58 protein-coding genes, 1 pseudogene, 1 riboswitch and 1 other annotated feature (1 of these 61 running past the window's edge) are annotated in these 57,671 nt (G+C 36.9%); of the genes and pseudogenes, 40 read left to right on the top strand and 19 right to left on the bottom strand.

Annotated features, from left to right (window positions below; all coding sequences use genetic code 11):
• Window positions 1-354: 354 nt before the first annotated feature.
• Genes FG383_RS11035 through FG383_RS11045 form a run of 3 tightly spaced genes read right to left on the bottom strand, consistent with a single transcriptional unit; the run spans window position 355 to window position 3,035 of the window.
• Window positions 355-1,242 (bottom strand): glycine betaine ABC transporter substrate-binding protein, encoded by an 888-nt coding sequence (locus FG383_RS11035; protein ID WP_142607447.1) that lies wholly within the window; start codon window positions 1,240-1,242, stop codon window positions 355-357.
• A gap of 10 nt (window positions 1,243-1,252) precedes the next feature.
• On the bottom strand, window positions 1,253-1,906 hold the full coding sequence (locus FG383_RS11040; RefSeq protein WP_142607448.1) for an ABC transporter permease: 654 nt from the start codon (window positions 1,904-1,906) through the stop codon (window positions 1,253-1,255).
• Window positions 1,899-3,035, bottom strand: coding sequence for a betaine/proline/choline family ABC transporter ATP-binding protein (locus tag FG383_RS11045; protein WP_142607449.1), 1,137 nt, complete (start codon window positions 3,033-3,035; stop codon window positions 1,899-1,901). The genes FG383_RS11040 and FG383_RS11045 overlap by 8 nt, the downstream gene beginning before the upstream one ends.
• A 719-nt stretch (window positions 3,036-3,754) precedes the next feature.
• Between FG383_RS11045 and FG383_RS11050 the strand changes: the two genes are divergently transcribed.
• On the top strand, window positions 3,755-5,440 hold the full coding sequence (locus tag FG383_RS11050) for a methyl-accepting chemotaxis protein (RefSeq protein ID WP_142607450.1): 1,686 nt from the start codon (window positions 3,755-3,757) through the stop codon (window positions 5,438-5,440).
• A 73-nt stretch (window positions 5,441-5,513) separates the two neighbouring features.
• On the opposite strand, the gene FG383_RS11055 is transcribed toward FG383_RS11050, so the two are convergent.
• From FG383_RS11055 to FG383_RS11065, 3 genes are all read right to left on the bottom strand, one after another.
• Entirely contained in the window at window positions 5,514-6,140 is a 627-nt protein-coding gene (locus tag FG383_RS11055; RefSeq protein ID WP_142607451.1) for a collagen-like triple helix repeat-containing protein, read from the bottom strand.
• 80 nt (window positions 6,141-6,220) lie between these two features.
• Window positions 6,221-7,885 carry an arginine--tRNA ligase gene (argS, locus tag FG383_RS11060; RefSeq protein WP_142607452.1) on the bottom strand — a complete coding sequence of 555 codons (1,665 nt, stop codon included), beginning with the start codon at window positions 7,883-7,885 and terminating at the stop codon, window positions 6,221-6,223.
• Window positions 7,886-7,987: 102 nt separating this feature from the next.
• Window positions 7,988-8,174 (bottom strand) — a binding site (T-box leader).
• A gap of 69 nt (window positions 8,175-8,243) precedes the next feature.
• On the bottom strand, window positions 8,244-8,684 hold the full coding sequence (locus FG383_RS11065) for a hypothetical protein (RefSeq protein ID WP_142607453.1): 441 nt from the start codon (window positions 8,682-8,684) through the stop codon (window positions 8,244-8,246).
• 393 nt (window positions 8,685-9,077) lie between these two features.
• On the opposite strand from FG383_RS11065, the gene FG383_RS20910 reads away from it, so the two are divergent.
• The gene (locus FG383_RS20910) at window positions 9,078-9,221 is read left to right on the top strand and encodes a hypothetical protein (protein ID WP_185907912.1); all 144 of its coding nucleotides are present in this window, start codon (window positions 9,078-9,080) and stop codon (window positions 9,219-9,221) included.
• A gap of 155 nt (window positions 9,222-9,376) precedes the next feature.
• Here the strand turns inward: FG383_RS20910 and FG383_RS11070 are convergent, their stop codons facing one another.
• The gene (locus FG383_RS11070) at window positions 9,377-9,874 is read right to left on the bottom strand and encodes a TspO/MBR family protein (RefSeq protein WP_142607454.1); all 498 of its coding nucleotides are present in this window, start codon (window positions 9,872-9,874) and stop codon (window positions 9,377-9,379) included.
• 386 nt (window positions 9,875-10,260) lie between these two features.
• On the opposite strand from FG383_RS11070, the gene FG383_RS11075 reads away from it, so the two are divergent.
• Both FG383_RS11075 and FG383_RS11080 read left to right on the top strand, forming a co-directional pair.
• Entirely contained in the window at window positions 10,261-11,340 is a 1,080-nt protein-coding gene (locus FG383_RS11075) for a DmpA family aminopeptidase (protein WP_142607455.1), read from the top strand.
• A 50-nt stretch (window positions 11,341-11,390) separates the two neighbouring features.
• Window positions 11,391-13,457: a DUF4179 domain-containing protein gene (locus tag FG383_RS11080; RefSeq protein WP_142607456.1), complete on the top strand. Its 2,067-nt coding sequence runs from the start codon at window positions 11,391-11,393 to the stop codon at window positions 13,455-13,457.
• A gap of 242 nt (window positions 13,458-13,699) precedes the next feature.
• Here the strand turns inward: FG383_RS11080 and FG383_RS11085 are convergent, their stop codons facing one another.
• Both FG383_RS11085 and FG383_RS21135 read right to left on the bottom strand, forming a co-directional pair.
• Window positions 13,700-15,841 carry a type IA DNA topoisomerase gene (locus FG383_RS11085; protein WP_142607457.1) on the bottom strand — a complete coding sequence of 714 codons (2,142 nt, stop codon included), beginning with the start codon at window positions 15,839-15,841 and terminating at the stop codon, window positions 13,700-13,702.
• Window positions 15,842-16,139: 298 nt separating this feature from the next.
• A complete protein-coding gene (locus FG383_RS21135; RefSeq protein ID WP_246096972.1) occupies window positions 16,140-16,250 on the bottom strand; it encodes a putative holin-like toxin in 111 nt (36 codons plus the stop codon).
• A 938-nt stretch (window positions 16,251-17,188) separates the two neighbouring features.
• Between FG383_RS21135 and FG383_RS11090 the strand changes: the two genes are divergently transcribed.
• Complete coding sequence (locus tag FG383_RS11090) at window positions 17,189-17,821, top strand: LysE family translocator (RefSeq protein WP_142607513.1); 633 nt, start codon at window positions 17,189-17,191, stop codon at window positions 17,819-17,821.
• Between the two features lie 31 nt (window positions 17,822-17,852).
• Here FG383_RS11090 and FG383_RS11095 read toward each other — a convergent pair whose 3' ends face one another.
• Window positions 17,853-18,524 (bottom strand): DUF2306 domain-containing protein, encoded by a 672-nt coding sequence (locus FG383_RS11095; RefSeq protein ID WP_142607458.1) that lies wholly within the window; start codon window positions 18,522-18,524, stop codon window positions 17,853-17,855.
• A gap of 399 nt (window positions 18,525-18,923) precedes the next feature.
• A riboswitch (TPP riboswitch) is annotated at window positions 18,924-19,028 on the top strand.
• A 98-nt stretch (window positions 19,029-19,126) separates the two neighbouring features.
• On the opposite strand from FG383_RS11095, the gene FG383_RS11100 reads away from it, so the two are divergent.
• The 9 genes and pseudogenes from FG383_RS11100 (at window position 19,127) to FG383_RS11140 (ending at window position 26,042) form a co-directional block, all read left to right on the top strand.
• Window positions 19,127-20,404: an acetylornithine deacetylase gene (locus FG383_RS11100; RefSeq protein ID WP_142607459.1), complete on the top strand. Its 1,278-nt coding sequence runs from the start codon at window positions 19,127-19,129 to the stop codon at window positions 20,402-20,404.
• 29 nt (window positions 20,405-20,433) lie between these two features.
• A complete protein-coding gene (tenA, locus tag FG383_RS11105) occupies window positions 20,434-21,117 on the top strand; it encodes a thiaminase II (RefSeq protein WP_142607460.1) in 684 nt (227 codons plus the stop codon).
• A 202-nt stretch (window positions 21,118-21,319) separates the two neighbouring features.
• Window positions 21,320-21,841, top strand: coding sequence for an energy coupling factor transporter S component ThiW (gene thiW, locus FG383_RS11110; protein WP_142607461.1), 522 nt, complete (start codon window positions 21,320-21,322; stop codon window positions 21,839-21,841).
• On the top strand, window positions 21,810-22,616 hold the full coding sequence (thiD, locus tag FG383_RS11115; protein ID WP_142607462.1) for a bifunctional hydroxymethylpyrimidine kinase/phosphomethylpyrimidine kinase: 807 nt from the start codon (window positions 21,810-21,812) through the stop codon (window positions 22,614-22,616). Before thiW ends, thiD begins: the two co-directional genes overlap by 32 nt.
• Before the next feature lie 15 nt (window positions 22,617-22,631).
• Window positions 22,632-23,441 carry a hydroxyethylthiazole kinase gene (gene thiM / locus FG383_RS11120; RefSeq protein WP_142607463.1) on the top strand — a complete coding sequence of 270 codons (810 nt, stop codon included), beginning with the start codon at window positions 22,632-22,634 and terminating at the stop codon, window positions 23,439-23,441.
• On the top strand, window positions 23,428-24,045 hold the full coding sequence (gene thiE, locus FG383_RS11125) for a thiamine phosphate synthase (RefSeq protein ID WP_142607464.1): 618 nt from the start codon (window positions 23,428-23,430) through the stop codon (window positions 24,043-24,045). Before thiM ends, thiE begins: the two co-directional genes overlap by 14 nt.
• A 203-nt stretch (window positions 24,046-24,248) precedes the next feature.
• The gene (locus FG383_RS11130; protein WP_142607465.1) at window positions 24,249-24,560 is read left to right on the top strand and encodes a monooxygenase; all 312 of its coding nucleotides are present in this window, start codon (window positions 24,249-24,251) and stop codon (window positions 24,558-24,560) included.
• A 233-nt stretch (window positions 24,561-24,793) separates the two neighbouring features.
• Window positions 24,794-25,465, top strand: a pseudogene (locus FG383_RS11135) (MFS transporter); the annotation flags it as partial.
• A gap of 328 nt (window positions 25,466-25,793) precedes the next feature.
• Window positions 25,794-26,042, top strand: a complete 249-nt coding sequence (locus FG383_RS11140) for a glutaredoxin family protein (protein WP_142607467.1) — start codon at window positions 25,794-25,796, stop codon at window positions 26,040-26,042.
• 102 nt (window positions 26,043-26,144) lie between these two features.
• On the opposite strand, the gene FG383_RS11145 is transcribed toward FG383_RS11140, so the two are convergent.
• Window positions 26,145-26,924, bottom strand: coding sequence for an MBL fold metallo-hydrolase (locus FG383_RS11145; RefSeq protein WP_142607468.1), 780 nt, complete (start codon window positions 26,922-26,924; stop codon window positions 26,145-26,147).
• Between the two features lie 116 nt (window positions 26,925-27,040).
• Between FG383_RS11145 and FG383_RS11150 the strand changes: the two genes are divergently transcribed.
• The 16 genes from FG383_RS11150 (at window position 27,041) to FG383_RS11230 (ending at window position 35,766) form a co-directional block, all read left to right on the top strand.
• Window positions 27,041-27,451 (top strand): Lrp/AsnC family transcriptional regulator, encoded by a 411-nt coding sequence (locus FG383_RS11150; protein WP_142607469.1) that lies wholly within the window; start codon window positions 27,041-27,043, stop codon window positions 27,449-27,451.
• Between the two features lie 105 nt (window positions 27,452-27,556).
• Window positions 27,557-27,817, top strand: a complete 261-nt coding sequence (locus FG383_RS11155; protein WP_142607470.1) for a metal-sensitive transcriptional regulator — start codon at window positions 27,557-27,559, stop codon at window positions 27,815-27,817.
• 83 nt (window positions 27,818-27,900) lie between these two features.
• Window positions 27,901-28,128: a sulfurtransferase TusA family protein gene (locus FG383_RS11160; protein ID WP_142607471.1), complete on the top strand. Its 228-nt coding sequence runs from the start codon at window positions 27,901-27,903 to the stop codon at window positions 28,126-28,128.
• A gap of 67 nt (window positions 28,129-28,195) precedes the next feature.
• Window positions 28,196-28,561 carry a rhodanese-like domain-containing protein gene (locus FG383_RS11165; protein ID WP_142607472.1) on the top strand — a complete coding sequence of 122 codons (366 nt, stop codon included), beginning with the start codon at window positions 28,196-28,198 and terminating at the stop codon, window positions 28,559-28,561.
• Window positions 28,562-28,583: 22 nt separating this feature from the next.
• Complete coding sequence (locus FG383_RS11170) at window positions 28,584-28,880, top strand: rhodanese-like domain-containing protein (RefSeq protein ID WP_142607473.1); 297 nt, start codon at window positions 28,584-28,586, stop codon at window positions 28,878-28,880.
• An 88-nt stretch (window positions 28,881-28,968) separates the two neighbouring features.
• The gene (locus tag FG383_RS11175; protein WP_142607474.1) at window positions 28,969-29,220 is read left to right on the top strand and encodes a glutaredoxin family protein; all 252 of its coding nucleotides are present in this window, start codon (window positions 28,969-28,971) and stop codon (window positions 29,218-29,220) included.
• Window positions 29,213-29,608, top strand: coding sequence for a DsrE/DsrF/DrsH-like family protein (locus FG383_RS11180; RefSeq protein WP_142607475.1), 396 nt, complete (start codon window positions 29,213-29,215; stop codon window positions 29,606-29,608). The genes FG383_RS11175 and FG383_RS11180 overlap by 8 nt, the downstream gene beginning before the upstream one ends.
• A 93-nt stretch (window positions 29,609-29,701) precedes the next feature.
• Window positions 29,702-30,136 carry an OsmC family protein gene (locus tag FG383_RS11185; RefSeq protein ID WP_185907913.1) on the top strand — a complete coding sequence of 145 codons (435 nt, stop codon included), beginning with the start codon at window positions 29,702-29,704 and terminating at the stop codon, window positions 30,134-30,136.
• A gap of 67 nt (window positions 30,137-30,203) precedes the next feature.
• A complete protein-coding gene (locus FG383_RS11190; protein ID WP_142607477.1) occupies window positions 30,204-31,331 on the top strand; it encodes an MBL fold metallo-hydrolase in 1,128 nt (375 codons plus the stop codon).
• A gap of 62 nt (window positions 31,332-31,393) precedes the next feature.
• On the top strand, window positions 31,394-32,182 hold the full coding sequence (locus FG383_RS11195; protein ID WP_142607478.1) for a sulfite exporter TauE/SafE family protein: 789 nt from the start codon (window positions 31,394-31,396) through the stop codon (window positions 32,180-32,182).
• A gap of 58 nt (window positions 32,183-32,240) precedes the next feature.
• Window positions 32,241-32,684: a DUF6526 family protein gene (locus tag FG383_RS11200; protein WP_142607479.1), complete on the top strand. Its 444-nt coding sequence runs from the start codon at window positions 32,241-32,243 to the stop codon at window positions 32,682-32,684.
• A 71-nt stretch (window positions 32,685-32,755) separates the two neighbouring features.
• The gene (gene ytxJ / locus FG383_RS11205) at window positions 32,756-33,082 is read left to right on the top strand and encodes a bacillithiol system redox-active protein YtxJ (protein WP_142607480.1); all 327 of its coding nucleotides are present in this window, start codon (window positions 32,756-32,758) and stop codon (window positions 33,080-33,082) included.
• 53 nt (window positions 33,083-33,135) lie between these two features.
• On the top strand, window positions 33,136-33,471 hold the full coding sequence (locus tag FG383_RS11210) for a thioredoxin family protein (protein ID WP_142607481.1): 336 nt from the start codon (window positions 33,136-33,138) through the stop codon (window positions 33,469-33,471).
• A 299-nt stretch (window positions 33,472-33,770) separates the two neighbouring features.
• Window positions 33,771-34,433 carry a hypothetical protein gene (locus FG383_RS20915; protein ID WP_185907914.1) on the top strand — a complete coding sequence of 221 codons (663 nt, stop codon included), beginning with the start codon at window positions 33,771-33,773 and terminating at the stop codon, window positions 34,431-34,433.
• Window positions 34,420-35,178, top strand: a complete 759-nt coding sequence (locus FG383_RS11225) for a cytochrome c biogenesis CcdA family protein (protein ID WP_142607482.1) — start codon at window positions 34,420-34,422, stop codon at window positions 35,176-35,178. Before FG383_RS20915 ends, FG383_RS11225 begins: the two co-directional genes overlap by 14 nt.
• 15 nt (window positions 35,179-35,193) lie before the next feature.
• Window positions 35,194-35,766: a TlpA disulfide reductase family protein gene (locus tag FG383_RS11230; protein WP_142607483.1), complete on the top strand. Its 573-nt coding sequence runs from the start codon at window positions 35,194-35,196 to the stop codon at window positions 35,764-35,766.
• 1,385 nt (window positions 35,767-37,151) lie between these two features.
• Here the strand turns inward: FG383_RS11230 and ahpF are convergent.
• The 4 genes from ahpF to FG383_RS11250 form a co-directional block, all read right to left on the bottom strand.
• Window positions 37,152-38,678, bottom strand: coding sequence for an alkyl hydroperoxide reductase subunit F (gene ahpF, locus FG383_RS11235; protein ID WP_142607484.1), 1,527 nt, complete (start codon window positions 38,676-38,678; stop codon window positions 37,152-37,154).
• A 14-nt stretch (window positions 38,679-38,692) separates the two neighbouring features.
• Window positions 38,693-39,262, bottom strand: coding sequence for an alkyl hydroperoxide reductase subunit C (ahpC, locus tag FG383_RS11240; RefSeq protein ID WP_142607485.1), 570 nt, complete (start codon window positions 39,260-39,262; stop codon window positions 38,693-38,695).
• A gap of 516 nt (window positions 39,263-39,778) precedes the next feature.
• Window positions 39,779-40,291 (bottom strand): methylated-DNA--[protein]-cysteine S-methyltransferase, encoded by a 513-nt coding sequence (locus FG383_RS11245; RefSeq protein WP_142607486.1) that lies wholly within the window; start codon window positions 40,289-40,291, stop codon window positions 39,779-39,781.
• Window positions 40,275-40,868 (bottom strand): bifunctional transcriptional activator/DNA repair enzyme AdaA, encoded by a 594-nt coding sequence (locus FG383_RS11250; RefSeq protein ID WP_142607487.1) that lies wholly within the window; start codon window positions 40,866-40,868, stop codon window positions 40,275-40,277. The genes FG383_RS11245 and FG383_RS11250 overlap by 17 nt, the downstream gene beginning before the upstream one ends.
• A 235-nt stretch (window positions 40,869-41,103) precedes the next feature.
• Between FG383_RS11250 and FG383_RS11255 the strand changes: the two genes are divergently transcribed.
• Complete coding sequence (locus FG383_RS11255; RefSeq protein WP_142607488.1) at window positions 41,104-43,227, top strand: ATP-dependent Clp protease ATP-binding subunit; 2,124 nt, start codon at window positions 41,104-41,106, stop codon at window positions 43,225-43,227.
• Between the two features lie 210 nt (window positions 43,228-43,437).
• Here the strand turns inward: FG383_RS11255 and FG383_RS11260 are convergent, their stop codons facing one another.
• A complete protein-coding gene (locus FG383_RS11260; protein ID WP_142607489.1) occupies window positions 43,438-43,764 on the bottom strand; it encodes a YflT domain-containing protein in 327 nt (108 codons plus the stop codon).
• Window positions 43,765-43,919: 155 nt separating this feature from the next.
• On the opposite strand from FG383_RS11260, the gene FG383_RS11265 reads away from it, so the two are divergent.
• Together FG383_RS11265 and FG383_RS11270 are read left to right on the top strand one after the other, a co-directional pair.
• Complete coding sequence (locus FG383_RS11265) at window positions 43,920-44,417, top strand: flavin reductase family protein (protein WP_142607490.1); 498 nt, start codon at window positions 43,920-43,922, stop codon at window positions 44,415-44,417.
• 503 nt (window positions 44,418-44,920) lie between these two features.
• Entirely contained in the window at window positions 44,921-45,316 is a 396-nt protein-coding gene (locus FG383_RS11270) for a VOC family protein (protein WP_142607491.1), read from the top strand.
• A gap of 56 nt (window positions 45,317-45,372) precedes the next feature.
• Here FG383_RS11270 and FG383_RS11275 read toward each other — a convergent pair whose 3' ends face one another.
• Window positions 45,373-46,410, bottom strand: a complete 1,038-nt coding sequence (locus FG383_RS11275) for a PTS sugar transporter subunit IIC (RefSeq protein ID WP_142607492.1) — start codon at window positions 46,408-46,410, stop codon at window positions 45,373-45,375.
• Between the two features lie 330 nt (window positions 46,411-46,740).
• A complete protein-coding gene (locus FG383_RS11280) occupies window positions 46,741-47,433 on the bottom strand; it encodes a TVP38/TMEM64 family protein (protein WP_142607493.1) in 693 nt (230 codons plus the stop codon).
• Window positions 47,434-47,609: 176 nt separating this feature from the next.
• Here FG383_RS11280 and FG383_RS11285 point away from each other — a divergent pair, with 176 nt between their 5' ends.
• The 5 genes from FG383_RS11285 (at window position 47,610) to FG383_RS11305 (ending at window position 55,401) form a co-directional block, all read left to right on the top strand.
• Window positions 47,610-48,857, top strand: coding sequence for an erythromycin esterase family protein (locus FG383_RS11285; protein ID WP_142607494.1), 1,248 nt, complete (start codon window positions 47,610-47,612; stop codon window positions 48,855-48,857).
• Between the two features lie 254 nt (window positions 48,858-49,111).
• Window positions 49,112-50,596, top strand: coding sequence for a D-alanyl-D-alanine carboxypeptidase/D-alanyl-D-alanine endopeptidase (dacB, locus tag FG383_RS11290; protein ID WP_142607495.1), 1,485 nt, complete (start codon window positions 49,112-49,114; stop codon window positions 50,594-50,596).
• Between the two features lie 130 nt (window positions 50,597-50,726).
• Window positions 50,727-51,302, top strand: a complete 576-nt coding sequence (locus FG383_RS11295; protein WP_142607496.1) for a TetR/AcrR family transcriptional regulator — start codon at window positions 50,727-50,729, stop codon at window positions 51,300-51,302.
• A 98-nt stretch (window positions 51,303-51,400) separates the two neighbouring features.
• Entirely contained in the window at window positions 51,401-53,494 is a 2,094-nt protein-coding gene (locus tag FG383_RS11300) for an MMPL family transporter (RefSeq protein WP_142607497.1), read from the top strand.
• A gap of 170 nt (window positions 53,495-53,664) precedes the next feature.
• A complete protein-coding gene (locus tag FG383_RS11305) occupies window positions 53,665-55,401 on the top strand; it encodes a methyl-accepting chemotaxis protein (RefSeq protein ID WP_142607498.1) in 1,737 nt (578 codons plus the stop codon).
• Between the two features lie 165 nt (window positions 55,402-55,566).
• Here FG383_RS11305 and FG383_RS11310 read toward each other — a convergent pair whose 3' ends face one another.
• Complete coding sequence (locus FG383_RS11310; protein ID WP_142607499.1) at window positions 55,567-56,295, bottom strand: polysaccharide deacetylase family protein; 729 nt, start codon at window positions 56,293-56,295, stop codon at window positions 55,567-55,569.
• A gap of 40 nt (window positions 56,296-56,335) precedes the next feature.
• Between FG383_RS11310 and FG383_RS21485 the strand changes: the two genes are divergently transcribed.
• The gene (locus FG383_RS21485) at window positions 56,336-56,467 is read left to right on the top strand and encodes a hypothetical protein (RefSeq protein ID WP_281285307.1); all 132 of its coding nucleotides are present in this window, start codon (window positions 56,336-56,338) and stop codon (window positions 56,465-56,467) included.
• Window positions 56,468-56,552: 85 nt separating this feature from the next.
• On the top strand, window positions 56,553-57,671 hold the 5' portion of the coding sequence (locus FG383_RS11315; protein WP_142607500.1) for a histidine kinase N-terminal 7TM domain-containing diguanylate cyclase. 414 nt of this gene lie beyond the right edge of the window; only the first 1,119 of its 1,533 coding nucleotides appear in the window; it begins with the start codon at window positions 56,553-56,555; the stop codon falls past the right edge of the window.

Genomic DNA, 57,671 nt, shown 5'->3' on the forward strand with positions numbered 1-57,671 from the left:
TTTTTAGTTCATACTTCTTCTGTACCCAATAAAAAAGAAGATGAATCAGTTTGGTGAAAAAAAAGAGTGAACTAGAAACAATTTTTCGTTATTTTTTATGGAGTATTTCTAAAGTATACAGCTATGGGCGGCGACTCCTGCCGGATGAGTGGGCTAATGAGACATCCCTACGACGCCTAAGCGGCAGGGGATGGCTCATCGCTTACCCGGTGGAAAGCGTACGACTGCAGTGAAAATCCTAGCGGTCACCTAATAGGTCTTTTACCACGCATTATCCCTATTATGTGCGTCATTCCATTCATCGTTCCCATTTGTTATATCGGGCTAGAGACAGGCACTTTAGCGTTTTTGTTCTTAATTTATGAAACCAGCTTCTTGTAGGAATTCTTTGGCAACTGTTTCTACCATCATTCCTTCATTATCCACTTTAGCGTTCATCATTTGCATCGTTGTTTCATCAATTTTCCCGGCTAATTGAAGAAGTACTTCTTCTAATTCAGGATATTGTTTTAAAGTTTCTGTTCGAACTAGCGGGAGTGCGTGATAGGGTGGAAAATAGCCCTTATCATCCTCTAACACACGTAGATTGTACATTTGTAGTTGTCCATCTGTAGTATAGGAGTTGATCACATCGACTTCTTTTGCATTAATCGATCGGTACATAATACCGTGATCCATTCCTTTCACACCTTTGAACTCGATGTCGTATTCTTCTTGGAAACCAGGTAAGCCGTCTGGTCGATCAATGAATTCGAACACAGCGCCTAATACAAAGTCATTTGAAACTTTTGCAAAGTCACTAAACGTTTTAACGTTTAATTGTTCGGCTTCTTCTTCATCTAGTGCCAAAGTATAAGTATTGTTGAAACCGAAAGAATTTAATGCAGTAATGCCGTCTTCTGCTACTAGCTCTTTTGTTTTTGCTAAAGTCTCTTCCGCATTTCCAGCAGTTTCTTGATAATAGTTAATCACAATCGTTCCTGTATAATCGGGAATCACGTCAATATGGCCGTTAACCATCGCGTTCCAAACTACATTGGAACCTCCTAGGTTTTCTTTATAAGTAACGTCAATGCCTAACTTTTCTTCGATTAACTGCCCCATAATATTAGATAATATGATACTTTCCGTATTGTTTCTTGAACCTACGATTAAAGAATCTTCTGTTTTGAAGATACATCCTGTAAGCGAGGTTACTACTAGAAGGAGAAGGATAGATTTTATGAGATTGTTTTTTGTCATGTTATCACCTTTATTTTAACCCTTCTGGTGTTGTCCAACGTTCCAGGTAGGTAAAGAAAATCTCCAAAATAATTGCTAATAGCGCAGCAGGAATCGCACCTAGTAAGATTAAACCGTCAATTCCTCGAGTTATGCCTAGGAAGATAAAATCTCCAAGTCCGCCGGCACCGATGAATGCAGCAAGTGTCGCAGTTCCAACGTTAATAACAGCGGCAGTACGTACACCTGCCATTATCATTGGAATGGCAAGGGGAAGTTCCACTTTTATTAATACTTGTAGGCTTGTCATTCCCATTCCTTTAGCAGCCTCTACTGTAGCTTTATTGACATCTTTTATTCCTGTATACGTATTTCTAATAATTGGGAGTAATGAGTACAAAAATAGTGCGGCAATCGCAGTGTTTACACCAATTCCAAAAATAGGGATCATGAATCCAAGAAGGGCTAAACTCGGAATCGTTTGCATAATACCTGCTCCACCTAATACAATTGTCGAGAGTTTTGGCACTCGCGTGATTAAAATACCCAATCCAATTCCTAATACAATAGCGATTAACATAGAGAAAAATACGAGTTGAATATGAACCGAAGTGGCCTCTAATACTTCTTGCCAACGCATTTCCGCTTGTTGCATGAATTGTTCCCATATATTTAATTTATTCATTTAGATCCTCCAATTCCGTCCATTGGCTGGACAAAGCAGTGAGTAATGTTCCGCGAGTCACTAATCCTACTACTTTTTTTGCTTCGCTTAATACGGGAATAACCCCAGAACGTACATTGGGCATCATAACGATTGCGTCTTTAGCGGTTGCGGAGTCTAATAGAACGTATTCTGGAACAAGCATAATTTCTTCAATGGATTGGATCGTATTTACTTTTTTGATTAATTCATAAGCAGAAACAATTCCGACGAGGGTATCATCGTTATCATCTAAAATTATTAAGGAAGTAATTTTTTGTTGGCGCATCATTAATAGCGCTTTTTCTGGAGATCGATGAAGGTAAGATGTAACAACTTTTTCAGTCATGACGCTGACAACTGGCATTAGTTCCGGATTTTGAACGATGCGGTCTTTTCCGATAAACTCTTCTACAAATCCAGAAGCAGGTTCTTGTAATAATTTCTCAGGGGTGTCGATTTGAAGTAAATGACCGTCTCTCATAATCGCAATACGATCACCAAGTTTTAATGCTTCGTCCATATCATGTGTGACGAAAACAATTGTTTTTTTTAGTTTACGTTGAAGGGAAAGTAATTCTCCTTGTAGTTGATCACGCGTAATTGGATCGAGTGCTCCAAAAGGTTCATCCATTAAGATGACACGTGGATTAGATGCAAGGGCTCTTGCAACTCCTACACGTTGCTGTTGTCCACCAGAAAGTTCTTTTGGATAACGAGAGCTATAAACTTCCGGGTCAAGTCCGACCATAGTTAATAATTCTTTTACACGGGCTTTAATTTTTTCTTTGTCCCATCCTTTTAGTTCTGGAACAATGGCAATATTTTTTTCGATTGTGTAATGGGGGAAAAGACCAATTTGTTGAATAACATATCCGATATTACGTCTAAGTTCTGCGGCGTTTAATTTTGTAATATCTGTTCCATCGATGGAAATAGTGCCACTGGTATGAGAAATCATTCGATTAATCATTTTCATCGTTGTGGATTTTCCGGAACCACTTGGACCAATTAGTACAAGAAATTCTCCTTCTGGAATGTCGAAATTTACGGAATTTACGGCTTTAAAACCGTCTGCATACACTTTGCTTACATTTTCAAACTTGAGCATAAGTACCTCCTTTAAAATATGATGAGTCAATTTAAGTTAAATTTAATCAGTAGGTTCTCATCATTCCTGCTGATTGTTAGTTGAACCAAACGGACTTAAACGGATGGTTTCTTCTATACTTGATTAGACAAATTCCTTCCAGTCCTTTTTTAGGTATAAAAAAAGGACTTCTCAGCCTATCCATAATTGGATAAAAGAGATGCCTCTATGCCATTGCTAAGACATACAGTTAAAGTTCAGAAATGATCTTCTCAAAATGGTATCTACCTATGACGAAGGAAGTTAGTAGCAATAGAAACTGATAGATTCAGTTAAGGAACAAGTAGGTGAAATAAAATAGGGGATAATCGTCTGGTTTTTTGAAATAAAATCAATTATTGAATTTATCTAACATTTTAAGCATATCATTGTTTCCAACCATAGGCAACCAGGCTTACAACATGGATGTTACAAAGAGGAAGATAAATTCTCCTCATTTAAAAAGACTATCTATCATTTTAGTTAAAGGATAGGTACGTCTGTTTTGAAGAAAGTAGATAACTTTGTGTGTCATGAACCCAGTGTTCCTGGTATTTTAAACGATAGGAAAATGTGGTGGTTTGTACGCAATGTAGCAGGGTAGACATGACTCAATTAAGTATTTATTCGAACTAGAATCATTTATAAATTTTCTCTGTTATACTTTAAAATGAAAATTTTCAAAGAGAAAGGAGAAAAATATGCGAATTAAAACAAGACTGATTCTTGTTACTTCCATTTTGGTCATATCACTCATTGTAGTAGGTGGGTTCGCAACGTGGAGTTTGTCTCATACAGTAGCAAAAAATAACGAATTGAATACGCTGATGGAAATGCAAAAAATAGCGAAACAAATTCAGTATCGCCTTGCGGGTCTTTCCAATGATGAGCGGGCGCTTCTCCTCACAGGCGACAATACATATGCGAAGCAAATGGAAGAAAAGTCTACAAATATTAAAGAACAATTCGATAAAATGATTGCACTCTCGAATACATCTTCTACGAAGGAAACGATAGAAAATATTAAATCAGATTACGAACAGTTTTGGGCACAAAGTCAATTAGTCATTCAAAACAATGCGATAAATCGAACGAAGTCAGAGGAAATTCATTTTGGGGAAGAACGAAGAATTCGGAAAGAAGTATTAGATCCATCCTTTGAAGCATTCATTGAACAGCTAGATAGTAAGACAGCTGAAGTAGGGGGGGATTTGAAATTTCAATCCGCATTAAGTCAAGCAGTTTTAATCGGTATTTCCTTGGTTGCAGTAGTATTTGGCATCGTATTGAGTATCATTCTATTGAAAGCTATATTAGTTCCTTTACGTCAATTAAAGGAACAGATGACTGATATTGCTAGTGGGGATGGAGATTTAACGAAAGCTCTTCATGTGAAAAACAAGGATGAGTTAGGAGAAGTAGCCAGTTCGTTTAACCAGTTCCTTACTTCTTTAAAGGAAATGATTCAGCAAATTAGTTTTTCTTCTGCGCAGGCTGCTTCGTCAGCGGAAGAATTTTCAGCTAGCGCAGATGAGTCGAAACGAACATCCAATCAAATCGCGGGAAATGTTCAAAATGTTTCCATAAGTATGGGTGATCAAACGAAGATATTGAATGAAAGTTCGATTGCTGTAGAGCAATCTTTGCGCATGCTGCAAAGTATGACACTCCGAACGGCGGAAGTATCAGAAGAAACAAATGAAGTTAGTATACAAGCAGATAGTGGCGAGAAATCCGTGAGAGAAATCGTAACTTCCATGGAGGACATCCATCAATCAGTAAGTGCAACCGACGAAAAGATTATCTCATTGGCGGAAGATGCTATTAAAATCGGGGAAATTACAACAATTATTAACGAAATTTCGGATCAGACGAATTTACTTGCTTTAAATGCTGCAATTGAAGCGGCTAGAGCGGGTGAGCATGGCAAAGGGTTTGCTGTTGTAGCCGAAGAAGTACGAAAATTAGCGGAACAATCCAGTAAGTCAGCTAATCAAATTCGAACATTAATCACCAACATCCAAAGTACTACAAACGATACGGTCCATACAATTGAATTAGTAAAAACAAATGTAAATAGTGGAATTCAATTATCATCTGTTACTTCCGTTCAATTTCAGGAAATCATTCAATCTATTTCACAGGTGTCTGGAAAGGTACAAGAAATTGCAGCGGCAACTGAACAACTGACAACAGACTTTACGACGGTTGCGCAAAAGTATGGAGAAGTTTCTGGGTTATTCAAGGAGAACGCTGAAAGTGCACATGAAATTGCAGCAGCTACAGAGGAGCAGTTAGCATCCATGGAAGAAATACAAACGGCTGCCAGTTCTTTAACGACGATTTCTGATTCATTGAACGACATGGTGAGACAATTTAAAATTTAGCTATTGAAAACTTCCCGCCAATTGAGCAATAGGCGGGAAGTTTTTGTGTAAAAGTTAAATGCTATACGTAATCTTAATTAGAAGAAAGTTTTTTAATAGTGATTACTGCGTTCACACCTGTTTGTGTGCCTCCTGCATTTACTAATAAGTCTAGGTGGCTAGTTTGAGATGTATGATTTCTAAGTGTTAACTCGGTATTGGCCTCTAATTGGAGGATTTGAATGCCTAAATTCTGTGCATTTCCATCATCTGCACCAAAGGTTGTATTTGTTGCTTCAATCCCGTTAGCAAATAGGGTTAACTGATTCGATTGTTTGCCAGTAACGTGATAGATAATCTCGTATATCCCGCTATATTTAATCGTAATTTTAGATTTTCCAGCAGTATGTGAAATCCCTTGTGTTATAATGCCGTTTGAATCGAAAGAAATATCCTCTTCTTGATGAATCCGTTGTTCACCAATGTTATAAATGTATGCAAATTCAGCAATTCCACCAGTCGTTCCATCAACACCAGGAGGTCCTTGAGCCCCTTTTTTTCCCGGTGGACCTTCTAATCCCGTAAATCCTCGAGGTCCTCTTTCACCTCGTTCACCAGGAGGACCTTGGATCCCCGGCGGACCTTCCAATCCCATAGGACCTCTTCTGCCTCTGCTAGTATGCACATTGCCACATTTACTACATGGCTGCTTATTATCCAATTAATTTCACCTCCCCTATTGATTAACGTATTCAAAAAAGGAGAGGGGAATTGGACTTTCTGTAGTAATTCATGGGTATGTTACATTTCCATAGGTGCTTTAATGCCAAGTAGTCTTAATGATTCTTCTAATACAATTACAACAGATTGAACGAGCGCAATGCGATAAGATAAATAATAGGTATCCTTCATTATTTGCACATTTCCGTAAAATGAATTAAATGTTTGCGCCAAATGCACGGCGTATTTTGCTAGTAAAGATGGATCATATTCAGCTGTTGCACGCTCAATAACCGGTGGGAACTGCTCGATGGATTTAATGATTTCCCACTCGTAATCATTCACATCAGTGACCTCAAAAGCGCTTTGTGCAGATGCTTTTCTTAAAATAGAACAGGCTCTTGCATACGTGTATTGAATATAAGGACCGGTTTCACCTTCTGTTTGAAGCATTTTCTTCAAGTCAAAATCAATGTCATGCTTTCGATGCTGTTTCAAATCACTAAAGATAACAGCTCCAACACCGACTATTTTCGCAACTTCTTTTTTATTTGCTAAAAGAGGATTTTTTTCTTCAATCGTCGTCTCAGCTAACTGAATTGCCTCATTTAAAACTTCTTCTAATAAAATGATCTTCCCTTTACGTGTCGATAACTTTTTACCGTCTTTTAAGATAAGACCAAAAGGGATATGAAGAATAGCGTCTGACCATTCATAGCCCATTTTGCCAAGCACAAGCTTTAATTGCGCAAAATGCAAACTTTGCTCATTTCCTACAACATACAATGATTTGGCAAAGTCGTAAGTCCGTTTTCGATGAATAGCTGCCGTAATATCCCTTGTCGCATACAAAGTTGCGCCATCGGATTTTTTTATGAGGCAAGGGGGGAAGCTATCTCCAACATCTACCACAAGTGCACCATCAGATTCGAGTAATAAATTCTTTTGAAGCAACTCACCAACAATTGGTTCCATTTTGTCATTGTAATAAGCTTCCCCTTGGAAAGAGTCAAATGACACCCCAAGCAGATCGTATATTTGTTGAAACTCTTTAAGTGACTCGGTTCTAAACCATTCCCAAAGTGCTAATGCTTCTGCATCTCCATCTTCTAACAATTTAAATGCAGCTCTTCCTTTGTCATTTAAGGAATCATCTACTTTAGCTTCCTCGTGAAAGCGAATATAAAGGGCTAAAAGCGTTTCAATAGGAGTTTCTCGAACTTTCTTTTCATTTCCCCATAATTTATAAGCTACTAGCAACTTCCCGAATTGGGTGCCCCAATCGCCAAGATGATTGATCTTAACAGGTTTATAACCACTTTTTTCATGTAATAAAGCAATAGAATTTCCAATGACGGTAGATCTTAAATGCCCCATGGAAAATGGTTTTGCAATATTGGGAGAGGACATATCAATCGAAATAATGCCTCCAGAACCTATGTGGGAAGAACCATATTGTTTTCCTTGTTTGAGAATAGTAGTCAAAATGGAATAGGTAAATGTCGTTCTTTTCATAAAAATATTTACGTACCCATTTACTGCTTCAACTTTTTCAATTTTTTCGTCCTTAATAGTAGCTGCAAGTTCTTGTGCAATAAGGATAGGCGATTTTCTGAGTTTTTTAGCAAATGGAAAGCAAGGAAGAGCAAAATCACCCAAGTGGGCATAAGTAGGTATTTCAATCATATCTTCTTCGATTAACTCAGATGTGAAGCATTGAAGTATTTCTACTATTTTCTTTTTCAATTGTACTCCTCCTCATTATTATTACAGGTGCCTGGCACCCGTAACATTGTTGTAATATACATTGGTTATTAGGTAAATAAAAAAGCTTTCGTCTCATTATATTAATGAGACGAAAGCTTAACTTCCGCGGTACCACTCAATTTGCCTATTTGGCCACTTTCTCTATAACGGTGAGTTTCCGGCTTGCGCATCTCCAAAGTGCGTTTCACAATTCTTCTTAACTAGGCTTTCACCATCCCTAGCTCGCTTCATAATCGGATATTGCTACTCTCTTCATCTAAGATATTGTATTTGAATGTAACAAATTGAATAGAAAAAGTCAAACTGTTTTGAAAATTATTAAATGGGTATAAACTCGTTAAACAATATGAATATCTACTATTTTATTTGAAGTGTTGTTGCTAGTGTCAGCATTTTCTTGTATTACCCAATTGATGGATAGAAGTTGTTTTAAAGTATGGAAACTTTTTGTTTCGATTTCTAGATGTTGGATTCCCGTATCCGTAATCTGATAATCTTGTTCAGCGACTTTATTAAACTTCATTTGTAAAAGATTTTTGAGCCCATTCATTGTTAAAAACTTCACCATATAACCATCTTGAAGGACGGATTTAAAGATGTCCTTATCTTGCTCGTATAATTTTAGCAAATTATTGAAATTAAACTTTGTATTTATACGCTCCAAATCGCTAATTTGCTTTTCCTCCAGGAGTGTAACCATTTGCTCATTGGATAGCCCGTTACTGCGCAAAGTCTCAATCATATAAGCATCCATCATTGATATCATATTATTACCCATTTCTCAACCTCCAGTGTAATAAATAAATAGTTAATAAACTAATCATAACAGAATTCAAACTACTTTAATTGGTTTATATATCTTCCTTCTAACGCTAGGACTAAGGGCTTAATTAGAAGAGATGCATCATTTATCTGAAAAATTAAAATCCATGCACCCCAACGGTTGAATGCAAATATAATAGTTTAGTTATAATTTTAATAGCTACATAGTTATTTTGAATTAAAAATACATTGTGCAATAATGTACAAGGACAAAAAAAGTTCACATAACTGATGAATTTATGACACAATTAAATTCGTAAAAGGAGAAATACGGGAGAACGCTTTCCGATTATCCAATAGCGGGCTAGGTTTAACGATTGTTCCAGAATGTGTGCTAGAGCGAGATAATGTGGAAACGGAAGCGAATCTGTTCACTTTGGGAAATCCAATTTACAAAAATACGGTAGTTGTCAGCTATGTGAAAAACGTGCCATTGTCACCTGCTGCGGTTGCATTTTTACAAATGACAAAGGAAAAATATATGCGATTTTAAGGGGGAAATAAGGTATTTACTTTCATTATGGAAGCAATTAAAAATAGAAAACAGAGTCTGAAGTAACGTTAGATTATCTCAAACTCTGTTTTATTATGGCTAAATGGGGACCAAGAACCTTTCACAAACACGCTATAAAATCAAAAAAAGAGATGTTATTTGTTTAGTTTCCACACAGCGTAATTAAGACCAAGGGCAAATGTAACCCACCCGATGTACGGCACCATAAGCGCTCCAGCAGTATTGTCTACTTTTTGAAATTCATACGCTGTTAAAGCTATTAAGGCAAGCATAGCAGACATTTCTATCAAAGCAGTCCCTCGAAGATCCCAACGAAAAAATAGAAAAGACCATAAAAAGTTAAGACCCAGTTGTAATTCATATAAGGGAATTACCTGAGCCTCTTCTTTTGTGTGACTAATTTTTTCATCCGCTCGATATTTTGCTATGCCCATTATAGTATAAAGGGATGTCCATACGATCGGAAAGACAGCGGCTGGAGGGGCAAAGGAAGGTTGTTTTAACTTTTTGTATTTATCTTGTGCATTTCTGTTTGCTAACCATCCAGTAATAGATCCTCCTACAACAGGAACAAGAATGCTAAGTGCTAATCGTTTTTTGTTAATACGTCCATCTACTTTTATAAATTCCACACTGCATACCTCCTACTATTTGCTATTTATACTATTCCCCATTTCCCAAAGTAAAACCAAGAAATTATTTAACGTATCTATTTTGATAGAATTGTCAGAAATGGTAGAATGAAATAAAAACTAAATTTTGGAGTTCCTGATGAAGTTAGAATTTTTACATACAAATGACATACATAGCAATTTTGACAATTTTGCAAAGTCGCAACACTCATAAAATAGCATAAAGATGAGCATACAATCGTGTTGGAAGGGCTAGCTCCGATTTTCTACAAAGAGCTTCTATCTATCATAGCCTTACAAACAATCGAAATGAAAAATATCGTGCCGAAGAAATCAAGGATGTCATTCGCTTATATGCAGATAAAGAGGAATTTATATGTGAATAGATGGAAAGAGACAGCAAAATTGGAGGTAAAACTTTGAAAAAAAATAAGCCAAAGAAAATAAGACAAAGAGGTATTGTAATTGGGCGTTTGCCTGTTGGTGAAAAGAATTGTATTACCGATGTGGCAGATGTCAAAGTAGGGCATATGACATTAGATCATTCCTTAGGTGAAGGAGAATACGCGTGTACTGGAGTGACGGCTATTTTACCGCATTCGGAAAATTTATTTCAACAAAAAGTAGTAGGTGCAAGTTACGTACTTAATGGATTTGGGAAAACAACTGGTCTTGTACAAGTGGATGAACTAGGACTAATAGAATCGCCCATTATGCTGACGAATACATTTGCTGTTCCAGCAGTTACACAAGGGACATTACAATATATGTTAGAGGGAAATTCGGAGATTGGAGATACTACTGGAACGATTAACTTAGTTGTCGGAGAGTGCAATGATAGCAGGTTGAACTCTATCCGTAAATTGCCAATCGAACCGAAACATGCAATAGAATGTATTCAAAAGGCTTCTTCAGACGTTGCTGCTGAAGGTGCTGTAGGAGCAGGAAAAGGAATGATCTGTTTTGGGTATAAAGGTGGTATTGGGTCCTCTTCTCGTATTGTTGGGGATTATACAATCGGTTGTCTAGTTCTCAGTAATTTTGGAAGAAAAGAAGAGTTTCAAAGTGATCACTATAAAGTAAAAGAAATGAATTCTATTCCAACTTTTCCAAAACCTGCTGATGGTTCTATTATGATTGTTTTGGCAACAGATGCCCCACTTAGCAGTAGACAACTAAAGAGAGTAGCAAAAAGATGTGGCATCGGACTTGGAAGAACAGGTAGTCATTTTAGTAACGGCAGTGGGGATGTAGTTATTGCATTCTCCACAGCAAATAAAGTTACCCATTTTGCGGAAGATAGCGTAGAAATTAGGACCCAACTGAGGGATGATCATCCAATCATGAATGATCTTTTTCAAGGAGCGGTAGAAGTAACGGAAGAAGCGATATTGAATTCGTTGTCCCAAGCAGTTACTACGGAAGGGCGGATGGGAAATACTGCATATGCTTATCCGTTTGAATAAGTGTGCGGTCATAAACTTTTAAAGCGAGTAACAAGAAGGGGGGCATTTAGATGATTCCAGCAACAACAGATCCCGTTTCTATCGCTGCCATAAGAGAAAATGGTGGGGAATCCATCGTAGATTGGATAAATCAGCATCAACAATCATTCTATATACTTGGATCGTGCTACTTGAGTAGTCAACAGCAAATGGAAGAGCTTTTTTACCGATCCATATTAAAAATTCAAAAGGAATTGCCTCATTTTAAAAATAAAACACGATTCGAAACATGGGTTACATCCATATTCATACATAGCTGCCGGGAGCTTTCTCGTGATAGAAGTTTGCAAGTTTCAGTGGAAAGTGCAACTCATCAAGGGGGTTTTAAAGCACTGGCCCAATTGCAGCGGGATGAGAAAATAGCGCTTGTTCTTACATACGGACAAGGGTTTTCTCAAGAAGAAGCGGCATCCCTTCTACAAGTTTCAGCGGATAAGATGAGAGAGTTGTTGTTTTCCGGGATTCAATCTCTTAGAAATGAAATATGGTCCGGATCAACCTTTAATGGTTGTTTGGAGTACCAAAAGGATTATCTCGATTACTTAGATCGAAGGATGGAACGGTCAAAAAAGATTGATTTAGAAGTACATATTTATGGGTGTCCACAATGTCAGGAGGAGTTGGCAAATTTTCAGGATATCATCTCAACTCTGGAAAATCTTACTGATAAAATAGAAGATTTGCATATGCCAATTCTTCTCATGGAAAATGTCAAAGAAAAGCTAAAAGAAAACGAGAAGCAAAGACAGCAGAAGCACAAGAAACGTAAAAGAATAGGACTTGTTTTTGCAAGTGTATTCGTATTATTAATAGGTATAGGTTTCTTTACAGGGACGTTTGCCAACCTCTACTATTCATGGTCAGAAGAGGATCCGCAATTGCGTGCCTTTCTACAACAAGACCTTGGTGAGAGGCTAAACCTGGAAGCAGAAAGCGAAGGGGTAAAAATTACGATTAAGAGTGTAATTGCTGATGATGTGCAGACACTTGTTTTTTATGAAATTGAAGACACAGTGGAAGACAGTCAATTTATGATGAATTACGGTGGCGGAGTTTCAGTGTGGAATGAATATGAAATTATGGATAATGGAACATATTATCCAAAGTATTATCCTCCTGATTTAGATTCAGATCTAAATAACAAAGAAAAGAGCGTATATCGAGGAAAGCTGAGTCTGATGCCACTTAAAACGGAGAAAGCGACAATCGAACTCTCCATCAATAATCTTCATAAATTGAATCGTGATTCTCCTGAGCAGCAAGGTTTTTGGGATTACGGGAACAATGAAAACAAAACAGGGGATTGGAAATTCGAGATACCTGTAACAAAGCAGCCTTCTGTCGAATATGCATTGGATGAAGTAATAGAAATAGAAGGGATTCCAATTCGATTTGACAAACTAACCATTGCGCCAACAGTGACCATTATTCAATTTGGTATTAATCGTGAACTGCCAGAGAAACTAATAGAATTTGTTGATTTTAACAATCTAGAAGTAAATAATAAAAAAGTGAAAGCTGATATGAATGGTACCTCTTTTGTAAATTGGCAGCAAGACTCGAGTTGGAGTACGCTTCAAACACAATTTGATCCTCTTTTTGGAGAAATACCAAAAGAGGTTAACGTTCAACTTAAATCTGTTCAGTTATACTTTAATGACAAAAAAACTGTTGAATTGGATGTTACTCCAGAGCGTACTCAAACTTTTGAATATGCGGGAAGTACAATCTCCGTAGACATGAAGGAAGATGAAACGTCTACTGAATTTGTTATAAGTAATTATGAAGTGAAGAATCGTGCGTATGAGTGGCTCAATTTCAATTTTGTAGATGAGAATGGAGAGGTACCGAGTATTACGGAGATGAATTCAGACGCAATCATCGTGGATAAAAACGGAGTACAATACGATATGAATCAAAATTTGTATCCATATGATGAAATCGAGCAACCCCATTATTTTAATACGCTTCAAAGTGCTCGTTTTCAAGGTGAAAAGATGATTCCTAAAAAACTAGAGATTTATGGCTATCAAAAAACGAAATATTTGGATGATGTTTTGAAGATTTCTTTGGAATAACTGGTGAAGGAAATGAGCAATCTTGGTACAGGTATCTGTTCTCAACTACAACAGGATGTATGTGCACAGTTGTTTCATGCTTATCCTTTTGAGTGAAAGAAGCCGCCCTTTTTGGTCGAAGGGCGGCTTCTTTTTTGATGAATTTCATTGTATCGCAAATAATATGTGGAAAATAGCAAGATAGGGTCCCCGAATCGCAAGGTCGTCGCATAGAATCGCAAGTTATTAATAAAAATCTTTTTTCACTCTTTAAAATCTAGCTTCAATTTACCCTCTACAAAGGAAAGGCTAGCATTAAATGTTTGCCCGTTTTCCGCTACAAAGCCTTTAATCATATTTGTCTTACCTTTTGTGCAAAGAAGTTTAATCTGACTCGGCGTAATCTTCTTCTTTAAAAAGTATCCATTAAACGTCTGTGTACAGCCATTTTTGTATTCCGTGCAACCATAAAAACTTTTATGGGCAATTATGGAACCTTTTTGACATTTGGGACAAGTTACAATAGGATCTCTTTTGAATTTCGCATCATATTTTGATGCACGAGGAGCTAGTTTTAAATCTATGTTTTTTGTTTTTAATTGATTTGGTACCTCTTGCATCAAACTATGGATAAACTTAGCAATACTACCTAGAAAGCGATCTATCGAACCTTCTCCATTACCTATTTTTCGTAAATACGTTTCCCATTTAGCTGTCATCGAGGGGCTTGCAAGAAGATTACCATCTATTGCTTGGCAAAGAACACGTCCTTTATCCGTAATTGACACGATATTTTTCGTGACATTAATATACCCGTGGCGTTTGATCGTTTCGATAATGCCACTTCGAGTTGCCTCTGTACCAAGGCCTTCTACTTCTTTTAAAATTTCTGTCTCATCTTTATTGTCCACAAGCTTTCCACAAGTCTTCATCATGGCGATTAGTTGACCTTCTGTATAAGGTTTCGGAGGCTGTGTTTTTCCTTCTTTTATATCAATATTACTTTCCACTATTTCCTGCTCACGTAAAGGAGGTAGGGAGGGCTCGTCTTTTTCAGTTTCCTTAGATGAACGAACAAATAATGCTTTCCAACCTTTATCACGTTCCGTCTTTCCAGTCGTAAAGAAAGATAACCCATTTACATTCGTTGTCACTTTTGTTTCTGTATATAAATAATCGGTATGAAACATAGCGAGTGTGGTGCGGACGATTTCTTCGTATAAATTTCTTTCGATACTAGACAAGCCTGCAAGTTTGGCTTGTGTAGGGAGTTTTTTTGTCGGAATGATGGCATAATGCTCTTGGACCTTTGAACTATCCACATAACGCTTTTTAGGTGCAAGCGAAGTGACAGTGAAGGGGTGCCCGATGAGCTGTTGATAATCGGATACTTGTGCAGCAAGATAGGAAAATTCACTTGGCGTAATATAACGCGAATCCGTACGAGGGTACGTAACAAGCTTCTTTTCGTAAAGTCCTTGCATCGTCTTCAATACGTCTGCCGGACTCGTTTTCCATAATCTGTTTGCAGTTGCTTGTAATGTGGATAAAGAATGGAGCTGCGGTGGTGGCATCCGTTTATCCAGTTTTTCCACAGAAGTAATAACACCTGGTGAATTTGGTTGGATATTATGCTTTGCAAGCAGGGCCTGGATAAGTTCTCTTTTTGGTTCTTTCGCTTTTGCTTTTCCTTTATAAGTGCCGTGTTCTGCTGTAAATATTGCTTCAATTTCAAAGAAGGGCTCGGAAACAAAGGTTTCTATCTCCATTTGTCGTTGATAAATCAAATAGATTGTTGGAGATTGCACACGCCCTATAGGAAAGACTTCTTTAATACCTTGTCCTTGCAATAAAAGAGAATATAATCTGGAGCCATTCATTCCAACGAGCCAGTCACTAATTTGCCGAGCTTTCGCTTCTTCATATAGAAGTAAATCTTTACGATTATCTTGTAAATTCGCAAACCCTTTTTTTACTTCTTCTACTTCTAGTGAGTTTATCCACAACCGTTTAATCGTTTGTCCTCTTGCACCGGTTTGGTTGTATATACTATAGAAGATATTCGATCCTTCACGATCCACATCACATGCGTTAATAACAGTAACCGCCGTTTTCATCAGTTTTTTCACGATGGTGAACTGTTTGTACTTTCCTTTCGCAATCTGAAATTCATAACGATCTGGTAAAATTGGCAAACTAGTTAGTGACCATTTATCCCATTTCGGATCATAAGCTTTGGGTTCCTTTAATTCAACTAAATGACCGATTCCCCAAGTTATATACGCACCTTCGGGGAAGATTGGACATGGGTTGATTTCTAAGTAGCCCTCGTGGCGTTTAATAGAAAAAGCATCTGCGTATGCCTTTGCTTGGGATGGTTTTTCAGCTAAAATTACTGGTTTCAAGATAACACCTCGTTTTCTCTTTTGATAGAAACGTTAGTTCTATTATCGCATAAATTGAGAAGATTTTCTAACACGATTTACTTGAGAAGGAAAGTGCAAGGAGTAAATAAGGGGAAGCAGTAATAAGGGTGTGTTTCTTGAATAATTGTGATAAAATGAACATATATTAAAAAAGACTGGGTGCGTTAACACCCAGTCAATGCAGCAGACATACCGCATGAAGCGCGGTTGACCAGTTGTAAGAATGTTTAACTCAAAGAGTAACCACCCTGCATACTTAGTCGGTAGCGGAGGGTGGTTACTTTTTTCTATTGGTGTAAAGAGCGATCAGCGCGATAACGGCTGTAGCCGCTGTAGCGAGGAATATACCAAATTGAAATAGCATATTCATTGCATCATAAGTCACCATATAAACACCCCCTTTCTCAAGGGAGTGTCGACCGCCCATCCGCTATATGTTGCTGCAACTACTAGTCTAGCACTTTATATGCCAAAAATCGATAATAGTAGCCACAAAAAATCTACATAAAGTTTTTAATCTTCAAATTAATTAAGTTGGTTTCTTAATGATTTTAATAAATTTAATTGTGGTTTGTTGAGCCCATGTAGATTTTTCAGATTGGATATAAAATCCTCAGAGGTATGCATAGGTTTTAGTAAATCCCTTCATCTGCTATTTTTTTTCAATTGGTTTAATAATTCTACACTAAAGGCAGGATTCATTCCGCTTTCCACAATTATTCCGTTTTCATTAGCAAATTTATCGTGAGAGTAATTAAAATCTATGAGCTCACCAAGCTTGTTTTTTGACACTATAATTTTGTTGAAATTAATCCCTTTGGAAAAGTCTCCACGAATATGCTCTATAGCCCTTGTCAGTTATGAGATTCAATAAATTTTATCCAAGTTTAATGTTGCTCTACTTTTTCGTCCACATAATAGAATGACAGGTTTCACAGGAAGATCTCTTTTCCTCAATTGAAAACGTTTGTTCTTTTATTATTGCATATTTATGGTGTATTTTCTAATTTGATTTGTTATGAGGGGCAATTAATATACTACATGAAGAGCGGTTGACTGGTTGTAAACTAAAGGTGTTACTTGAATAGTAACACCCTGCTTTCTTAGTCAAATAGCATGGAGTGTATATTAAATCATTCGTTCATATGGATTTCTAATTACATTGATTAAAGCGGAAATCAACTATAATCATATTGCAAGTCTTTGTTACCTATTATGAAATTTATACGCATAATTATTCAAAAACAAGCTATTTATATGTATTTTTATGCTAAAATATAGACAAACGGACGTATGAAGGGAACAAATTTGGAAGAAGTGTTTGGTTTGAGTTTATTTTTTACTTATTTACTAGCAGGTCTTGCTATAGCAATGCCTGTAGGAGCAATGACGGTTGAAATGACAAAACAAGGTTTGAAAAATGGATTTATGCATGGTTGGGCAGTAGGATTAGGCGGAATGACAGTCGATTTCCTATTAATTATTGCATTGTATATGGGATTAGCTTCTGTACTTGCTGTACCTTATATTCAAATACCGATGTGGCTTATTGGTGCATGCTTCCTGGCATTTTTAGGTTATGACTCTATCAAAAATTCTGATAAGGATATAACGCTAGCTGGCGATAAACCAAACAAATCATTTTTAAGTTCATATCGTAATGGTTTACTTGTAGCTATTTCGCCAGGAAATCTCGTGTTTTGGATTTCGGTCTTTGGAGCAGTACTTTCCGATTCTTATGATACGACACAACCAACCACATTTTTAATCGTCGGTTCGGGTATTTTAGCTGGTATCTTACTTCATGATGTTGGTCTACTTGCAATTGTTTCGGTAACAAGAAAAGTAATGAATCAAACAATGATCAAATGGGTATCGATTATCGCTGGATTGATATTAATAGGTTTTGCTGGATACTTTTTATATGAGTTTGTAGTGGCAGTAGCAGAAGTGGTATAAGAAGCTTCATCGCCATAGATTCCAAAACAATTCAAAATTGTTTTGGAATCTGTCTACTTAAATTAGGGCGGATGTTTGCTTGCTTTTTATTGAGTTTTCGTTGGATAAACAACTCTGCGACGAGTACATTCGGCACCCATGCTAACCAAGCGATAATAGCATAACTGAATTCGAAACGCTCTAAACCAAATATCAACATAAACACAGGCAACCAAATTCGGAGTGTAACAGCCGCAAAGGTTAGTGAATAATTCCGAATCATCCACTTTTGATGGTCTAGGATTTTCTTCTTTTTTACTCTAGCGAGAGCTTGATAGGCAGTATAAAACCAAAAGATAGCTAAAAAACTAAAACCAAGCTGTCCAGCCAATCCACCAGTTGCGTAAAAGGCTAAATAAAGACCAGAGATACTTCCAAATAAAATACCAATTAAATATATCTTCCCTAACCATTTATGACGTATGATATTCTTTTCCCTAAACTTTCTAGACAATGTAAAAGGACCAATTGCTAATGAAAATACACTAGATACAATGTGTATATAAAGCATGATGTACCAGAACGTACTTAATTTAGATAGAAGCATAAGCTTCAATTGAACAAGTCCTGCTTGATGTACCCCCAAGATGAAATATTGGACAATGGCATAACCAGCTACTCCGATTGCTAAAAAAGTAAAGATAAACCAAGTTTTATTATTCATCAATTTGTCTCCTCGTTAAATTGAGTTTTTGAGCCCATGGATAATCGCTTGGACATGAAATTGAATTAGTCTACTTTGTTCTCCCCAATCAAACTGTGGAAAAGCAATGAAAAGAGATGTGAGACCATGCAAACTTGCCCAAATCGAATTGCTTATATAAATATCAGGCTGATCCAACTCACTGTTATTCACGACAAAAGCATTTTCCTTCATTACTTAAGTTAACAATGTTAATGTATTATATAATGAAAATTCTGTCAAAATAAAATTCTCTATTAGAATGTAAAGATTTAGTAAAGCGGCTAAGGGTTGATCATTTTATAAAGAATTCCGATTAACGAAACATTCTTGTAATTAATTATATTTATGATACGATTTAGTTGCATTTACAATTAAATAGATGACTGCTAGGGGAGCCTATTTTAGGCTGAGACACATCTTGTATGTAAACCCTTTGAACCTGAACTAGTTAATACTAGCGGAGGGAAGCAGCTGGACCCCTACTGTCGTATGTTTAGTTTAATTATGTAGAAAACAGCCGCTTTCCGTTTATGGAGAGCGGTTTTTTGTTTTCAAAAATATAACTTGGAAGGGGAAAAGAAATGGAGAAGGAAATAGAAAATCGAATAAATAAAGCAGTTGATGAGGGTAAAGAAGAATTATTTCAATTACTCGCAGATTTAGTTAGTTTTCCGACAGTTAGTCCCCCAGCTAGAAATACAAGTGAAGTGCAAAGCTATATTGCCAACTTTTTAGAGGCAAACCAATTGGAGACGGATAGTTGGGATGTGTTTCCAAAAGATCCGAATGTAGTAGGGATAAAAAGAGGAACAGACGGGTTGCATTATCATAGCTTAATCATAAACGGACATATTGACGTTGCAGAAGTAGGAGATCAAACCGCGTGGACGGTACCAGTATTCAATCTAACCAAAAAAGATGGATATGTATATGGCAGAGGAACCTCTGACATGAAAGGCGCAGTAGCTGCAACCTTGTTTGCTATAAAACTATTAAAAGAGCTAAATATTGAAATAAAAGGAGATCTCCAAATTCAGTCTGTTATTGGAGAAGAAGCAGGAGAGGCGGGAACGCTTTCTTGTATAGAGAGAGGATACACGGCTGATTTTGCACTAGTAGTAGATGGAAGTAATCGTCAAATTCACGGTCAAGGAGGAGTGATAACGGGCTGGATAACGATTAAAAGTAAAGAAGTTTTCCATGATGCCATGAGGATGAAAATGTTGCATGCAGGAGGATTAATAAAAGGCGCAAGTGCCATAGAAAAAATGATGAAAATTATCGCGGGCCTTCAAGATTTGGAAAGACATTGGGCTGTGACAAAACAATATCCTGGATTTGCAGCTGGAACAACTACGATTAATCCTGCGGTTATAGAAGGTGGCAGACATGCCGCTTTTATAGCGGATGAATGCAGACTTTGGATTACCGTACATTTTTACCCGAATGAAACATATGAATCAGTTACTACTGAAATAGAAGATCATTTAAACCAGGTTGCTATGGCTGATCCATGGTTAAGAGAAAATCCTCTTCAATATCGCTGGGGTGGAAAATCAATGATTGAAGAACGTGGCGAAATATTTCCGGCATTAAAAATGGATGCGGAACACCCAGCGGTTCAATTATTGGCAGCGTGTCATCAGCAAATAGAGAAAAATCCGGTCGAAATCGGAATGTCCAAATCTGTGACTGATGCAGGTTGGCTAGGACAAGCAGGAATTCCAACTGTTATTTATGGTCCAGGAAAACTAGAAGAAGCACACTCCGTAGATGAAAAACTAAATATAGAGGAATTACTTTCATTTACTAAAACACTATTGTTATTTATTTATCAATGGTGTAACACAAAAAAATAAAATAACTATTATTTTGGGAGGAAAGTCGTATGAACGCAACAAAAAAATTCAGTGATCGATTGCTTGAAAATGTAAAACCAATTTGGGATAAAAATCATCAACATCCATTTGTGCAGGAGTTAGGAAAGGGAATATTGGCAGAAGAAAGGTTTATCCACTATATGAAGCAAGATTACGTCTATCTACTAGACTATTCCAAGCTATTTGCGGTAGGAGTTCAAAAAGCACTCGATTTAGAAATGATGACCAACTTTTCGAAAACACTTCACGATACGCTCCATTTTGAAATGGATTTACATCGGGCATTTGCTGCAGAGTTTGGAATTACAAAAGAGGAATTGGAAGCTACTAAACCAACTCCTACTAACCTAGCATACACACGATATATGTTAAACGTTGCGCAAAACGGTTCCCTAGTAGAGTTAGTTTCCTGTTTACTTCCATGTGCATGGGATTACTGGGAGATAGGGAAATTATTGCGTGCACAATATGGTGATAACTTATCCACAAACAAATATGCAAAATGGATTGAAACATATGATTCCGATGAATTTGCAGCAGGTGCGAAGTGGTTAATACAGCTGATGGATCAGTTAACAGATGGAAAGCCAGAATGGGAGCTTGCACAGATCGAAGAACATTTCCAAATGACATCGAAGTTCGAGTATTTGTTTTGGGAAATGAACTATCAACTAGAAGAATGGCCAATCTAACTTGATTCAGCAAAAAGATGGCTGAATAGAGGAACTCAGGCTAAGATCGCCGCGTCCTGCGGCAACGTGTGAGTGACCAACATCTTGTTGGCCTAAGCCTCCGGCGGATGTCACAGATTTTGAAGGGAGTTAATTGCGCAAGCGCAATTCAAAATCTGGACGCAATTACGCTGAGGCATAATTGATTTTAGGAGTGAAATGTATGGATAAAACAAGAAAGTTAACTTTGACATCGCTTATTATTGCAATAACGACCATATCTAGTCATCTCATTTTTATACCAGTTGGTTTTGCAAAGATTTTTCCCATTCAGCATTTTGCAAATGTACTGTTGGCAGTATTACTAGGACCGTGGTATGCAGTCGCAGGCGCATTAATCGTTTCTACTTTACGAAATCTGTTAGGTACAGGATCTATTTTTGCTTATCCAGGAAGTGTTATTGGAGCGCTTTTAGCTAGTATCTTTTATATGAAAACGAAAAAACTTGGATTTGCATTTGTTGGAGAAGTGATTGGTACTGGAATTCTCGGCGCCATCGCAACTTATCCAATTGGAGTTCTCCTATTTGGTAAAGAGCTAACGGTATTTGGGTTTGTGCCAGCCTTTATGTTTAGTTCGTTTACGGGAGCATTGCTAGCGTTTGGGTTGTTAAAAGTGATGATGAAAAACAAAGTGATCGGAGGACTATTAGATGAAAACAGTGCTTACAATAGCAGGATCTGACTCAGGTGGAGGAGCAGGTATCCAAGCAGATATTAAAGCGATCTCTGCAAACGGTGCATTTGGCATGTCAGTAATTACTGCAGTAACAGCCCAAAATACGAAAGAGGTACGTTCTGTTCAACAAATTGATTTGAAAATTATTCAAGATCAGATAGAAGCAGTATTTGATGATATTCAAGTAGATGCGGTGAAAATTGGTATGCTTGGAAATGTCGAAACAGTTCATGTAGTAGCAGAAGCATTAAAAAAATATAAACCGAAGTGTATCGTCGTGGATCCTGTCATGATCTCTAAAGGTGGGCATTATCTTTTGGAGGAATCTGCAGTGGAAGCTTTGAAGAAAGAAATACTTCCTCTTTCATCCATCATCACACCAAATATTCCAGAAGCAGAAGTGTTGATAGGAAGAACGCTGCAAACGGAAGAGGAATTGTATAAAGCTTGTGAGCAAATAATGGAAATGGGTGTCGAAGCTGTATTGATAAAAGGTGGCCATTTAATGGGTCCTCCAAATGATCTTTTTTACAATGGAGAGGACTTCCATTGGTTAAAAGCTAAACGAATTTATACGAAAAATACCCATGGTACAGGTTGCACATTATCATCTGCAATTGCAGCGAATCTAGCAAAAGGTTCGACTGTACTTGAAGCAGTAACATTAGCAAAACAGTATATAACGACTGCCATTACGCATAGTTTGGCTTTAGGTTCAGGACATGGACCGACACATCATTTTTATGATTTATACGAGAGTTCAAAAATGGGGATGAAATAGATAGGAGAATACTTAATGAATAAAAAAGTAGTAGGTGAGCTTTTTTCACTTGTCCGCTGTAGAAACCCGCTCGTTCACCATATAACAAATACAGTAACAATCAATGATTGTGCCAATGTAACCCTTGCTATTGGAGCTTCGCCTGTAATGGCAACAAGTGTAGAAGAAGTAGAGGAAATGGTGCAATTAGCAAACGCACTAGTGCTGAATATAGGGACGATTCAAGCGGAGACTTTTTCTGCAATGATACTTGCTGGAAAAGCGGCAAACGAGAAAGGAATACCCGTTATATTTGATCCGGTAGGCGTAGGAGCTACATCTTATCGAAAAAAAATAGCAGGAGAACTGTTAGAAAAGGTAAGAGTAACAATTATTCGAGGAAATGCAAGTGAGATAGATTCATTAGTTGGTGGAAAAGGGAAAACGCGTGGTGTGGATGCAGAGGATAAATCTTTTGATGTTACACAACTTGCAACAAAAGCAGCAAATCTTTTTTCTTGTGTAGTGGTAGTGAGTGGAAAAGTAGATGTTGTATCCAATGGAAAAGAAATCGTTCAAATTGAAAATGGGGATACTTGGTTAACTAAAGTAACGGGTACAGGATGCATGACAACGTCTTTAATAGGTAGCTTTGCAGGAACGACAGATGATTATTTTTCTGCAAGTATTGCGGGCATGTCAGCCATGAGTCTAGCAGGAGAAAGAGCGAAAAAGAATCTTTCTGAAGGAGCAGGAATTGGTCAATTTAAAGTTAAATTGATGGATGAAATTTTTCATTTGGATGAATATATTTGGGGAAAAGAGGTCTCTATTGTTGAATCTTGATATGACATTGAATTTAGTAACGGAAGAATCAGTCTCGATAGATGTATTGTTGAAAGTAGTAGAGCAAGCCATTAAAGGAGGAGTTACGATTGTACAACTCCGAGAAAAAAATAGTTCTGGAAAGGAGTTTTATGAGAAAGCTAAGGCATTAAAGGAGCTACTAGATAAATACGATGTTCCACTAATTATTAACGACCGTATTGATATTGCAATCGCAGTAAATGCAGCTGGGGTACATATCGGACAGTCTGATTTGCCTCTTGCTACTGTAAAAGAAATCGTACCTGAGTCATTTATTATTGGAGTTTCAGCAGGAACTCTGGAAGAAGCGAAGAGTGCTGAAAGGGATGGGGCTACTTATATAGGAGTGGGTTCTATTTTTCCAACGGGTACAAAAGGAGATGCTAAGCTTTTACCTCAAGGAGTACTGAAAGAAATCATACAATCTGTTTCAATTCCTATAGTGGCCATTGGTGGTATTACGCTAGAAAATATGGATACTTTACAGCATAAAGGAATTGCCGGTGTTGCAGTGGTGTCAGCAATAATGAAAGCGAATAACCCTTTACTTGTTGCGCAACAGTTTATAGAAAAGTTTAAGTAGTATAAAAGAGGTTGTTCTAGAACTGTAAGTTTTGATATTTCATTGATACGAAAATGTTTGTTTGAATGGCAGACATCTTAAGTGTAATCTTTATATTTGATGTACTGATGAGACTAATGTAGATTAAGGTATATGAAAGAATCATTTTTCAAACACTTACAAGTAGACGAACAAATATAAATAAATGAAAAGGGAGACTTGAAATGGCTTATTTATTACAAGTAGATTTTAAAATGGAAGGTCCATATGGAGAAGAAATGTCAAAAGGCTTTGTAGAATTAGCACAAAGCATTAATGATGAACCAGGTATGATCTGGAAAATTTGGACGGAGGACGCAGCAGCAAAAGAAGCTGGAGGTATCTATCTATTCGAAACAAAGGAAACAGCCCAAGCCTATTTAGAAATGCACTCAGCTCGATTAACGTCTTTTGGTATTCAAGATATTCGTGGCAAGATTTTTGAGATTAATGAACCATTATCTATGATTAACCATGGTCCTATCAAAAATAAGTAACAAAATGAAGGATGTTTCATTAACTTACAGGTAGACGAACCAATATAAAAAAGCTGAAGTATATATGTTAAAATTAAGATTTTTTCTAAAAAGAAAATCGTTGAAATAGCTCCTTTTACACAGGCGTAGCCTCCATCTCCTCGCTCAACTGCTGGGTTTTCGGCTCCAATAAATAGTGATATTAACAAAATCGACTTCCTATGGAGAGTCGATTTTGTTGTTATCAGGGAGAAGGGGGCTTATCTTTGATTTTCCTCCGTCCAGACCCGTTGCTTGTAGCTACGGCTATTGCGAATGTCCAAGAGAAGGACGGTGCTAAGCAGGCAGGTTCAAATTTGGAAGGTTCTACAATAAACAAAAAGGGAATTGCCCTAGGTGCTACAATTATGATATTGACGCAGTTTGTTATGGTAGCTATCATGACAATGACACCTATACACATGGGAAATCACGGTCATAGTTTGAGAGAAGTAGGGTTGGTCATCGGTTTTCATGTAGGCGCCATGTATTTTCCTTTGCTTTTCACAGGCGCGCTTGTAGATAAGATCGGTCGAAGTGCTATGGCTGTTGCTGCTGGTATCACGCTTTTGACCTCAGGAATAGTGGCAGCATTTGCACTACTTATAACCGCGCTAGTACTACTTGGTATTGGTTGGAACCTCGGTTTAATTAGCGGAACAGCTCTTATCGTAGATGCAACACATCCATCTGTTCGCGCCAAAACGCAAGGGTCAGTTGATGTCTTGCTTGCATTATCAGGTGCTTCTGGAAGTGCGTTATCCGGAATGGTAGTCGCTCATTCTAGTTATGCAATGCTATCAATTTCTGGAGCTATTCTTTCACTATTACTTATTTCTGTAATTTTTGTTTGGACTCGTGAGAATAAAAGCAAAAAAGAGAAGTGAATTTCCATTTGAATTATTCCGAATATTTGAGTGATATGTAGTTAGTTGGATATTTTTTTGAAGGAGCAAAATTAAATTGCTTCGTCAATTTATTTTCATTTATTCGTAATTTCGATTATAGTATTAACTCTTCATTTTTTCAGGAGATTTATTTTGTACTAAACAACTTTATTGATTGTAAAATAACTCTACAATCTTTTCTTGTGAGGTTATCTGGTTATTAAATTTAGATATGAAAAATTTCACTTAAATTGAGTGCAAATTATCGCCTATGTATTAACAGATAATATGGTTTAAAAAAGATACGACAGGAAAAGAGGATATAAAGATGAAGTATGACGTAACGGTTTATACAACCACACTATGCCCTGTATGCCGAATGGTGAAGGATTTTTTAAATGATTCTGATATACCCTTTAAAGAGGTGAATGTAGATATCCATCCAATTGCCATGATAAAATTAATTGGGAAAACAAGGAGATTCACGGTTCCACAAACAAATATGTATGGGGAATGGATTTCTGGATTCGATCCTGTCCGGATGCTAACAGCAATTAATGTTAAAAGTAAAATATAAATATTTGATCATTCATTATCCTATGTAATTGGAACTTTCTACAACTATGAAATATAAATAAAAAACAGACAGAAATATTACTTGTTCTGTCTGTTTTGTTTGTTAAAATGAATAAGATTCGCCATCATCCGGTACTAAAATATTATCGGAAATCTCTTTTTCTTGACTGAAGCTTTTCAATTCTTCTCTTGATAATGTCCAGTGATTGACAGCTTCCATATGGTTAGAAATAATTTTTGCGCTTGGTGCAGCTTTATAGACTTCATAGATATCATCTTTCCCCATTACGAGCGAACCGCCTTCTAGGAATTGATTATCTCCCCCAGCTACAACGATGATTGCTGGCTTATGTGTTTCGATTACTTCTTGAACACCTTTATACCAAACAGTATCTCCAGCTAGATATAAAGTTTTTTCACTGGGGTGTTTGAAGACAACACCACACACTTGACCAGCAAGTTCTACCAGTGGGCCTCTCCCGTGCTCGCCTTTTGTTTTAATGAATTGGATATCTTCAAAGACTGTATCCTCTTGTAAAACCTCTACATTATTGAAACCAACATTGCGAACTGCTGAAGCATCCTCATCATTCTGGACAAATAATTTAATATCTTTTGGCAATGCTTCTATAGCAGCATCATCCCAGTGGTCTAAATGCAGATGAGTGACAATGACAGCATCAATATCAGATATGATATTGTCGAGTGAAGTTGGTAAGCTAACTAAAGGATTGTTTTGATCTTGTCTTGGTGCATCGGGAAAACCTACTTGAGGTCCAAAAGGTGGATAAGTTCCTTTCTCTGCTAACATTGGGTCTATTAAAAACTTTTTGCCAGCATATTGAACAACTAGCGTAGCATTTCGAATTTGTTTAATATCCATAATTACAACTCCTTTTCTTTGATTCGTATCTAGTTTATACTATGGACAATCACCGATATATAGATAATATCAAGTCTTTTTGGGGTTTGACTTGATTAATGAAAGGAGTTGAGAAAATGTTAGATAACACAGATATCAGTATCTTAAATGAACTAACCAAGAACAGTCGTATCACTATGAAAGAACTGGGGGAAAAAGTCCATTTGACTGGACAGGCTGCTTCTGCGAGGGTTGCAAAATTAGAGGATAGCGGAGTGATTGAAGGGTATACAATTAAAGTGAATCAAGTTAAAATGGGCTATTTTATACAAGCCTTTATTACGATTATCACACAAAGCACTTATCATCAACCCTATCTATCGTTTTTAAAAACACAAGAACCATACATAATCCATAATAATAAAATCAGTGGAGACGGTTGTTACCTTCTTGAGTGTAAATTTCCATCTAATGAAAAACTGGATGAATTTCTGGAAGACTTAAACGAACATGCAAATTATAAATTATCGATTGTCATTAATAAGTAGTGTGTATCAATAGAGTTGCCCAGATGGTAATGTTGACAACATACCTGCGTGGGTATATTATAATGCTTGTCAGTAATTTTGTGATTAACATGGAGGTGAGTTCTTATGGAATATAATGATCAACTAAAAAATAGAGTAAAGCGTATGGAAGGGCAACTTCGAGGGATTCTAAAAATGATGGAAGAAAATAAAGATTGTAAAGAGGTCATTACACAGTTGTCTGCTGTTCGCTCAGCAGTAGATCGAACAATAGGTGTGATTGTAAGCTCAAACCTAGTTGAATGTGTTCAAGAGGCTGAAAAAAATGGAGAAAAAACGGACGAACTAATTAAAGAGGCTGTCAACTTACTTGTAAAAAGCAGATAAGAAAGTTTGGTTGACAGCTTTTTTTTCTTTTGTTAATATACCCATAGGGGTACCGGTAAAAATAATCTGATGGAGGAACAAATATGATGATAAATAAAGTATTAGATGCCAAGGGATTAGCATGCCCAATGCCAATTGTAAAAACAAAAATGGCCATAAACGAACTTGAAGTAGGTCAAGTATTAGAAATTCATACAACAGATAAGGGGGCTAAAAGCGATTTTCCAGCATGGGCTAAATCAGGTGGGCATGAACTTTTGAAGCATGAAGAGGAAAGTGATGTATTAAAGTTTTGGATAAGAAAGGGTTAATTTTTTTTAATTAAGTAAATACCCATACCGGTATGTGTAATGGGTATTTAACAGGGAGATGCAACAGATGGAATACGTTAGTTATATAGTAATTACGCTATTCTTGTTTTTTATCTTACAGCTTATTCTACCAACAAAAGGTGTTAGACATATATCATCAACTGATTTAAAAGAGGAACTAGTTAACAAGGATAAGCAATTTATTGATGTCAGTACACCTGGTGAGTTTAAAGGAAATCATATCCGGGGTTTTAAAAATATTCCTCTATACCAACTTTCTCGAAAAGCGGATAAGGAGCTTTCAAAGGAAAAAGAAGTGATTGTCATTTGTCAAAGTGGGATGAGAAGCCAAAAAGCAAGTAAAGTGTTAAAGAAATTGGGGTTTACAAAAGTAACAAATGTAAAAGGTGGCATGAGTGCTTGGGTCTCATAAAAAAGAGAAGGAGGATATTTCGATGAAAGAAATGACTGCAAAAGAAGTAGAGTCTTTAATAAATAAAGGAAAGCTATTAAATATCATCGATGTACGTGAAGTAGATGAAGTAGCAGAAGGGAAAATTCCCGGAGCAATAAACATTCCATTAGGATTAGTCGAATTTCGTATGCATGAATTAGATAAGTCAAAAGAATATATCCTAGTTTGTCGTTCAGGAGGAAGAAGTGGTCGTGCAACAGAATTCCTGGAAGACCAAGGTCATAATGTGATCAATATGCAAGGTGGCATGCTTTCTTGGGAAGGCAAGGTAGAGTAAATTTTTTAATAGTTTTAATACCCCTAGCAGTATTAAAGATAGGGGAATGAAAAGGATTTACAAATAATCAGTGAGGAGAGATTTGAAAATGAATTCAGTAACAGTTTACACAACAACACAATGCCCGTATTGTGTCATGCTGAAGAACTTTTTATCAGAACAAAACATCCCTTTTAATGAAGTGAATGTTGAAACACAACCTGAAGTGATGCAACGACTTGTAAAAACGACGGGGCAAATGGGCGTGCCTCAAACTGAGGTAAATGGCCAATGGATTGTAGGATTTGATCCAAATAATATTATGATCGCATTAAGAAATGGAGGAAAAATAAATGAATAGAAAAGTAGCAATTATCGCAAGCAATGGTGGATTATTTGATGCATACAAAGTGTTTAATATCGCAACTGCAGCTGCTGCAACAGATCAAGAAGTAGCGATTTTCTTCACATTCGAAGGACTGAACTTAATCCACAAAGAGGCAAATCAGCAACTTCCGATGCCGGAAGGAAAAGAGCATTTTGCAGAAGGATTTACAAAATCCAATGTTCCATCCATTCCAGAATTAGTTGCGATGGCTCAAGAAATGGGTGCTACATTTATTGGCTGTCAAATGACAATGGATGTTATGGGATTAGATAAAGAGGATTTTATAGATGGAATTGAAGTAGGCGGTGCTGTCACATTTTTAGAATTTGCTAAAGACGCGGATGTAACATTGACATTTTAACTTGGCTTAGTAGAAGTATTCCGCTTCTATAAGTGGCGGCTTGTTTACTCAGGTAGATTGCATATTATTAATTGTAATGGAGGAATGTTAACGATGGCAGAAATGAAAACAAGTTTAAATATTGTTTGGCATGGTGGAGTAACAGGGAATGGGACGCTAAAAGCAGAGTATCTTGATACAAAAGTCGCTATTCCAACCTCTTTTGGGGGGAGCGGGAACGGGGCAGATCCAAAAGAGTTACTAGTTTCTTCAGCAGCAACTTGTTTTATAGCAACTCTTACTTATATGCTTGATAGCAGAAAACTACCTGTAGTAGAACATACAATAAATTCAGAGGTCATGATATCGGAAGATGGATTTAACATAACTCACTATCCACAAATCATTTTATCTGCGGATGCAACAGAAGCACAAATTCAATCAGCACAAAGAGCAATTGAAGGAGCAGATAAAGGGTGCGAAGTCGGAAATTTATTGAAAAAAGCAGGCGTTATTATTGAAGTACAAGGTAAAGTTTCTTTGAAATAAAGACACAGATATAACATGGATATTTTAATATTTTTTTGAACAATAATATACCGTAGGAGGTAAGGGTATGTATATAAATACAATGACTTCAAAAGAAGTAACAAAAAAAGTATTGAACAAAGAAGAACTATTTATTTTAGATGTTCGAAATACGAATGATTTCGCAGACTGGAAAATCGAAGGTGAAAACTTTGATCATTTAAATGTTCCATACTTCGAATTAATGGATGGGGTGGAAGGAATCTTGGATGAGATTCCTACTGATAAAGATACACTCGTTGTTTGTGCAAAAGGGCGTTCATCTATCATGGTTGCAGAAATGCTTACAGAGGCGGGAATATCTGTTTTTTCCCTAGACGGTGGAATGAAAGCATGGAGTGAACATTTAGCACCTGTTAAAGTTGGGGATTTAAAAGGGGGTGGAGAGATTTATCAGTTTGTACGAATTGGTAAGGGATGCTTGTCTTACATGATCGTCTCAAACGGTGAGGCTGCCATTATTGATGCGGCAAGAATGACGAATGTCTATCTTGAATTTGCCGATCGTATTGGCGCAAAAATTACCTATGTATTTGATACACATCTACATGCCGATCATATTTCTGGTGGAAGAAAACTTGCTGAAAAAACAAACGCAACATACTGGCTTCCACCAAAAGATGCTGTAGATGTAACGTTTGATTATGAACCACTAGAAGATGGAGATGTAGTGACAATTGGTAATGCTTCTATAAATATTCATGCGTTATATTCTCCAGGTCATACAATTGGATCGACATCATTTGTTGTGGACGAAAGGTTCTTACTATCAGGAGATATTTTATTTATTGATTCAATTGGAAGACCGGACCTTGCTGGGTTAGCGGAAGATTGGGTTGGAGATTTAAGAGAAAGTCTATACACGAGATACAGAGATTTATCTGGGGAACTAATGGTACTACCAGCACACTTTATGATTATTGATGAATTAAATGCAGATGGTAGTGTATCTGAAAAGTTAAGTACGCTCTATGAAACAAATCATGGACTAAACATTAAGGATGAAAATGAATTTAGAAAAATGGTGACTGAAAATTTACCGCCACAGCCAAATGCATATCAAGAAATTCGAGAGATGAATATGGGGAAAGTTACCTCTGATGAAGAAACACAACGTGAAATGGAAATTGGACCAAATCGTTGTGCAGTTCGATAAAAAGGTTGAAGATGACCAAAAAGGGAACCCATAGTAGGTTCCCTTTTTAGAAGGAGGTTAAAATGGATATAAGCTTTATTGCTATCATCTTCTTCATTGGATTAATAGGCTCATTTATTTCGGGAATGTTAGGAATAGGTGGATCCATTATTAATTTCCCTATGTTGCTGTATATCCCTTCTGCGCTTGGTATTGCCCAATTTACAGCCCATGAAGTATCAGGAATAACTGCAATCCAAGTGTTCTTTGCGACGATTGGCGGTGTCTATGCTTATCGAAAAGGTGAATTTTTAAATAAGAAATTAATCGCTTACATGGGTGTTAGTATTTTAATCGGTAGTTTTTTGGGGGGGTTAGGTTCTACACATATGCCTGAAAGTGGAATCAATTTGGTATATGGAATTTTAGCGATAATTGCAGCCGTCATGATGTTCATACCTAAAAAAGGACTTGATGACATACCGCTAGAGCAAATAAAGTTTAACAAATGGCTTGCCGCATTACTTGCATTAATCGTTGGGATAGGAGCAGGTATTGTTGGTGCAGGAGGCGCATTCTTGTTAGTACCGATCATGCTTACCGTTTTAAAAATACCTACACGAATGACAATAGCCTCTTCCTTGGCTATCACACTTATTTCATCGATTGGTGCGATCTCTGGGAAAGTGTCAACGGGGCAAGTGGAATTCTTACCATCACTTATTATGGTGGTTGCTAGCTTATTTGCCGCACCACTTGGGGCGATGGCTGGAAAAAAGGTAAATACAAAAGTGTTACAGGTGATTCTAGCTTTCTTAATATTTGTAACGGCAGTGAAGATTTGGTTAGATATATTATTTACGAACAATTAATAAGTTTCATTCATAAAGAAGGCAATACTATACGAAATCATCGATAGGAGGTATAAACTTGCAAGAAAAAAAGTTGCAAACCTATGAAAATCACACACGACTTCACCCTTTACAACATTTTATATTCATGCCGATTGGTGCAATTACATTATTGGTGGCAATTATCTTTACAATTACGAGCATCGTGAAAGATGATTTTTCCTTCATTACATTTTTAATAATGGCTTTAGTTATCATGAGTATTATTGCAGGACTACTCGCAAGGATGAATGCGTTAAAAGTTCAAGATCGGACGATTCGAGTGGAGGAACAATTGCGCTATTTTATGTTAACAGGATCACCAATCGACTCTCATATTACGATGCCGCAACTGATAGCCTTGCGCTTTGCTTCAGATGATGAGTTTCCTGGTCTTGTTTCAAAAGCCGCATTAACTGGCATGACACCTGATGAAATAAAAAAAGAAATTCAGCAATGGAGAAAAGACGAGCACCGGGTCTAAAATAGGTGCTATGGTGTGGATTGTTTGCGCAATCCTTTTGACGCTAGTTGGGATGTTGGAGGTGAAACTATATGGAACGGATTAAATCGGTAGAAGCATGGCGAAGTTTATTGGGAAAGTCAAAAGAACAACCTTTTCTTCTATTTAAATTCAGTATGACTTGCCAAAGTAGCCTATCAGCCATGAAAGAATTACAAGCGCTTGATACAGAACTTCCTAAATACATCGTCATTGTACAGGAGGATAGGCTTGTTTCGAATACAATTGAAAAAGATTTAGGAGTGAAGCATGAATCACCTCAACTTCTAATCTTAAAAGGTGAAAAAGGAATTTGGCAAGCTACTCATTACAAAATAAAGAAGTCCCTAGTAAACGAGGCAATTAATACGTATGTTTGATTACTGGTGACTGGTATCAAAAAATTAACCCTATGAAAATGAAAGGAGAAGGTATGGTTACATTAACATCACTTACCTCAGTAGAAAAGTTTATCGAGGATCATCAGTTTAGTTTTTTATATGTATCAAGAACTAATTGTGGCGTATGTCACGCTATATTGCCTCAGTTAAAGGATTTACTGAAAGAATTTCCACTCATTGAACTAGGCCATATAAATGCAGATGATGTCGAAGAAATAGCTGGACGTCTTTCGATTTTTACGGTACCTGCACTACTTTTATTTGTAGATGGTAAAGAAGTTATAAGGGAAGCACGTTTTGTTCAAATGCAATCTTTGCGTGAAAAAATGAGTAAAGTTTATAACATGATTGTTACGGAACCAGAGTGATTTTGGTTCATTCACTTTTATTGAAAATATTTCATTTAGCAATTAAAGATGCAAAAAATACACAGAAAGGATGATTAAGAGATGAATCATTGGAATGCACGTTTTCGAACAGAGAATTATGTTTATGGTAAGGAACCAAATGTCTTTTTAAAAGAATTCCAAAACAAATTAAATGTATCTGGTAATGCTTTGGCCATAGAATTGATTTACATTTTAATTAAATGAATACCCAATTTCATCAGACTTTCACAAAGCTTTAGTACTAAAGATATGAAGCAATAAGTCGGGAGGGTTTAACTGTGACACTGACGAGTATACATTTGTCCATTGCTATTATCATTTTAAGTTGGAGTATGGGATTTCTCACTTACTACTTTATAAGTGATTTAGCAAAGGAAAAAAAGAAAATCAATATGGAAGAAATATTAGGTCAATTGGTGAATTTCGTTATTTTTATTTGGTTAGGAAAAATCATTTTGAACTTTTCGATCTTTATAGTAGATCCGTTGGCTATATTGTCTTATCCAAGTAACTCACATGCATTTTACGTAGCTGTTCTATTTAGTTTGATAACAATGGTGATTCAATCTAAGCGCAGAAGAATTGATGTGCTTCCATTATTAAATGCTTTTACACATATATTTTTAATTGCCTCATTTGTGTACGAATTCATGCGAGTTATTTGGAATAATAATACTTATTCAATTGGATATATAGGTTTAGTCGCGTTGTTAATAGTTGCATTTGTAGTTATGCGTGATTTTGTATCCCCTCACTGGTTGAATCTATTGATATTCCTTGGATGGACAATAGGTAGTTTAGGATTGGCAGTTAAGATGCCAATCATGATGGTATTTGGTTATACTATGGCACCATGGTTTTTAGTTTTAATGCTCATCATAAGTTGTTTATTAATTATTTATCAAAAAAAGAAGGAGGGTGCTATAAGTGGGGGGAATTGAGACAGATACGATGTTAGGGATAGGGGTGTTTTTAGCGTTAGGAGCAGGGGCATTATCGTTTTTATCGCCTTGTGTGTTACCGATTTTTCCCGCGTACTTATCCTATATTACTGGAATCAGTGTCAAGGAACTGCAAGGAAATCATGATATGAAAATACGAAGTAAATTATTAAGCCATTCCGTATTCTTTTTGTTAGGTGTATCCCTTGTTTTTATTGCCTTAGGAATGGGAGCTTCCTATTTTGGGCAATTTATTCAAACATTATTAATAGGTGATACAGGGCTCCTTATTCAACGTTTAGCTGGAGTGTTCATTATCTTCATGGGGCTTTTCGTTGGGGGATGGATTAATATTACAGCATTAATGAAGGAAAGGCGTTTTCAATCTGCCAAAAGACCAGTCGGCTATTTAGGTACATTTTTTGTGGGCATGGGTTTTGCAGCTGGTTGGACACCTTGTATTGGGCCGATCTTCGGTTCAATTTTATTCCTGGCGGCAAGTCACCCAGGTCAAGGAATCATATACACGGTAATGTATGCATTGGGGTTTGGATTGCCATTTCTTCTCTTGACATTTTTCCTAGGATCAACCAAGTGGATTACTCGACATAGTCAAGTAATTATGAAAACAGGCGCTGTGATTATGATAATGATGGGACTTTTATTATTTACCGGTCAAATGCCACGCATCACTGAGTTTTTACTGAAATTAGTGCAAGATACATGGTTCGAAAAATTAGGGTGAAGGAGGTAATGGGGAATGAAAAAGGCGATTCTTGTAGCAATAGTAATGGGGATGCTTGGTTGGGCAGTTTACGACTTTGTATTCGCTTCAAAGGAAAAAGCTACTCAGGAAGAGGATAGAACAACCGCGCAACAGATAAATAATTCAGGAGAAGAATCTAAAAAGGTAGGAATTCGTAAAAGTGAGCTCGCTCCTGATTTTGAACTTACTACATTAGATGGTGAGACAGTGAAGTTGTCAGATTATAAAGGTAAACGAGTTATGCTAAATTTTTGGGCAACATGGTGTCCCCCGTGTCGCGCCGAGATGCCTGATATGCAAAAGTTCCAGAAAAATAAGGACGTACAAGTTTTGGCGGTGAATTTAACTGAAACAGAATCGAATCTGGGTACTGTACAAAAGTTTGTAGATGAATTGAACTTGACGTTGACAACTCCTTTAGATGACGAATCTGCTGTCTCAAATGAATATCAGGTTATGGCTTATCCCACTACGTATATGATTGACTCGCATGGGCGAATTCAATTTGTCACGATGGGTGCAATGAATTATGACTTCATGGTACAGCAGTTTGAAATGATGCAGTAAATATCTTCTATCATACAAACAATCATTCAGTATTTTGTTTCAAATAATAAAATTAACTATCGAATTTTTGTTTTTAGAAATAATTGATTTAAGATTTTGTCAGAGAACACTACTAACTTGTGAAATGATGATTCATCCAAACGATCAGACTCATCGCCAAGTACAAGATCCATTTTGGGAACTGATGACGACTGTACAAGGTTGGTTCCCTGTTAAAAATTAATCGATTTCTCATACCAATTGTCCAAGCTATTTTATGATAGCTGAGGACAATTTTTTGCTCTAGGAATTTTTAAAACTTATGGTATGTGAAAGTGTAAAGAGTGCTTCATAGTAATTGGCATCTCACATTAACTAAGCCCTTAACTTTGAGAATTGATTGCTTTTCACCTTGTATCGAATTTATCCACAAACCTTTAATCGTTTGTCCTCTTTGAGCGATTTGGTTGTATGTACTACAGAAGATATTCGATTCTTTGTGGGCCACATCAACATGTGTTAATAATTGCTTGGGTGATTGGGGAGATGCCTCCCAAAGCGGCAAGACAGTCACAATGGAAAGATTAAGAATGGGGGAGTAAAGAACAAGCACAAAAAAGGAACAGGTTCATTTTTTAAAGAATAAGAAAGTATATAATCTTCCTTTTCATAAACCCAGTGTCTCGGCTGTTTTGGAGTAAAGGATCGATTCCATAATACTGTTGATTTCCGTTCCAGGCGTACGCTTTCGGCGGGGTGAGCGATGAGCCATCACCGCCGAAAGCGTACGTTGTAATATCTCATCTTTCTCACTCATCCTGCTGGAGTCGCCGCCTTCCACTACAATCAAGCAAATGTTTTCTAATCAATCATAAAAGAAAGAATAACTAAAAGATCAGTATATAATTTTTGAGTGCATAAAATCACTTGTACATGGAAGGATAGGAAAATGCAGTGGATTGTACATAAGGTAAGGTAGAGGGGGTGGATCTATTAGCTAGTAAGAATCTAAAAGAAGAGCATTTCAGCTAATTTTCTTCTATTGGTAAAAGAGTATATGACCCACAAATAGTTAGCATCTATTGTATAGAGGAGCTACTTGGGCACCCGAAATTGCATCTTCGGGTGCTTTTTTTATAAGTTGGAAAGCATCTTTTCACTCATTATCCAAAAAGAACTTAACCTTATTCGTATAGTTGAAGGAAGGCGACGGACAGACAAACGCCATAAGATTACCGAGAAAAGAGAGGTTGGTCGTGACGTTAGTCACGACCAGCCTCTCTTAAAAATCAATCGGTAATGATATAGCAAAAAGTCTGTCCAAAGACCTCAGAAAACGTTACAAAACAGGTTTTGTACTTAGAGGGTACTTGCACTTTTCTGATGACCTGTTCCTCATTCGTTCATTAATTTCGAACTAGATAATCGAATGCACCTAAAGCAGCAGTCGCACCTGATCCCATTGAAATAATGATCTGTTTATATGCGCTGTCCGTGCAGTCTCCTGCCGCAAATACGCCAGGTACGTTTGTTGCGCCACGCTTATCGACAACGATCTCGCCAAATTTCGTGCGTTCAACGGCGTCACCTAGCCATTCTGTACTCGGCACAAGACCGATTTGAACAAATACACCAGCTAGTTTGATATGATGTTCTTCACCAGTTTCACGCTCAATATAAGTAATACCGTTTACGCTATCAGTACCGGTAATTTCCTTCGATTGAACATTTTTCAGAACCGTAACATTCGGCAAGCTATAAAGACGCTCTTGTAGAACAGAATCGGCTTTCAACTCTGGCATAAATTCAAGAACGGTTACATGGTTTACAATCCCTGCAAGATCAATCGCTGCCTCTATACCGGAATTACCACCACCAATAACAGCAACATCTTTACCTGCAAATAATGGCCCGTCGCAATGTGGGCAGTATGCGACGCCTTTGTTTTTAAACTCAGCCTCGCCAGGAACTCCAACATTGCGCCAACGCGCTCCTGTTGAGAGGATAACGGTTTTACTCTTTAGAACGGCACCGTTCTCCAGTTCAATTTCAACTAGATCTTTCTTTTCCAAACGTTTCGCACGCTGTAAGTTCATCACATCGACTTTGTACTCTTTTACATGTTCCTCAAGACTTGAAGCAAGTTTAGGGCCTTCAGTATGTTTAACACTAATGAAGTTTTCGATCGAAGCTGTGTCTAAAATCTGACCACCGAAACGATCGGCAACAATCCCTGTACGAATGCCTTTACGTGCCGCATAAATTGCTGCACTTGCACCCGCTGGTCCACCGCCGATAACGAGTACATCATACGGATCTTTATCGGTAAATTCCGATGCATCTGGTCCGCTTCCCAGTTTCGCTAAGATTTCTTCAATAGTCATACGACCGCTAGAGAATGAATCTCCATTTAGTAATACAGTCGGAACCGCCATGATGTTTTTGCTTTCCACTTCATCTTTAAACGCTGCGCCGTCAATCATCGTATGCGTAATACCAGGATTTAACACGCTCATTAGGTTAAGTGCTTGTACAACTTCTGGACAGTTTTGACAGCTTAAACTAATATACGATTCGAAGTGATACTCGCCTTCAAGGTTTTTCACTTGCTCGATTACTTTCTCATCTACTTTAGGAGCTCTGCCGCTCACCTGCAATAAAGCAAGAACGAATGAAGTGAATTCATGTCCAAGTGGAATACCAGCAAAAGTAACGCCAGTATCTTCACCGATACGATTGACACTAAAACTCGGTGTTCTTTCTAAATCCACCATTTCTACTTTAATGCGGGATGACATCGTAGCTAATTCATCCACTAGCGCTGCCATTTCACGCGAGACCTTATCTTCCCCAGCGCTAACTTTAAGTAGCACATCGCCCTCCATCAATTCAAGATATTGGGCTAATTGTGCTTTTATATCTGTGTCTAGCATATTCCATCTACTCCTTATATTTTCCCTACAAGGTCAAGGCTTGGTTTAAGTGTTTCTTCGCCTTCTTTCCATTTTGCTGGGCAAACTTCACCTGGGTTGTTGCGAACATATTGTGCCGCTTTGATTTTGTCAATGAGAATACTCGCGTCTCGACCGATGCCATCCGCATTAATTTCAGCTGCTTGAACGATGCCGTCTGGATCGATAATGAACGTACCGCGTTGTGCAAGGCCTGCTTCTTCGTCAAGCACATCAAAGTTGCGTGAAATAGTTTGTGCAGGGTCACCGATCATAATATATTCCAGTTTGCTAATCACATCTGAATGATCATGCCATGCTTTGTGCGTAAAATGTGTGTCCGTTGAAACGGAATATACTTCTACTCCAAGTTCTTTTAGTGTTGCGTATTGATCTTGAAGATCTCCAAGTTCAGTAGGGCAAACAAATGTAAAATCTGCTGGATAAAAGCAAACGACACTCCACTGATCTTTTAGGTTTTCATCAGAAACCTCGATGAACTCACCGTTCCCGCTATTGTAAGCTGATGCTTTGAATGGTAGTATTTTTTTTCCTATTAATGACATAATAAATATTCCTCCTAGTGTGTTTTTGTACATAGTTAGTTTAGGTTATATAGTCCAGTCCTAAACGGCAGTAATGATAATATACTTACTGCTTCTTAACTATAATAATTATAATTACATAATTATTGTCGTATAAGTGAGCTTATTTGTCAACAATATTGCTTGAGTTTATCAGTAGGTTTGTCACTCAGTGCCAATACTAATAGTTGTTGTATGAATGAAATGCTGAATCCTATTTTATTTCCATGCTCCCACAAAAGAAAGAAAAGTATACTTTATTTTTCCTTTTATATTCTCAATTATCCTGATAAATTCTCAGTTACAGAATATTCAGTCGATTGAGATGTGCTACTGATGTTGCCTTAAACAGACAATTTAGGTCGCGAAAAATTTAAACTACTAACCAAAATGGGGAGTTGACATAAGTAATCTCTCTTTTTATCCCGTTCATGTGGCGTTGTATGTATAGGGGACAGACGACAGTTTTAAGATAGGTTTATATCTTGTATTTTTTCGTTACTTTTCCAGTCTTAATAATTGCTCTTTCATTTCTAAGCCGCCTCGATAGCCAGTCAATTTTCCACTTTTTGCGATAACACGATGACATGGAACTGCGATTAAGACAGGATTGGCACCAATAGCGGTTCCGACTGCGCGTACGGATTGTGGTTTTTGGATTCGTTCTGCAATATCTGTGTATGAAACTGTCTGTCCATAAGGAATGTCTTGCAATGCCTTCCAGACAGATTGTTGGAACGGTGTGCCATGAAGATCCAAGGACAATGTGAATTCTTTTCGAAATCCTTCGATGTAATCAATCAATTCTACGGCGTACAACTGCAGTACCTCCTCGTTTTCCAACATATCGTAGTTAGGCAGTCGTTTTTTTACCCATGCAGTAAGTTCCTCGAATGAGGCATTTTGTGAACCGATATAACATAACCCTTCTAATGTTGCAGCAATATACATGTTCCATTGTCCGTGATTCCACAACATCCAATAGACGATATTTTCATTTTTTTTCTCCATTTTCATGTGCCTCCATTATGATTTTTTGATACTGCTTTGGCGTGTGACCTGTTTTGGTTTTGAATAACGTGATGAAATAAGGTGTATTTGAAAATCCCACTTCTAAACCGATTTGAGCAATAGATTTACTCGTAGTTTGAAGTTTTTTCATAGCATTCGAAATTCTAACTTGTTGGATGTATTCCATAGGAGTGATTCCTACAATTCTCTTAAATGTCCGTTGTAAATGATAAGAGCTTCCATGACAGATGTCAGCTAATTTTTCCAATGATAATGGGTTGGGGTAATTTGCGTTTATATATTCTTGCATTTGGACTACCCATTCTTCATCCGGTAAACGTATACCACCAGGCTTGCATCGCTTACAAGGGCGGAAACCTTCAGCTAGTGCCTCTTCGACATCGTTAAAAATAAGTACATTTTCTCTTTTCGGATCTCTCGAATTACAGGAAGGCCGGCAGCAAATACCTGTCGACGTTACCCCATAGATAAAGTTGTCATCGTACGACTTATCATTATGTGTAATAGCTTGCCATCGTTCATCAGTCAATTGCATAACATCTTTATTACTATTCATGGAATCACCTCTTTCTATTCTTAGTATACCCGCAAGTACCACGTGAATAGTGTATATAAGTATATAAAAGCAAGATAACGAAACTTCTTATTATTTTCGTCTAATCGGGTGATTAATATGGTGTAAGCAAAAATATTGAAAGTCAAAACAGGTCAGAGTATAATTTAGTTATAGTCAAATATAGTCAAAGTCAAATAGTTGAAATATAAACAAAAGATTTAAGGAGGAATGGAAGATGAAGTGTCAACAATGTGGTAACAATCAAGCAACTATGAATATATCATTACAAATGAATAACCAAAGAATACAAATGCATATGTGTCAGCCATGTTTTAATGAAATTCAAGGGACACTAGGCGCAGGAGGGATGTCATCATTTAATGGAAATGATGCATTTGCAAAACACTTTTCCCAAGGGAACGGTGGTAATCAAACAAGAGCGCGAACAGTTCAATCATCAGGAAATGGTTTGCTGGACCAACTCGGTAGAAATATATCAAATGAAGCAAGAGACGGGTTGATCGACCCGGTCATTGGTCGTGATCAAGAGATTAAGCGTGTGATGGAAACATTAAATAGAAGGAACAAAAATAATCCAGTCCTAATCGGTGAGCCTGGTGTTGGTAAAACTGCTATTGCCGAAGGACTTGCAGTTAAAATACTTGAAGGCGACGTCCCATTCAAGTTATTGAATAAGGAAATCTATTTGTTGGATGTTGCTTCATTAGTAACGAATACAGGTATACGTGGCCAATTTGAAGAGCGTATGAAGAAGTTAATTGAAGAGCTTCAGGAAAGAAAAGATGTCATTTTATTTATTGATGAAATCCATTTATTAGTTGGTGCTGGATCTACTGAAGGTTCGCAAATGGATGCAGGAAATATTTTGAAACCCGCTTTGGCACGGGGAGGTTTACAACTAATCGGTGCGACGACATTAAAAGAGTATCGTCAAATTGAAAAAGATGCAGCACTTGAACGACGTTTTCAACCAATTATTGTAAAAGAACCGTCTGCGGAAGATACCGTGAAAATCTTATATGGTATCAAAGATCGCTATGAAGAATTCCATGAAGTACATTATTCGGATGAAGTCATACAAGCTTTTGTTACATTGTCCCAACGTTATATTCAAGACCGCTTCTTGCCAGATAAAGCAATTGATTTAATGGATGAAGTGGGTGCTCGTTTAAATCTTATCCATTCGGAAAAAGACTCTCATTCGATTGAATTCCGATTAAATGAAGTAAGCAAAGAAAAAGAACAAGCAGCTGAATCCGAAGACTATGAAAAAGCTGCAAATTTACGTTATGAGGAAATCCAACTTCAAAAACAGTTGGAAGAAGTTAAAAAAGATGGGGAAGTAGCTCGTGTAGATGTGTCTATCGCACATATTGAAAGTATTGTTGAAGAAAAAACAGGGATTCCTGTTACGAAACTGCAAGAAGCTGAACAAGCGAAAATGAAAGGAATTGCTGAAAGTCTTGGAGCAAAAGTGATTGGTCAAGCTAGTGCTGTTGATAAAATCGCTAAAGCTATTCGCCGGAGTCGTGCAGGTTTAAAATCAAAACATCGCCCAATCGGTTCATTCCTTTTCGTTGGTCCAACTGGTGTTGGTAAAACAGAAATTACGAAAGTGCTTGCCGAAGAATTATTCGGCTCACGCGAAGCATTGATCCGACTGGATATGAGTGAGTATATGGAGAAACATGCAGTATCTAAAATCATTGGATCACCTCCAGGTTATGTTGGTCATGAAGAGGCAGGTCAATTAACAGAAAAAGTCCGCCGAAACCCATACTCCATTCTATTGCTCGATGAAATTGAAAAAGCACACCCAGATGTACAAAATATATTCTTGCAAATCATGGAAGATGGTCGCCTGACAGATTCACATGGACGAGCCGTCAGTTTTAAAGAAACAGTCATCATTATGACAAGTAACGCTGGAACTGGCGACAAAAAAGTGAACGTAGGGTTCAACCGCACCGAACATGAATCCGTCACGATATTAGAAAATTTAAGTGAGTACTTCAGACCAGAGTTTCTAAATCGTTTCGATGCAATCATTCCATTTAACGAGCTTTCAGAAGAGAACTTACTGGAAATTGTGGACCTCATGCTAGTAGATTTACAAACAACTATGGAGGAAAATGATATTGAAATTACGATTACAGCTGAAGCCAAACAAGCATTAGTCAATCTTGGTTATGATAAACGCTTTGGTGCAAGACCTCTACGCAGAGTCATTCAAGACAAAATTGAAGATCAATTAACGGATCTTCTTTTAGAAGAAGATACAATTGCGAAGGTGCATGTAGATGTGTTAGATGAAGAGATTGTGGTTACGAAAGCATAAGTGAAGAAAAAATCCCGCTGAATACGATTCAGTGGGATTTTTGTGCTTTAAGAGACTGGCGTTATACAATTTACTTGTTTATTATCAAATTCTATATTAGCTTGATAAAGCACTAAAAGAAAAGAACACTGTGTGTCGATTAAATGTGTACTAACAATAAGTGGTACTAGATTCAAACTAGTACCACTTATTGGATCTTCTATATATTAATTATGCAGGTTTATGTGCAATAATTATGAGCTTTCCTTTGTCGAGCTCTTCTTCTGCAGCGGCAGCTTCTTCTTTTGATAAACCTACTGATTCCATTTTGTTTCGAAGTTCATCTCCGCGAGAAGTGAACATATTTTTCATGGAGTCAAGGAAGCCTTGTTCTTTCATACCCACATCTTTCGTATCAAGAGCATTGTTTATATCGTCGGCTCTTTCTTTGAAATGGGCGAAAATATGAATGTGGTCTTTTGAATACCCTTGTGACTCCAATGTCTCGATTTCTTGTTTTGCTTGTACGGCATTTTCTACAGTTAATTTGACAGTCATTATAATTCCTCCATTTGTTGTTTTATTTGTGGTATAACTATCTTTACCCTTCCTGATATGATTTAAACAAAAATAAAATTATGTAGAATCAAAAAGTGTGAAAGAATATAATGACTTTGATATGCTTAAAAGAAAAAAGAATGGAAGTTGTTCATATGGATAAGAAAGCGGAACAAATAGCAAGCTTTAAGGCGGCAATGGGCAATTACCCGACAGGTGTTACGGTTGTAACAGCATTTAACGAAGAGGGGAAACCAATGGGGTTAACAGTGAACTCTTTTGCATCAGTTTCTCTAGAACCACTGCTTATCCTATGGTCTATTGATAAGCGAGTGTATTCGTATGAAGATTTTTTAAAGGTAGACAAATTTACAGTAAATATTTTAGCGGCGGATCAAGGGGATCTATGTACGTTATTCTCCAGCAAAGTAGAAGACCGTTTCAGTAAATGTGACTGGAAAAAGTCGGAGTTAGATTTACCAGTACTTGCAAATACGTTAGCTACTTTACAATGTAAAGTATTTAGCCAAATTGATGCAGGAGATCACACAACGATCATAGGTGAAGTTCTAGACATTCAAAATGAAAGTAAAGAGCCGCTATTATACCATCGCCGAACAATTGGTGCGATCCCGGAAGAGTTTTATCATTAAGAATATAGACTGCCAGCTAAGTATCTTTCACTTAGGAGGCAGTCTTTTACTATTCAAAAGGTTCATATAAAGAGAAGAGTTCGGCTTGCTTCAAGACATCTTGTACCTATAATATGTCGAAATCATAGGCGTTTCACATCAAGTAAACTTGCTATTTTAACAATTGGTTGCTCTCACCGGCGATTTGGTTGCTCTCGCACGGATTTGATNGTAGAATTGATTGCTTTCAATGAACGATCTGTTGCCCTATGCCATTTACTGGATTCACGCAGTCGTAAATTGGAGGAAATTTTATTTTTAGTGAGTTGATACGGAGTAAGTATGTAATTCCCAGTGGTCACTAAGAAGCAGTATCCCTATTATGCGCGTCATCCCATTTATCATTCCCTTTTGTTATCTCGGAATTGTTTATAAAGGAAAAGGTTATATATCGAAAAAATTCAGAAATTATAGCATAATCAGATTGTAAGTACTTTTATTAATTTCAGAAAAGAGGTTTTTAGATGGGAAGAGTTGTGCATTTCGAAATTCATGTGGATGATATGGACAGGGCTAAGAAATTTTATGGTGAGGTATTTGGTTGGCAGTTTGAAGATTGGAGCGGATTTGCAGGAACACCTTATTTTGGAGCTATTACAGGGAACAAAGAGGAAATGGGGATTGATGGTGCGTTAATGCAACGCAGAACAACATCACCTGAAAGTGGTCAAAGTATGAATGCATTCGTTTGTACGATGCAAGTGGAAGATTACGATGCGACAGAAGCAGCCATTTTAGCTCATGGCGGTACAGTTTCTGTTCCTAAACATCCTTTACCAGGAATGGCTTGGCAAGGATATTTTACGGATTCAGAAGGAAATATTATTGGTATTCATCAGCCGGATGAAAATGCTAAATAAATGATTAGTGCCAGGAACCGATGCTATGAATAGATCGGATACCTGGCACTTTACACTTATTCAAAATCTAATTTATAATCATTTGCTTTAATCCATTTTAACTTTCGAGAAAAGACATAGATAAGACCGACATTTAACAAAATCGGAAGAATTAAAAACGTACTTAACATGATTGTGATATTTTCAATTGTCCATCCACCATCTGCTAAGTTTATGTAATTTAAAGGACCGACTAATCCAGACAAACCAAACCCTGCACTGTAAGGTGTTCCTTGAATATTTAACACTCCTGCTAAAGCACCTAGAATTGCTGCTGTAATAAGCATAGGAAAAGCAATTTTCGGTTTCATAAAGAAGTTTTTCATTTGAATTTTGGGTGAACCTAGAACATGTGCAAGTGCGGTTCCAAGACTATTTGCTTTGTAACTTGCAATTGCTAAACCAACACCTGTTGCTACAATACCTAGATTTGCAGCACCTGAACCAATTCCAGAAAGCATAATAACTGTCGCGACCCCGACAGTAGAAATTGGGGAGAGAATAATAAGACTAAACACTACTGCTATAATTGCTCCCATCAAAACTGGTTGTAGCGTTGTAACATGTGCAATAGCTTCACCTAATAACCCGGTAGACTTTTTCATAAATGGTAATAGTAAATACCCGATCATCCCCGGAACTAAAATACTTAATGTAGGAATAAGTAGGATGGAATATTCTTTTAATCGATTGCCGACAAGCTGCACGAATAATACAGTGAGTCCTGCAGTAATTCCAGTGTTAATAACAATTCCAATACCTTGAAGTGCAAACAATCCATCTGCAGTTTTTTGGATAGCTCCACTACCAACCAATGCAGCAATACCAACGCTTGCTGTTTGAATTGGCGTTAAATTAAACTTAATTCCTACCATAACGCCGATCATTACTGGTAACAAACTCATGACAAATACAGTAATGTCAAATAAATGCTGTAATGCTGGAAAGTGAGGGATTAATAACTTTAAAATTTCGCCTAGCAATGCATTGGGGATCAATGCCACTACAATCCCAATGCTCATCCCGGTTAATAACTTACTGAAAAAGTCTTTCATGTTACTAATCTCCATTTCTATGTATAATGCTGTTAATTATAGGGAGTATTCAGAAACTTTTCAATATACTTTAACGCTTTAAAGTGAGAGTGTGTAAAGTGGCGTCAAAAATATATTATATATAGATACATATGTGTGATTCCATTACATTTCTATTTTTGCCTAGTAAAGACAGAAAAAATCCCTTTGAACGATATATTGTTCAAAGGGATTCGCTTTGTAAAATGCAATATTTCTGCAGGCGTCTATTTATTTCAAAAATGCTTTAATTGCTAATTTGTTGTCATGAATATATGTCAGTATAGCGATTTTCATAAGCATTCAATCCGTTCAAGGGAATAATTTGTCTTTTTCATGACTAGCAGAATTCCTTTTCCGTTTAACTATTTTGTATAAATAATATAAAAGGATTGCTGCTGCGACAATAATCCAAATCATATATTCATCCCAGTTAGCGGATAATATTCCCGCTGGTATTAGTGCGAGGATGAAGAAATAAATAAAGTTACCGATTGAAGTTGCAAGTACATATGGAAATAATCGGATAGTGCTTAGACCAGCAAGAATATTGACTAAACTCGTAGGGACGAATGGGAAAATTCTTGCTTGGAATACATAAGCAAACCCATTTGCATCTATTTTTTCAATAAGTTTTGCGTTGAATTTTTCCGCAATAACCTCTTGGAAAACATAGCGCGCCCCATAATAAACAAGCAAAGAAGCAAGTACACCTGTTAGCCAGCTCCATATAAAACCATTGATAAACCCAAATAGTGTCATATTAATTGTGATTACGAGGATTAATGGAAAAATAGTAAAAGAGTTTTGAATCAGCATGACTAAAAACATGAAAAATAAAGCATACCCCATATTTTTATTTAAAAACTTACGAATTGCTTCTACGTCACCATTCCAAAGTAACATGATTAAATCTCGATTTAATATAAAGAATAAGCCGAAGAGTAACAGTCCACACCATAATAACCATTGTCTTTTTGAAAGTTTATTTAAAATAGTTTTCATAAGTCACCGTGCTTTCTATACAATGTACGGTTCAACGAGAATTATTATTCAATAGTACCATGATTTTGTAAAATCTAAAGTAAATTGCAAAGCTATGAATAAGAGAGCGTATCGTAAGGTGAAGTGAATGAAAGAACAAACCCTAGCTCAAACTACAATGAAAAGGAGTGTGCTCATTGATTCCACTAGAAGAAGCGATTAAAAAATACGCTCTATCTTATGAAACGAAAGAAGATTTAACACCTATTCTTGAAGCAATTGGAGATGCAAAAATTGTACTTTTAGGAGAAGCAAGTCACGGTACTTCTGAGTTTTATACAGTTCGTGCAGAGTTATCCAAAAGATTGATTGAAGAGAAAGGATTTACACTGATTGCAGTGGAAGGAGACTGGCCATCGACTCAGCATATAAATAGGTTTATAAAAGGCTATAAAGAAGGAACAGTGAATGTTCAAAATGCGCTTAAAGCTTTTAGACGCTTTCCGACTTGGATGTGGGCAAATGAAGAAATTGCCGAGTTTGTTACATGGTTAAAAAAACATAATGAGCAAAAAGAGGAGAAAGTAGGATTCTACGGGATAGATGTATATAGTTTATGGGAATCATTAGATGAAGTAATCACTTATTTGAGTAAAACAAATCCTCAAGGAACTGATTTGGCATTTGCAAAAAAAGCATTTTCTTGTTTTGAACCATTTAACCGTCATCCCGAAACTTATGCCATATCCTCTGTGAATATTTCGGAAGCATGTGTAGAGGAAGTATCAAAGCTGTTGACTTCCATACGTGCGCACGAAGATAAGTATAAAGATACCGAAGAAACGGATTTAAACTTAAAAATAAATGCGATGGTTGCTAGGAATGCAGAAGAATACTATCGTGCGATGGTGCGAAGCGATGAGTTATCATGGAATGTTCGTGACGAGCATATGGTTGAGGCGATCAATGAAATTATGGATTACCATGGTAAAGATGCAAAAATAATTATTTGGGAACATAATACACATATAGGAGATGCCTCCGCAACGGATATGGAAGCAGCTGGAATGGTGAATGTAGGACAAATTTTGCGATTGCAAAATAAAAAAGAAAATGTATTTGCTATTGGTTTTGGTACTCATAGAGGTACAGTTATCGCATCGAACGAATGGGAACTTCCATATAAGGAAATAGATGTGCCTCCTGCAAAGGAAGAATCTTGGGAAGATGCATTACATAAAGCTGGCGCATTTAATAAGCTGTTGATATTTAATGAGGAGAACCGATCGCTGTTTAATAATTGGATTGGTCATCGAGCAATAGGGGTAGTGTACAATCCAGAATTTGAGGCGTATAGCAATTATGTACCTTCCAAAATCGGAAGTCGTTATGATGCTTTTATTTATATGGATCAGACAAAAGCGCTCTCACCGATCCAAACATAGGAATAAAGGCTACTCCAAGTACTGGCGTAGCCTTTACTAGTGTGTTCATACTTTTTTCATGATCCAAGAAGCAAGTAGAAACACTGCATCTACTCAAAAAAGAGGAAATCCAAGGAAATTCCAATGAAAATCTTTTATGAAGTAGCTTGCAATCATGACAATTAAAAATCCGCCTGCACAACTTTTAGGGTCATCTCCTGATAATTACGTGTTAAACTACAAGTAATTACATAATTTAACTTGGGAGGTACATAGTGAACAATTGGAGAAAAATTTTAGTTAGTTTTGTCGCTCTATTGATGATCAGTAGTTCTGTATTTATTCCTCTAACAGAAGATTCTAGCGTAGAGGCAGCTACTTCTTATGCAAGTTTACAAAACAAGATAAATAATATTATGGCAGATAGTAGGATGAAAAATGCTACCTCGAGTGTAACAATTCGAAAAGCATCTACTGGGGAAGTGGTGTATCAGCATTATGCAGATAAAGGCATTACACCAGCGTCTTCACTGAAACTTTTAACTGGAGCTGCGGCACTGGATACGCTTGGAGAAAATTATCGTTTTGCCACTACTGTGCTAACGGACGGTAAAGTGAAAAATGGAACGCTGAATGGGAACTTATATGTACGGGGCCAAGGGGATCCGACTTTATTGAAAAACCATTTTGACAATTTTGCGGATGGGTTAGTGAAACAAGGAGTGAAAAGAGTTTCTGGAAACTTAGTTGGAGATGATACGTGGTATGATCATGTTCGTTTGTCTGCTGGAATTTTAGCAGAAGATGAGCCTTACTATTATGCGGCGCCAATTTCGGCGTTAACACTTTCACCTAATGGGGATTTTGATGCGGGATCTGTCATTGTGGAAGCAAAGCCAGGAGCAAACGGGAAAGCAACAAAAGTAACTCTAACTCCTGTAACAAGTGTTTTACAAGTTGTGAATAATTCCAAAACAGTACCTAAAGGAAATAAAAATACACTAAAAATAACTCGTCAAGTTGGGACAAATAAAGTCATTATATCTGGAAACGCTCCGATCGGTACTTCGGGGACTAAAGAATGGATATCTGTAACGAATCCAACCCTTTATGTACTAGACATTTTCAAAAAATCATTAACAGCAAAGGGTATTACATTTGCGGGGTCTTCTAAAACCGTTCAAGGAAAAACACCTAAAAATGCAAAAGCGTTGTTATCACGAAAATCCATGCCACTAAAAGAATTGATCGTCCCATTTATGAAGCTTAGTAATAACACGCACGCAGAAATGTTAGCAAAAGAGATGGGAAAAGTTAAATACGGTGAAGGGAGCTGGAATGCTGGTTTACTAGTAATGAGTGAATATGCAGCATCGATTGGACTAGATACATCCAAATGGAAGTTTGAAGATGCATCGGGTATGTCCTACTCCAATAAAGTAACTTCGAGTCAACTATCGCGCCTGCTCTACGAAGTCCGTTCTGAACCTTGGTATAACACTTATAAAAACAGCCTCCCAATAGGAGGAAATACTGATCGTTTTGTTGGCGGAACACTTCGAAATCGACTGAAAGTAGCACCGGCAAAAGGAAATGTTTTGGCCAAGACAGGCAGTTTAGAAAATATAAAATCACTTGCTGGCTATGCAACTACGAAAAGTGGAGAAACACTTATATTTACAATACTCACGGAAGATACAAAAACAAGCACCATCCCAGTCATTGACCAAATTGCAATAGCCATTACCAATCACAAATAGTGGAAGTTTTATTACAAGAGCGTTACAGGTGCCTGGCACCCGTAACGCTCTTGTAACATTTTAGGGATAGGGCATGGTTTATCTATTAGTTGGTATGTACTATACTTGACAGTAGAATGAGGTGACGAGCGTGGCGCGGGAACGAAAGTTTACAGATGAGCAGTTGTTTAAAGCGACGAAACAAATGATTATTCAGGATGGTTATGAAGCATTTACTTTTAGTAAATTAGCGGCTATTTTGCATGTTTCTAGAGGAAGTATTTATAAATACTATGAAAATAAGGATGAGTTAATTTCCGAATTCCTTATGTATGAGATGAATCGTTTTCTTCATAATTTTAATAGACTTGATAAATCTGGTGATTTCCAGACTCAACTTGATTTATTAATCGATTTCATTTTCGAGCAGAGTAATATACACCAAGTATTAGAGATTATTCAACAAATTCCAGTAAATACAACGAAAAGAGTAGAGAATAACAAATCCCGGTTGAATGAATACCATATTGATATGTATCAACAATTTCAAGGACTTATTGATTTAGGAAGAAAAGAAAATGTTATTAAAAGTCACTTGCCTACAGCAGTTTTATTAGGAATGATTTTTCAAACGATTGCAATTCCAAACCACTTTAATATACCTCAAGAAGAATGGATTGCTTCTATAAAAGAAGTATTAATTCATGGAATGTTAAAGAAAGATTAATTGACATAACTGTCACCTTTACACATAATGGTAAAGATAGTTATGTTTTTTTATTCAAAGTGACACTGGTGTCACTAAAAAAGAGGAGAGTGAAAAAAATGAAGAAAGTGTTACGTCATGTTACGGATTTTGTCGCGATGAAAAAAGGAATGTGGATTACACTAGGTGTTTGGGTAGCTATCACCGTGATGTTAGCCATTTTCGCACCAAGCGCAAAAGAATATAAAGTGTCGGGAGTAGCTTCTTTACCGGAAGAGGCAAAATCTGTCATTGCGCAAAAAAATATCGACGAGCATTTCAAAGACGCGGAAAGTTTACCTGGAATTCTTGTTCTTCAATCTCCAAATGGGGAAGTAAATACAAAAATTCTAGGTGAGGCATTAGATGAGGTAAGTGATGCCAATATCAATGGGCTAAAAGATATGATTCCGTTTAGTAGCCTTCCACCGCAAGCACTTGCAGGATTTTTCTCTGAAGATAAGGAGACGGTAGTAATACCACTAACGTTTAACTCATCAATAGATACAAAGGACTTAGAAGTAAGCTTAGAGAAAATAAAATCAATTGTTTCTGAAAGAACAGGTTCCACTATTTATATGACAGGTCCCGCTGGAATAGCTGTAGATACGATCAATCTCTTCTCAAGAGCGGACATTGTTTTATTATTATCAACAGTTGGGCTTATTTTAATATTACTTATCGTTATTTATCGCTCTCCCTTACTTGCATTAATACCACTTGTAGCCGCTGCATTTGTTTACGAAGTGGTTAACCAATTATTAGGGTTGTTAGGAAAGGGTGGATTAGAGTTGGCAACCCAGTCTACATCCATCATGTCCATCTTGCTATTCGCTGCTACGATTGATTATTCCCTCTTTGTTTTTTCTCGCTATCGAGAAGAACTGATGAACCATGAAAGTAAATTTGATGCGATGAAGTGGGCAATGCGTGAAACAGGAATACCTGTCTTTTTTGCGGGTGGTACCGTACTTGCTGCCATGTTAGTATTGTTTTTTGCACATTTCGGTGATTATAGAAACTTTGCCCCAATCTTTGGAACTACGATGCTCGTTATTATGTTTGCATCGGTTACGTTAATCCCCGCATTATTTACGCTTTTTGGAAGAAAGTCATTTTGGCCTAAAATTCCGAAGTTTGGGGACACAGAAGTTCGAAAAAATGACTTATGGAATAAAATAGGTTCCTTTATTGTGAAAAAGCCTATAGTTTCAGCGTTATCGATTTTAGTTATTTTAGTTATATCGGCATTAAATATGTTCAATCTAAATTACGAATTTGATACGATCAAGTCTTTTCCAAGCGATATGCCATCGCGCGTTGGTTATGAAATTATAGAAAAAAACTTTGAAAAGGGAGATCTTGCTCCAACGACCGTTCTTTTTGAATCTAAAAGTGAGATTACCCCTGACGTACAAGAAAGTTTAATGGAGCAGCTCTCCAAGCAAAATTTAGTGAGTAGTGTTCGTCCGATAGGAACTTCGGAGGATGGTCTTGCGATTCAGTACCAATTAACTTTTGAAGAAAATCCTTATTCCATTGAATCAATGGATGCGTTAGAGGAGATGGTGGAGAACTCTAATAGCATTGTAAAAGCTAGTAACATCGAAGGAACTCTTTACTTCGCGGGCGAAACGGCAAATAAAGTAGACGATCGTTCGATTAATAATCGAGATTTACTCGTAATTGTGTTACTTGAAACGATACTAATCTTTGGCATGTTAATATTTTTAACCAAATCAATTAAAATGCCAATTTATATGATGGGTACCATATTATTATCTTTCTTGGCGGCTGTTGGTTTAGGAATGTTCTTATGCAACTTGTTTTTTGATATAGACACAATCAGTAACCGAGTTCCGCTCTACTCATTTGTATTTTTAGTAGCACTTGGAATTGATTATAATATTATTTTAATCTCGAGATTTTTAGAAGAACGTAAAAAGCACAATGTAAAAGAAGCAGTTCAAATTGCAGTTGCCAATACAGGAGGGGTTATTTCTTCAGCAGGTATTTTATTAGCAGCAACTTTTGCCGTGCTCATGACACAGCCGATTCAGATTCTATTTGTATTCGGGTTTATCGTAGCGGTAGGAATAATTTTGGATACTTTCCTCATTAGAGGTATTCTTCTTCCTTCATTAATAGTGCTATTTGAAAAAGATAAAAAATAAAAAATGCTTGGTAACAGGTTTTCACCTGTTACCAAGCATTTTTATTACAAGAATGTTACGGGTGCCAGGCACTAGTAACAAACAAAATATTTTTCGGTGGTCATCTCAAAGTAAGTGTCATTTATACCGATAGTAATATATACGCATATTTAGGGAGAAGGGGTTGTAAGATGAAACGTAAATCATTAAGCACTAAAATGGCTTTAATTCTTATTACAGTTATGTTGTTTTTGTTTTTGGCAGTATCTGCGTTGTTCACTATGAGTACGCTTAGAACTGTAGAAGATTCAATTCGGAGTCAAGCTGTATCAACGGCGAATTATTTAGCTAGTAAGATAGATGGGGATGAGTATAAGGAATTTACTGAAGATTCTGTTGAAAATGACGCGTATTGGGATATTCGTAATCAGCTCATTAATGTATTGAATAGTACCGGGGTTCTATATGTTTATACATTGCAAGCCGATCCAAGTGCGGTGCAAATAATGATCGATGGATATGCAAAGGGTGTTGAAGGTGCCGCAACGATCGGTCAACCAACAACCGGCACGACTTATAACGATGTGAAGGCAGTATTAGAAGGGGAATCTGTAAGTACAAAAGTTATTGACGATCCGGAGTTTGGAAGGTATTTATCAGCGTTTTCTCCTATTAAAGCTAGTAATGGCGACATAGTGGGAATTTTAGCGGTAGATATTGCTGCGGAGAACGTAAAAGAAATCCAAAGTAATCTTCTTAAAACAACTATTCCAATTGTAGCGTTACTATTTTTTGTCATTATTTTAATTCTTACTATCATATTTTACATATATACAAAAAGAACATTTGCGCCACTTGGGGTTGTAAGTGAAGCGTTAGGTGATTTTGCAGAAGGAAAATGGACGATGGCATCCAAAAAAGTAGGGGCTATTAAATTTAAATCGGAAAATGAAATCTCCGCATTAGCAAAAGCATTTACAGCATCCTATAAACAATTAAGTGCAACAATGAATGAGATAACAAGCCAGTCTAACCGGATTTCACAATCTTCTACTCAATTATATGGAACGATTGAAGAAACGATGGAAACGAACCGTATGATTAATGCTCATATGGTTGAATTAGCGGAAGGTAGTGCAAAATCATTACAACATAGTGAAGAGTCTGTTACTGCTCTTGAAGAAATGGCCATTGGTATTCATAAAATTGCAGATTCAGGAAATGACATGACAAATACTTCTAATGACGTTGCGGAATTTATTAGTAAAGGACATGAGGAGTCTAAAGAAGTTGTTATAAAAATAAAAGATGTGCAACAAATGTTTCACCAAACAGGAACAAAAGTGGCTGAACTTAGCAACCAATCCAAACAAATTCAAGAAATAACGGTAGTGATGACAGGAATTGCAGAGCAGACCAATCTCCTCGCATTAAACGCCGCAATTGAAGCAGCAAGAGCAGGTGAGGCAGGTAAAGGATTTGCTGTAGTAGCAGACGAAGTTAGAAAGTTAGCTGAACAATCGAAGCGATCGGCAGAAGAAATAAGAACACTTATTGATAATTTTGAACTTGTAACGAATGAAGTGAGTGATGTTATGGATGCGACATCAGCGAAAGTTATAGAAGGAACAGAATCCGTACAAGAAATTGGTAATATGCTGGAACGAATAGTAAATAGGATTGCCCAAATAAATCTAGAAATTCAAGATAACTCAGCTGTTACAGAGGAAATGTCTGCTGGTTCAGAAGAAATTCTCGCGGCTTTCGAGGATATTAAAGGATTTGCACGTAATACAGCTACCCAGACGATAGAAGTAGCAGAATCTGCAGCGGAACAAACAAAAGCAATGGGAACATTAGAAGCAATGAGCGGAGATCTACAAAAGATTTCGCAATCCTTAAGTGAACTGATAGAGAAATTCGAGTAACATTTTTACCCCACAAGGAATTGTAAAAGAAAGAAAAGAGCAAACCAATGTTATAGGTGGTTTGCTTTTCTTTATATAGAAGTATTTCAATTGTGTTACGGGTGCCTGGCACCCGTAACACAAAGTACCCGTAATACATATCCAAGCTATAGTATCTTAGAATGGTTAATTTTTTAAGCTCATACTTGTTATTTCTAGCAACTCAGAAATTGTTACAAACTCATATCCCTGTTTTTCTAATTCGGGAAGTATTTCTTCGAGTGCTTTTACTGTTTGAGAACGATCTCCTCCTGCATCGTGAAATAACACGATATTGCCCGGTTTAGCTCCTGATAGTACTGTTGATACGATTTTATCTACCCCGGGCGATGTCCAGTCTTTTGTATCTTGATGCCATGACCACATAACTACTCTATAACCGTTTTCCACCGCTGTATTGATAATACTATCGTCGTAACTTCCTCCTACCGGACGATAAAATAGCGGGTAGGAACCAGTTATATCGTGAATGATTTCATTTGTTTTCTCTAGTTCATCTTTCAGTTTTTCCGAAGTGATATTATAAGGGTGCGAATACGTATGGTTTGCTATTTCATGACCTGCTTGTCCCATTTTAAGAATAATGTCTGGCATTTTTTCCGCACGTTCCCCAATGACAAAAAATGTCGCTTTTGCATCGTATTGTGCAAGTAAATCTAAAATTTGCGTAGTATATGTGGAATGAGGTCCATCGTCAAATGTGAGGGCTATCACTTTTTCTTCTGTTTTAATGTCCCAAAGCACATATCCTTTCTGTTCATAATACGGTCTTCCTTTATCCATTGCTTTTGAAGCATAAGCGATACAAAAAATCAAAATAATAAATAGTCCAATCTTCCATACTAAAGACTTCATAAATAATTCCTCCTAGTCTTGCTATAGTGGGGGAAGTTGATTGTCGTTGAAATTATTGTTCACTGTCATAGGCGAATTATACGGAGATTTTCGTATGAAGCGCTTTATTCTTACCTATTTAATTGTCGCTTTTTCCGTAAAAAAGTTAGAAGGTCATGCATTATTAATCTGAAACTTTAGTATAGTCATGGCGCAATAAACTGCTATATAATACATATAACTATATGAATTAATTGGAAATGGAGTAATAATTATTAATGTACATACTAATAGTTATATTAGCTGGAGTGATAAGCTTCTTTTTATGCTTGTATGCCCAATTAAAGCTTAAAGAAGCACCTGGTGCATGGTCTTATTTTCTAGTAACGTTATTGTCGACTATCTTCACATTTTCCTATGCATTCGAACTAGCAAGCACATCTTTGGAGCAAGTGCAATTTTGGTTAAGAATCGAGTATCTTGCCTTACCTTTTATACCGGTCTTCGTTTTATTAATGTGTTTTGAATATATAGGACAAAAACTGAAGCAGTGGATACATTATGTTCTTTTTATAGTGCCGATTATTACTATTTTTATGCTGAATACAAACGATCTTCATCATTTATATTATATCTCCATGAAGTTAAGTAACGACGGGCCCTTTCCTATTTTAGAATTGGAATATGGTCCTTGGTTTTACGTTCATTCTATCTTTGTTTTTTTATGTTTGATGATAGCTATTATTATGTTGTTGATGCAATTGAAAAAATCTCAATTTAGATTCCGTATGCAAGTTTTGCTAATGGCGATGGGGCTTATAATTCCTATTTTAGCGAGCTGTTTGTATTTAAATGGACTAAGTCCGTATGGAATGGATCTTGGACCTGTTTCCATGAGTATTACTTTTATCTTTCACGGTGTAGCACTTTTATCCTTTCAAATGTTTAATGTAGCGCCAATTGCGAGAGATAAAGTATTTGAAAGTATGAAAGAGGGAGTCATTGTTATAAATCAAAATGGGGCACTAGTCGACTACAACAAAGCAATCTTAAAAGTTATCCCAATGTTGAATTCCCATGATATTGGAAAAATGTTAACGGATATACTTAGTAAAGAGCGTCAACTTGCTGAAATCATTTATGATGGCAGGGAATGTGACTATAAGATATGTGTAGATGATAAAATTACATATTTCCATATTAGTTTTTCTTCCATACAAAATAAAAAAAATCTGCTTTTAGGAAAGATCATAACCTTTGCCGATGTAACCGAAAGAGTGAATATGCAGGAAAAGTTAAAGCAATTAGCCAGTATGGATGGTTTAACCCAAGTGCTTAATCGAACATTTTTTATGAAAAAAGCTGAAATTATAATGGATGATCTTGCTATTACTGGA

Origin of the sequence: Psychrobacillus soli (assembly GCF_006861775.1) — a bacterium.
GTDB lineage: Bacteria > Bacillota > Bacilli > Bacillales_A > Planococcaceae > Psychrobacillus > Psychrobacillus soli.

Coding starts and splice junctions, on each gene's coding strand:
- FG383_RS11035 (WP_142607447.1), bottom strand. CDS start 1,242: ATGACAAAAAACAATCTCATAAAATCTATCCTTCTCCTTCTAGTAGTA.
- FG383_RS11040 (WP_142607448.1), bottom strand. CDS start 1,906: ATGAATAAATTAAATATATGGGAACAATTCATGCAACAAGCGGAAATG.
- FG383_RS11045 (WP_142607449.1), bottom strand. CDS start 3,035: ATGCTCAAGTTTGAAAATGTAAGCAAAGTGTATGCAGACGGTTTTAAA.
- FG383_RS11050 (WP_142607450.1), top strand. CDS start 3,755: ATGCGAATTAAAACAAGACTGATTCTTGTTACTTCCATTTTGGTCATA.
- FG383_RS11065 (WP_142607453.1), bottom strand. CDS start 8,684: ATGGGTAATAATATGATATCAATGATGGATGCTTATATGATTGAGACT.
- FG383_RS11075 (WP_142607455.1), top strand. CDS start 10,261: ATGGAAAGAGACAGCAAAATTGGAGGTAAAACTTTGAAAAAAAATAAG.
- FG383_RS11080 (WP_142607456.1), top strand. CDS start 11,391: ATGATTCCAGCAACAACAGATCCCGTTTCTATCGCTGCCATAAGAGAA.
- FG383_RS21135 (WP_246096972.1), bottom strand. CDS start 16,250: ATGGTGACTTATGATGCAATGAATATGCTATTTCAATTTGGTATATTC.
- FG383_RS11095 (WP_142607458.1), bottom strand. CDS start 18,524: ATGAATAATAAAACTTGGTTTATCTTTACTTTTTTAGCAATCGGAGTA.
- FG383_RS11100 (WP_142607459.1), top strand. CDS start 19,127: ATGGAGAAGGAAATAGAAAATCGAATAAATAAAGCAGTTGATGAGGGT.
- tenA (WP_142607460.1), top strand. CDS start 20,434: ATGAACGCAACAAAAAAATTCAGTGATCGATTGCTTGAAAATGTAAAA.
- thiW (WP_142607461.1), top strand. CDS start 21,320: ATGGATAAAACAAGAAAGTTAACTTTGACATCGCTTATTATTGCAATA.
- thiD (WP_142607462.1), top strand. CDS start 21,810: ATGAAAACAGTGCTTACAATAGCAGGATCTGACTCAGGTGGAGGAGCA.
- thiM (WP_142607463.1), top strand. CDS start 22,632: ATGAATAAAAAAGTAGTAGGTGAGCTTTTTTCACTTGTCCGCTGTAGA.
- FG383_RS11130 (WP_142607465.1), top strand. CDS start 24,249: ATGGCTTATTTATTACAAGTAGATTTTAAAATGGAAGGTCCATATGGA.
- FG383_RS11140 (WP_142607467.1), top strand. CDS start 25,794: ATGAAGTATGACGTAACGGTTTATACAACCACACTATGCCCTGTATGC.
- FG383_RS11145 (WP_142607468.1), bottom strand. CDS start 26,924: ATGGATATTAAACAAATTCGAAATGCTACGCTAGTTGTTCAATATGCT.
- FG383_RS11150 (WP_142607469.1), top strand. CDS start 27,041: ATGTTAGATAACACAGATATCAGTATCTTAAATGAACTAACCAAGAAC.
- FG383_RS11155 (WP_142607470.1), top strand. CDS start 27,557: ATGGAATATAATGATCAACTAAAAAATAGAGTAAAGCGTATGGAAGGG.
- FG383_RS11160 (WP_142607471.1), top strand. CDS start 27,901: ATGATGATAAATAAAGTATTAGATGCCAAGGGATTAGCATGCCCAATG.
- FG383_RS11165 (WP_142607472.1), top strand. CDS start 28,196: ATGGAATACGTTAGTTATATAGTAATTACGCTATTCTTGTTTTTTATC.
- FG383_RS11170 (WP_142607473.1), top strand. CDS start 28,584: ATGAAAGAAATGACTGCAAAAGAAGTAGAGTCTTTAATAAATAAAGGA.
- FG383_RS11175 (WP_142607474.1), top strand. CDS start 28,969: ATGAATTCAGTAACAGTTTACACAACAACACAATGCCCGTATTGTGTC.
- FG383_RS11180 (WP_142607475.1), top strand. CDS start 29,213: ATGAATAGAAAAGTAGCAATTATCGCAAGCAATGGTGGATTATTTGAT.
- FG383_RS11185 (WP_185907913.1), top strand. CDS start 29,702: ATGGCAGAAATGAAAACAAGTTTAAATATTGTTTGGCATGGTGGAGTA.
- FG383_RS11190 (WP_142607477.1), top strand. CDS start 30,204: ATGTATATAAATACAATGACTTCAAAAGAAGTAACAAAAAAAGTATTG.
- FG383_RS11195 (WP_142607478.1), top strand. CDS start 31,394: ATGGATATAAGCTTTATTGCTATCATCTTCTTCATTGGATTAATAGGC.
- ytxJ (WP_142607480.1), top strand. CDS start 32,756: ATGGAACGGATTAAATCGGTAGAAGCATGGCGAAGTTTATTGGGAAAG.
- FG383_RS11210 (WP_142607481.1), top strand. CDS start 33,136: ATGGTTACATTAACATCACTTACCTCAGTAGAAAAGTTTATCGAGGAT.
- FG383_RS11230 (WP_142607483.1), top strand. CDS start 35,194: ATGAAAAAGGCGATTCTTGTAGCAATAGTAATGGGGATGCTTGGTTGG.
- ahpF (WP_142607484.1), bottom strand. CDS start 38,678: ATGCTAGACACAGATATAAAAGCACAATTAGCCCAATATCTTGAATTG.
- ahpC (WP_142607485.1), bottom strand. CDS start 39,262: ATGTCATTAATAGGAAAAAAAATACTACCATTCAAAGCATCAGCTTAC.
- FG383_RS11245 (WP_142607486.1), bottom strand. CDS start 40,291: ATGGAGAAAAAAAATGAAAATATCGTCTATTGGATGTTGTGGAATCAC.
- FG383_RS11250 (WP_142607487.1), bottom strand. CDS start 40,868: ATGAATAGTAATAAAGATGTTATGCAATTGACTGATGAACGATGGCAA.
- FG383_RS11255 (WP_142607488.1), top strand. CDS start 41,104: ATGAAGTGTCAACAATGTGGTAACAATCAAGCAACTATGAATATATCA.
- FG383_RS11260 (WP_142607489.1), bottom strand. CDS start 43,764: ATGACTGTCAAATTAACTGTAGAAAATGCCGTACAAGCAAAACAAGAA.
- FG383_RS11265 (WP_142607490.1), top strand. CDS start 43,920: ATGGATAAGAAAGCGGAACAAATAGCAAGCTTTAAGGCGGCAATGGGC.
- FG383_RS11270 (WP_142607491.1), top strand. CDS start 44,921: ATGGGAAGAGTTGTGCATTTCGAAATTCATGTGGATGATATGGACAGG.
- FG383_RS11275 (WP_142607492.1), bottom strand. CDS start 46,410: ATGAAAGACTTTTTCAGTAAGTTATTAACCGGGATGAGCATTGGGATT.
- FG383_RS11280 (WP_142607493.1), bottom strand. CDS start 47,433: ATGAAAACTATTTTAAATAAACTTTCAAAAAGACAATGGTTATTATGG.
- FG383_RS11300 (WP_142607497.1), top strand. CDS start 51,401: ATGAAGAAAGTGTTACGTCATGTTACGGATTTTGTCGCGATGAAAAAA.
- FG383_RS11305 (WP_142607498.1), top strand. CDS start 53,665: ATGAAACGTAAATCATTAAGCACTAAAATGGCTTTAATTCTTATTACA.
- FG383_RS11310 (WP_142607499.1), bottom strand. CDS start 56,295: ATGAAGTCTTTAGTATGGAAGATTGGACTATTTATTATTTTGATTTTT.